Below are 57613 nucleotides of genomic sequence, written 5' to 3'. Positions count from 1 at the left end.
CGTTTCGGTCCCATAGTCGGTCTCCTTTGTTGCAGTAAATGCTATCAAAGGAGCGGCATCAAACCGCGACAGATCCAGTCTTAACCGGTCCTGCAGCTGATTTCAGACGCTCTCGAACGAAGTCAGTGAGTTCTTTGGTGCCGCCCGTTTCGACATAGTGGGCCAGAACCGCTTCGATCTCTTCCACCGGCAGATGAGACGCGGCTGCGCGCATCGCAGCCTCTCCGATCAGGATTTTCCTGCGCGTCTCTTGCTTCCGGTCTGCGTGTTTGGCGCGTTGCATATGTTGGCCTCCCTTGGTGATCTTTGCATCAAGTGTTTGCAGGATTGGACGCAGAGGCCTTGCGGCGAAATCGGTCCGCAATCGCCTGAAACTCCTTCTGCAGTTCCGCGTCGGTGATCTCCAAAGTGGTCAGATCGGCCTTGGCGGCGATCTTTCCGATCTGGTCAGCGCGCGCCTCAAGGGCGGCAACACGTTGCGCCTTGAGGGCTTCGATCTCTTTGTCGATGTCGACAACGGATTTGGGTTTTCTGGCCATGGGTTTTGTCTCCTGTCTATCGGCACTGAGAGTGTTTGAATCAACGCTACATCAATTCAAACAATAACGCTATATATAACGATAGACATAACGGTAAATATGCGGTAGAAAATTGGGAACAACGGCGCACTTATACGTCGCAAGCGACAGGTGCGGCCTCGAAGGGCCGCACGAAGAGACGTGTATCGCCGCGCTTGAGCGACTGAGACGGTCTTGGTCGACGGAAGCGAACTCAAACGAACGCAGGCGGGCCGGAAAGGAGACGGGACTTGGCGATCTACCATCTTTCGGCGCAGATCATCGGCAAGGGAGGCGGACGGTCCGCCGTTGCCGCGGCTGCCTATCGGCATTGCGCCAAGATGGAGCGCGAAGAGACTGCGGAAGAAATCGATTATTCCCGCAAGGGCGGCAATGCGCATTCGGAGTTTGCGCTGCCGAAGGATGCGCCTCAGTGGATTGCTGCGTTCGCGGAGGAGCATTCAGCGCCGGAGACAAGTGCGTTTTTTTGGAACGCGGTTGAAGCCAATGAAGGGCGCAAGGACGCGCAGCTGATGCGCGAGATCGTCCTGGCACTGCCTGTTGAGTTGACCACCGAGCAGAACATTGAGCTGGTCCAAGACTTCGTATCGCGAGAGCTTTCGGCGCACGCTATCGTCGCGGATTGGGCCTATCACGACATGACAGACAACCCGCATGTGCATCTGATGACATCATTGCGGCCGCTCACAGATGCCGGCTTTGGAGCCAAGCGTGTTTCGGTCCTTGGGGATGATGGCGGAGTGTTGCGCGGGTCGGACGGCAAGATCCGCTATGAGCAGTTCGCGGGCGATATGGAGCGCTTGCGCGAGATGCGGGCCGCCTGGGCGGAGACGCAAAACCATCATCTGGCGAAACATGGGTTTGACATCCGGGTCGATCATCGCTCGTTCAAAGAGCTTGGGATTGATGCAGTCCCAAGCAAGCATCGTGGACCGGCTTCTGACAATATGGATGCACGCGGTGAGGTATCCGAACTGGCCGAGAAGGCCAAACTGGCCGCGCGGGAAAACTATCTGCGCTATGCCGACGACCCGGCACTGATCCTGAAAAAGATCACCACACAGAAAGCCGTGTTCACCCGTCATGATATCGCGCGGGAGATTCACAAGACTGAATGTACGCCCGGGGAGTTCCAGGCGCTTTTCTACCATGTGGGGGCGCATGAAGAGCTGGTGCCGGTCGCCGCGCCCGCCTTTGATCCGTTCACCGGGGATGCCACAAGCGAGGCGGTGTTCTCGACTCGCACTATGGTCGAGCTGGAGCATCAAATGCTGCAGAATATCGACGGGTTGGCACGGCGTCAGTCGGTCCCGCTTGCAGATAAGGACCTTGAGAAGGCTTATGCGGCATTTGAGACAAAGCGTGGATTTGACCTCACAGACCAGCAGAAAATGGTTGTCCGGCATCTGACCCGTGAGACTGGCGCAGCGGCTTTGGTGGGATACGCGGGGGCAGGTAAGTCAACTGCGACCGAGGCCACACGGATCGCCTTTGAGCACCAGGGCTACACGGTCGTGGGTGGGGCCTTGGCCGGTATTGCCGCCGATAAACTGCGCTCGGAGGCGGGCATTGAAAGCCGGACCCTGGCTTCCTGGGAGTATCAATGGGCCAAGGGCGACATGCTCCCGAATGCCAAAACCGTCTTTGTGATGGACGAGGCCGGCATGGTCTCCTCACGACAGATGGAGAGCATCACACGCACCCTGAACGAGGCCGGTGCGCGGATGATCGTACTTGGCGATGCGCGGCAGTTGCAGCCCATTCAGGCCGGTGCCGCCTTCCGCGCCTTCGTCGATGTGACAGGCTATAGCGAACTCGATTCTGTCGTCCGCCAGCATGAACCATGGATGCGCAAGGCTGCGATCGCCTTCGGATCGGGCATGGCGGGCGATGGTGTTGCCGCCTATCTGGGTCACGACAAGCTCGGTTGGTCCGAGAGCAATGAGGATGCTAGGGCTGCTTTGATCGCGGACTGGGTGCCCTACCACCAAGCGTCGGCGGATGTCACGATCATGGCACACCGCAATAAGGATGTGATCGCATTAAATGTCGAAGCGCGGGAGATGCTGAAGTCAAAAAAAGCGCTTGGGGACGAGCATGTCTTTGCTTCTGAACGAGGTGAAAAACCCTTCGCAGCGGGTGACCAAATCCTGTTCCTGAAGAACGAACGCAGCCTTGGTGTGTTTAACGGATCGACGGGGCAGGTGGTAGAAGCCGAAAGGAACCGGCTCAAAGTGTTGGTGGAAGGACAAGTCGATCCGATCACCTTGCGGGCCAATGAATACAACCATATCGACTATGGTTATGCCCGCACCATTCACAAGGAACAGGGCAATACGGTCGATCGCGCCTTTGTCTATCTGTCCCCAACAATGGACGCTCAGCTTTCCTACGTGGCGCTGACCCGGCACCGCGATGATGTGTCTTTGTATGCCTCTCGCGAGGACTATCGCAGCAAGGACGAACTGGTCGAATTGATGTGCCATGATCGGTTGCAGGATTCTACCGCGCTCTATCGGGACCGGGTCGATTACAAGGATGTTGTGCGTGGCTTTGCCGAACGGCGCGGCTTCCCGACGACGCGCACCATTACCGACTTCGTCAAAGCCAATGTTCAATATCTGCGTGAACGGTTCGACAGATTGGCAGAACAGTTCGGCCGGTTGCGTTATCCCGCACCGGACCGCGAGAACACACCCGACAAGTCAATCTATGTGCCGGAAAGGGACGCGGGCAAGGAGCCTGCGCGGCGCGCGCCGCCGGCACCGCGGCCGCCTGAGATGTCCGTTCATCTGCAGCAATCGGTCAACCGCCTGTCTCACAACCTCGCATCGGAAACCATTCGCGGTCGCAAGGCGCGCAGGTTTGAACGCTCGGCGCATTATGAGCTGAACCTGGCGCTGTCGGCGGAAGAGCTGCGATCCTTCAACACCGATCTTCGGTCGGTGTTTCGGAAAGACGCGATCCTGACCCATGGGTCTCATCAGCCGAATGAGGATGCACCGGTGCTGGATGGGTTGCCCAACGGTTGGAAGTCCTTCGCCCGTGAAAACTGGGAGCAGGTCTTTGCCGCCCAATGGGCCGAAACCCAGGCGACGCTGCAGCCGCTGACCGAACGGGTGCGGCCATGGGATCTCATGCGGGCTACGGCCTTCACGGAAGGACCGGATCGCACACCGACCCAAACCCCTGACCATTCCACCGACCAAACACCAGACAAAGTGAGGTCCAACATGCCGCCCGAAAAACCACTGATCGATGCCGTGCCCGATTTGCCGCCTTTGGAAGATCGAGACATCCGTACGCGCGCTGCCGCAGATATCGCGGCGCGGCCGAGCCTCGCCCTGGCGCAGGATGCGGCCTTCCGGATTTTCGTTGAACCCGACCAGGCCGTTGATCGGATGGTCGCGCAGTACACCGAGCAGGGGGACCGCAAAGCCTTGGTCTCCGAGATCGAACGGTCTCCGGAAACCTTCGGCGAGGTGCAGGGCAAGACCCGGCTCGGGATCGCCAATGGAGATCGCCGTACGGCCCTGGAGCTGACGCCGACGATGGCCCGCAAAGTGGACGCGCATTTGATTGTGCTCGACGGGATCAGACACGAGATCGTTGACCGGCACGAGGCAAAGGGCGTTGCGATGCGCAAACCGATCCCCGATTTGTCACCGGAAGCAACCGCTTATATGGCGCGGATGGCGGAAGTGCATCAGATGCCGTCAGGACCGGCGAAGGACGATCAGACGCGGCTCTTGATGACGGACAAAGCCTCGGCGCAGGAAGTTGTGCGGTTCCGCCAGGGTCTTGCCGAACGATACGGCAAAGGGGATGAGGCCATCCGGAAAGGGATCGAACAGGACCCGGCTTTGGGATCGCGATCACCGTCGGAGCGCATGCGCATTCAGGAGCGCGCCAATGGGGTTGCTCATGCCATACCCGTGATGAGCCAGATGCGCGAACAGATCCAAAGGCTGGATCGCACACCGGATCGCGGTAAGGACCAGTCGCGCGGGATTGAGCGGTAGCGGTACTGGCGATATGAGTAGCTTGTGCTTTCGCTACACCCAGCTGATGGGTTTGAGCGCGATATCATCGAGCACGCTCTGAAGACTTGCTGCGAGATGCGGGTAGAGTGGGGTGTCCAGACCCCGGGCATCGGGCGAGGCGAGCAGACCGCGTCTATGGGCCGCCTGACGGCAGAGCATCTCGCGCGTATCGACATCATGACCGTTCATGATCGCGATCAGTGGTGCGAGCCGATTATGTATGGCCTGTGCCTCATGGAAACGCCCATCGCGAGATGCGCTATAGAGGGCTGCCACCTCGTGCGGCGCGATATAGGCCAGTGATGACAAGACACCGTCACCACCGGTGTTGAGATTGTGGAAGAGGGCGCCTTCCGAGGAGGGTAGTAAGGCCATTGGCTTGTCGGTTCCCTTGAGCGTGTAGTAGTCCTGATCGTAGCGCAGCACATTGTCGTCATGGCCCATGTCAAAGCCGAGGATCTGACGGCCGGTAGTGGCCACCAGAGCGAGGTCTTCGGGCGCCTCGGCCCATCGGTTCTCGCCATTGCCAAGGGCAAGGATCACGGGCAGAGCAAGACGGTCGGTCAGGGCTGCGAGATGGGTGATCCGCTCCAAGAGAGTCTGACCCTCAAAGCCGGTCTTCCATTTGGCTGGGAAGGTGATGATGGCATCAGCGCCCGCCGCCTTGCAGGTCGCCACATCGTCGAAGACCGCTTCAGACAATTCTCCCACACAAGAGAGCAGGATCTGACCGTTCTCCAATCCGGCACGGGTGCATCGAATAACTTCAAGCCGTTCGTCCGGTGTCATCGTCAAGCGCTCTCGCACAGTCGTATTGACAGCAATGCCGATAACGCCATCGATAAGCGTCAACCTGCGGGCCTGATCGGTGATACCACGGCAAAGGACATCGCCTTCATCATCAAACGGTGTCAGCGTCGATGCGATGATTCCGCCCGCCAGAGCTTCGAATGTTAAGTGATGTTCTTCGGGACGCATCTTATTACTCCTATATGCTTGCCGTGCAAGCGACGTTTCAGATTGCCACACCAAGCAATCCGGACTGGCTTTCAGCTAAGTGATCGTTGCCGCCTAAGTCCGCGATCCGAGACAATACGCCTATGCCGCGCTCCGGTTACTGCAAGGCGAGGTCGAATTGGCGAGGGAGGTGGTATCAATCACGCAAGGCATCCTTCGAAAAGCCATTGGTTTTCCTTAATCGTCACCACTTTTTTGTGGCTGAGCGATGTAAGACTCCCTTTGCCCGAGCTGTTACTACTGCCGCTTGACGATCTTGTTGAACATTTCACTTGAGCCGAGTGTCCGTGGACTAAATCAGATTAATTAAGATAGATCGATCTATCTATTTATACCGATGATCCGCAAGCTTTAATTTTGCTCTGATGCATCACATTGATGTGAATGCCGCAAGCTTGTATGTAGATAGGTCTATCTACACCAATGTATGGAAAGGTAGGCTTGGAGATCAACATGGGACGAATGAGTAAGCGCGAAACGATATTGGACACGGCTGAAGCGCTGTTTTCGACGCAAGGATTTGCCGCTACAGGGATCAACCAGATCACCCGTGACGCAGGTGTCGCATCCATGACACTTTACAACAACTTTGACAGCAAAGACGACTTAATAATAGCAGCACTTATCAGACGCTCAGAGCAGTTGTTGGCTGACATCCAAGCTGCAGCAAATCAGGGTTGTGATGCACACACTTCCATTCTTGCAGTGTTTGACGCAATTGAACATTGGGTGAAGACACAACTGAAAAGTTCTGCGGGATTTACTGGTTGCCTGTTTCTGAAAGCGGCGCATGAACATCCGGACTTGTCGAGCAATGCACGCCGAATCGCTGTTCGGCATAAAGAAGCCATCATATCCATGTTTAGGCGGTATCTTGACGATCTTGGTGCAGACGACTCTTCTGAGATGGCCCTGTCACTTCACTTGTTGATTGATGGAGCAATCAGCCAGGCACAGCTGTTCTCCGATGCGAAAAGTGTGCGACGCGCACGGAATCTAGCAAACATCCTGCTTAACGCTATAGACTAATCAGCTGCCCGGCAAAGCAAACGGATTGGCAACATTGTTTACCATGACAATCTTTGTGGAGTGTGATCGCAAAAAACGAGGGCGGCCATGCGAATACATATCGATGCTCCGGAAGTAATTTGGGATCAAGTGGACCGGAAAGAAGGTCAGCACTGCTGACTTACTTAACATAATAGAGCTTATGCGTCACAGACTGATCGCACCGGTGGATTCACAAACGAAGTGCAAATTCTGTATTAAAACAGAGCTTTGCATGGAGGATGTTGAATGGGAACCCACTACTGTCACCTGAGACTGGAAGAACGCCGCAAGTTGGCCAACTGGCTTGTAGCTAAGATGCCAATTACTGAGATCGCAGATCGCCTTGGTCGTGACCCTTCGACCATCTACCGCGATATCAAACGGAACCGGTACACGGACACCGAATTGCCGGAGCTGAACGGCTATCACGCTGTCGTCGCGCAGGATAAGTACGAACAGCGTCGCGCAATCCACCGTAAGATGATCATGTATCCCGAACTGAAGGAAGCCATCGAAGATCGGCTCAAGGCTGGCTGGTCACCTGAACAGATCGCTGGTCGAATGCGGTTGGAGCGCCATCCGATCAGGGTCAGTCACGAGACGATCTATCGGTTTGCCTACTCAAAGGACGGGCGCGCAGAGCAGTTCTTTCGCCACCTGCCCGAGCATCGCAGACGCCGCAGGCCACGTGGATATCGACGACATCAGCGTGGTCACATCTTCGATGCCCAAAGCCTGTCATACAGACCCGACCGCATCGCTGAGCGGTCAGAGTTTGGCCATTGGGAATGCGATCTGATGATGTTCCGTAGAGAGCATGGAAAGGTGAACGTGACATCCTTGGTCGAGCGTGTCAGCCGCTATGCTGTTGTGATGCGCAATAAGGATCGGACATCCAAACCGATCATGGAATCCCTAATCCAAGGACTCGCTCCCCTGCCCGCGGATGCCCGCCAGTCGATCACCTTCGACCGCGGCACAGAGTTCTCCGCTTGGCGACATCTCAAGAATGGGATCGGCGCAGACGCATGGTTCTGCGATCCGCAAGCGCCCTATCAGAAAGGCACCGTTGAGAATACGAACAACAGACTGCGAAAGTATCTGCCTCGATCTACGGAACCGACGGCGCTGACAAATCGATATCTGAGGTCGATTTGCCACCGCCTCAACGCAACGCCGCGCAAGTGCCTTGGCTACTGCACGCCTGCCGAGGTCTTTGAAACCAAGCTGATGGAGATCCTCAAACGGGTGGAGTAAAACGATATATCAGGAACTGCACTTCAGCATGAGTTCACCACCCCAACGTTGTTAATTGCTCTTAAAATTGAGACTCCTATTTTGAGACTCAAATCTGGGCTACCGGTTGATAGCACACCGCCCACTCAGCGCCAAAGCTGTCATCGGATCTAAAAGATTTGGAGGTCCAACAAGCGGGACAAACCGGTCATCCAATCTCCAACTCTGAAAGACCGCTATGCGACCCAAAATGCCCTTTTACGATGTCAGTTCTTTTATCGCCGTCATCACCGCGCTTGCATTCTCTGAAGCCACTGACGCAAAACTGCCGGAATCATTGTCCCAGTATTTGCCACTTGCATCCACAAATGCGTCGTCCAGCGCGAGGCGGCTGAGAATGTTCGCTCCGATCTGAAGGTCATTGCCCGCCACGCCAAAACCTTCCTTGACCATTTTGGACGCCAGAAGAGAGCCAGGATTGACGGCAAGAAACACTGGCCCGTCAGGGAGGTCCTGCGCCAATTGTTGCGTCCAGATCGCGATAGCGCGTTTGCTTTGCGCGTAGGCTCCCATGTCGTCCAGTTTGATTTCCCCGGTCAAGGCGCGGATGTCGACGGGGGCTTGGGCGGCCGACGATAAGTTGATGATGCGCCCGTCCTTCGGAATGATGGGCAAAAGAGCTTTTGTGAGCGCATAGGGGGCCAGCGTGTTGACAACAAACCGGACATCCTGACCGTTCGGCAGGACAGGGTTTGGAACCTTGTAAACACCTGCGTTATTGATGAGAACATCAATATGATCATGATCTGCTCGGATGGCTGATGCCAAGTCCGCCGTCGCCTCAAGCGAGGACAGATCGGCATTGTAGGTTGCGGCATCTCCGCCGACCTCGGCTGCTGCTGCCGCCAGTTTGGACGCGCTACGCCCGTGAAGGATGATCTGATGCCCTCTGTCTTTCAGCGTTTTTGCAGTCAGAAGGCCGATGCCGTCCGTTGATCCCGTGATGAGAATTGTCTTGATCATTTTAATGGTCCTTGTGTGACAAAGCCCGGCAGCAGGTCGTCAGCCAAGCGCTTCATGGTGTCTTCGATATCGGCTTGGTTAAAGCGGAGGTTCAGGGCGACATGATTGATGCCCTGCGCTTGCAGTTCGGCCAAGTAGGATTTCAGAGACGAAATGCCAGAACGAAACCCGAGGTGTATCGGTTGGGGCTGCATGTCTGCATCCGTAACAAGGTCAACATAGAGCGACTGCATCACTGGTTTTTCCGAAAACCCTGCGGACGTGGATCGCGCCCGATAGTCTGCAACCAGCCGCCCTTGCTCACCTACATCGCGCGGATAGGTCATCCAGCCGTCACCATGGGCCGCAATCCATTCCGGGCTTTGTTGACTGCCGCCCGTGATCAGGATCGGCAGGCGTCCCGCTGTAGGCTTCGGCAGCATATCCATATCGCCATGCATGGACCCGTGATTGCCCGTGTATGTCGGACAGTCAGATGCCATCGCGCGGATATAGGCGAGGCTGTCACGAAAACGCGCACCCCTGTCCGGGAACGTCATATCGAGTGCGGGGTATTCCTCGGGACGGTCGCCTGACGCTACCCCCAGAAGCAATCGTCCGCCTGACAACTGATCCGCAGAAGCTGCGGCCTTGGCGACGTGCGCCGGGTGCCGGAGCGGAAGAATGATACTGGCGACACCAAGAGCGATGTCGCGCGTCACGCCGGAGAGAAGTCCGAGATACACGAAAGGATCAAACATCTGGCCCGCATCACCGAAGGTCGGGACATTAAACGGTACGTCCCGCAGCCAAAGCGCCGCAAAGCCAAGTTCATCCGCCAGTTGGGCCCGCTCAATATGGCGTGTCATGTCGGGCGTAGGACTATTGCTATGGGCATCAAGCGGGACGACCAAGCCGATGCTCAGCGCACCCGGTTGGAACACCGTGTTATAGGCACGGTTCAGCTTGGGAAAACTGTTTGTCGCAGTGCCATCAGGCATATCAGCGTCCTTTCATCGTTGGTGCGGGTCAGTATCGAACCAGTGTCCGGCTCTCGATACTTTTGCGTGGAATGGTCAGCGCTGGGTCTTCGATCAGATCAAGCGCACTATGGGCGACAGAGGGTTTCCCCTGGTTGTCATAGATGTTGAACAGTGCCACTTCGTCCGGGGTCATGCGCGACTGATAAACCCATTCATGATCGGGGTTCGCAGCCAATCCCATGATGTGGCCTTTGCGGTCCGGATAAATCAGGTCGATCAGCATCCAATCATGGTCTGCAACACTGGATGGCCGCACAAAGCCGAGCGGAGCAGAATTGATCGGGTTTTCGATGGGACGCCAAATGTTGATGAAGGCATAGTGACCGTTAGCCCAGGATGCGGCTTTTTCGTCTCCCAGCACAGTAATCAGCCGTTGCTCTGCGCCTTCGCGGCTATAATCGCTGTGAACATTGCGGGCCGGTTTGCGGGTGGAATTTGGATCATCTATTCGCACGGTATGGTCGAACACAACCACCTCTTTTGCGCCAATCTCGCGTTTCAGAAGTGTTGATAATTCCTGATCGTAAGCCCCTTGCCATTTATTGTCTTGTTCGAGCCCTTTGACCTGCGAGGGTGCTTTGAAAAACCCAACACTGTCATTGGAGAAATTCACATCTGTTTCGCTTCGCACGTCAAGGACAGCAATTTCTGTCACTGCATACGGCGGCGAAATAATCTGACCTACTACGCCGCCCGCGTCGATGTGATACGCCTGACGCTGATCTGAGTGAATGTGGTAATTGACGATGGCTGTGCATGGCATGTGTTCACCCCTTAGGAAGACGAGGCCCGACACTATGCGCCGGGCCTCTTGGAAGATCAGGCGAGGTCGTCTTTGCCTTCGATCAGGAAGTGATAGCTCTCGGATCCGGCGTGACGGGCTTCCAGATGTGGCTTATATTCCGGGTCGTTCATAAAGTTCATCGCGGCTTCTTTGGACGGCCATTCCATCACGATGCGCAAGGCGGCGGGACGATCATCGCCTTCCACCTGTTCGTGGCTTGATGTGCGGGCGAGGTATTTACCACCGTGCTTTTCAACCAGCTTGTTGGCCATTGGCAGGTAGTCTGGAATCCAGTCATCGTTGGATGGTGTAACTGCAAGAACGGAATAATAGGTCATAGTGGTCTCTCCTTTGGTTGACGGGTTGTCTTCACACATATGAGGCATTGAAATTCAGAAGAAACAGTTCATTATTGAGTTCAGAATTCTGATTTTGGATATAATATGGATACGGAAACGTTGCGCCTGTTCGTTCTCGCCGCTGACAAGCTGAACATCAGCGCAGCGGGCCGTGAGCTTGGCCTTGCCCCATCGGTTGCGAGCGCATGGATGGCGAAACTGGAGAAGAGCGTCGGAGCTGATCTGTTGCACCGTTCTACACGTCAGGTTTCTCTTTCGATTGAGGGTGCCGACTTCTTGCCCTATGCGCGTGACATCATCGAGCGGGAAGACGCAGCTCGCGCGGCCTTGGGTCAGGGCAAGAAGCACGTTTCAGGCACATTGCGGTTTACGGCTCCCAGTACCTTTGCACAGCTCTATATCGCGCCCATCTTGCCGGACTTCATGGCACAGCACCGCGATCTTACGCTTGATCTCCATCTGTCAGACAAACAGGTTAATCTCATTGAAGGGAGTTTTGATCTGGCACTCCGAAACGCGACCCTTGAGGATTCAAGTCTCCGAGGTCGGAAGCTGGCGGATGACACGCGCATCTTGTGCGCCTCGCCCGACTATCTGAAAAAACATGGCTATCCAGAAACACCGGATGATTTGAACGACCACCAGATTATTGCGTTCGGAAACACAGATGAAAACCAGCTGATCGGTGAAGATGGTACAAAACACCTCTTTGCTCCAAGACAAGCGGATTGCCGTTTGATTATTGACGACGGTCACAGCCACAAGTGTGCGACTTTGGCCGGGGCCGGGATAGCGGCAAATTCGCTTTGGAGCGTACATCAAGAACTGGTATCGGGAACGCTTGTACGGGTCCTACCTGAGTACCGGCTTGCTGAGGAAACGGTCCTCTGGCTGATCTATCCACAGTCAAATGTGTTGTCCGCGAAAGTCAGGGTCTTCATGGATTTCCTGCTAGATCGGATTGGACGACATGCTCCGTGGGCGAGCCAATAAGTCGGTGATGAAGTTAGGAACTAGAGGGGCGAAAAATTGCATCAAGATGTCTGCAAAGGGGTTGCCGCAGTCATTCGTGCAAAGTGCAGCATTTGGTATTTTGGGCTCATTTGAGACTTTCGCTGCCGATGACGGGGAACGACCGGCGCTATCCGTTCCCCTGCCCCAGTCTCATTAATCAAAGAGCAGCCGCCGTTGATTTCTTTCGCTTTCGAGTCTCATCTATTCAGTGAGCTAACAGCACAAATTCAACACCGGCGGCGACGGTGTCTTGTTGTCACTGACAGAACCACGGTGCCTCTGAGTGAACCTCATTTGCAAGTCAGTCGCAGCTGTTGGTGATTTGGATGCGCCTACTCCAATCCTTTTTGTGCCATTGATCAATCTCGTCCTGATCAATCTTAATATCGCAGGAGCCCAAGACATGGGTGCCTTCGAAAAACCCACTGACTCTCGCCTGAAAAGATATGACAGCCAATGCATCGACTATGGCCGGATCCTTTTGATCCAACATCTCTGCCAAATGGACCCAGTGATCTTCGCTTCCTTCGACCGTGGAGCTAAATCCAAGAATCTCGAAAATCACCGAGGACCCGCTTGGTATCGTTTGAACCTGCCAATCGCGCCTCAAATTGGTTTCCACACCATGCTGGATAAGGTGCTCGACCGATTGTATCTCATCGAGTGTCAACTCACCGTAGGGAGGAACAGTCGCGCTCAGGCTCAATTCCCGCAATTCTCGAGCAACAGAGTCGTCGTTTGTCACCCGAACCTCGAACGAGACTGCAATAGGGGAGCGACGACACAGTTCCGTAAGTTCATTTATGTCTCCCCCCTGATACGCGTTGTATGCTTTCGCGTCGCGCCACACATAATTGCATCGAAGTGTGGCCCGTTTGATCTCAGTCCGAAACTCGGGGGTCGATAGGTAGTCGCGTACTTCATCGAAATACACATAGCCTGCGATCAATGTCGCAGGCAGCGTCAAGAACGCGAGTACTTTCCCGATCACATCGCCGCATCGCAAAACCCAACCATATGCTACAGCCAACACGCTGCGATCTACTTCATCGTCAGGAAGCGTTGGCCCGAAAGAGCATCAAACTCTGGGATGCTTCCACCAGACCAAAACTCCGGTGATTGAATTGTCGCGGTATCGGTTCCGAATGACTTTGCCCAGTCTGTCACCGGATCAGCAGACTTGTACCCAGGGTTAACCAGACTCCGATGCGTAGTCATGAGCGCCTCCATGGCACGCCACTCATCATCTGTACAATCACACCAAGGTGCAATTGGCGGTCCCTTAGGAACGATGGGTGCATTGACCACCGGAGTTGGCATCGTATCCGGCGCAGGTTCTGGGCAGGTCCCGGTAATTCGTGGTTTTTTGATCTGCTGAAAGTACCCCGCGGTTATTGCGTGATTTGCGAAATCGCAAGCCACGAAGGTCTGATCCTCCTTGAACGCAATCAGCGGTTCATCGGCAACCGCAACAGATGCGGTGCCAAGATATGCCAAAACCGCGACAAGTCTCGTTCCAAAATTATGCATAGCCCCCCGAGCCTCAGTTAATATTTCTACCAATAACACAACTATAGCTAGTGCAATCTGCCTTGTCTCCAAGCCTATCAATTCAGCGACGTGTGTTCGGTGCGTTTTTCCGCAAAATGAGGCGAATGGGCATTGAGGGTGCGCAGAGAGAAAGAGGAAGGAAAGCCCGGGTTGCCGGGCTTTGAAGGGAGAGAGAGGCTCTCCCGGTCCGGCTCCTAAAGGAGTTTTCCGATGACCAACCCTAAATCCAAATCCGCTGCCAAGACCAAGGCGGCTGGCGCTGCAAGCCTGCCGGGGGCAGAGCTGCAAATGATCCCTCTCAACAAGCTGGTGATCAGCCCCAAAAACGTGCGCAAAACCCCGGCCACTGAAGACCAGGACGCCGAACTCTATGCCAGTATCAAAGAAACTGGCCTCAAGCAGAACCTGCTCGTTCACAAGGTGGGTGCAAAGTATCATGTGCATGCGGGTGGACGACGTCTGGCAGCGCTGAACAAGCTGGCCGATGACAAAGTCATAAAGCCGTCCCATCCGGTCGCATGTTCGGTAGAAGATCCTGATCAGGCCGAAGACACCTCGGCTGCAGAAAACATGATCCGCGCGGCGATGCACGCGGCCGATCAGTTCGAGGCGTTCGCGGCTTTGCGCAAGAAGGGCCGCACGGAAGACCAGATCGCATCCCAGTTCGGTATCACCACCGATCTCGTGCGCCGACGCCTGAAGCTGGCTTCCGTGGCGCCGGAGCTGATGGACATCTTCCGCGCCGGTGAGATGTCGCTCGAATGCGTGATGGCCTTCACCCTGACCGACGATCATGCGCGGCAGATCGAAGCCTGGGAGGCGGTGAAACAGCATTACAGCCCCTCCCCCCATTCGATCCGCAACCACCTCACCGAGAAGTCCTATTCCGGGTCGTCCAAACTCGCGAAGTTCGTCGGGATCGATCCCTACAGGAAGGCGGGTGGCACCGTCATTGAGGATCTCTTCGCCGAGCATGATGCCATGCATCTGGAAGACCCGGATCTGCTCGAAGACTTGGCGATCAAGAAGCTTCAGGGACTCGCGGATGAGACGGCCAAGACCTGGAAATGGGCGGAGGCCTGTCTGGATGTCGACTATGACAGCTTTCGTCCCTTCGGCCGGGTCTATCCCCAACCGCTCGATCCCGATCCAGACCTTGTCTCCGAGAAGACCAAACTGCAAGAACGTCACGCCGTCCTGGAAGCGGATTACGACGAGGCGACGTGGACAGAGGAACTTCAGGAAGAAGAGGACCAGATCTGGAAGCGCCTCCGCGAAATCGAGGCGATCGAGGAAGCCAATGTTGCTTTCACCGATGATGACTACAAAATCGCCGGATGTATCGTAAGCGTCTCCCATAATGGGGAACCGCGTCTGGAAGCCGGTCTGGTGCGTCCCGAAGACCTTCCGGAACCTGAAGCGTCGCCCTGCGACCAGATGGGCGATGAGAGTGACGCTGGCGATACGCCCGCAGCCAGCGGACCCAGCATTGAGCTCCCCGCAACGATGCGCCAACCGGACATCCCGATGAATGCCACGGATGCTGCCCGGAAAGCTCAAGGCATCCCTCGATCTCTGGCCGATGATCTACGGGCGACGCGCCATCAGATCATTCGGGCGCATTTGGCCGCTGACTACGGCACCGCCTATGACGCGATGCTCTATGCCATGGTGATGTCCGTGCTCGGCAATTACCGCAGCCAGTCACCGCTTGATCTGTCACTGCGTCCTGCATCGACAACGGCATCACAGGAGACCCTGAAAGACACTGTCGCCGAACGCATGCTGGAAGCGCTCAAAGATGGTCTCAATCTGGCGTGGATGGAAGCCAAGGCACCGGAGGATTTCCAACAGCTGTCTCAGCTTTATGATGTCGACAAACAGGCGCTCTTTGCCTGGTGTGCGGCCTATGCCCTGAACCAGCAGCTCTCCAATGACAGCGATGCAAATCCTGTCACCGAGGTGATCGGATCACGACTGAGCGTCGATGTGGCCGCCTGCTGGCGTCCCGGTGCGGACAATTACTGGGGTCGGGTCAAGAAAGACCATGCGGTTGAGACGGCAAAAGCGCTGATCGACGACCGCTGGGCCGATGACAAATCGGGTCTGCGCAAAACAGAGATCGCCAAAGCCATGGAGCAAGCCTTCTGCGACACGCCGCAGGAGAGTGCTGGTTTGACCGCTGAGACTGCAGCCACGACATCCCGCTGGCTGCCCGACGGCATGGCAGTGGGGGACACTGAAGAGGCCGCGCTGACACCTGGATCCGATGGGACAGATGCGACATCCGCCTCTGAAAACCCAGAGGCCCTGCCCGCCTTCATGGAAGACGCGGCTTAACCTCTCAACGTCTACAAAAAGCTTTGGATCGCCCCCACCCGACACCGGGATCGGGGGCGGTCCTTTCCGTCTGCCGGGAAGTTCAGCGCCGAATGGATCGGCCGGTCCGGCACGGAGAAAAACCATGACCCAAGCACAACAAGCCATATCCGAAGACATCGCACAGGACGTCACACACCCTCAAACAGCCGCCATCATCGCCAAGCAGAACGATGCCTTCCGCGCATCCATCACCGCCTGTCCCAAGTCGCCGGACATACCCCCCGGCAAACTTGTAATGACCGCAGGTGTCGCGGCACAAAGCGACGCGTTCCGCGCAGCACTCATCGGCGCGTTGATCGCCTTTGATACGTTTGATGGGGACAGCGACCCTTACGGCCTTCACGAGATGGGCGTGCTTGAGATCGAAGGCGAACGCGTTTGGTTCAAGTTTGATCTCTATGACGAGAATTACGAATACGGATCCGAAGCCCCCACCGATACCAAACGGACGCGCCGGGTCCTGACCCTGCTGTTCCCTTCCGAATACTGACTAGCACCAATCTCGCAAACTCTTGTCGACCGTCCTCATGATCGAGGGCGGTCCTTATCTGCTGACGGGTTTTCCATGGGGCCGGATGATCCGGTCCCGCCCGTCACGGAGATCAAGACCCATGGCAAAACCATGCGATTACAAAGTCACGCTTTACCCCGCCCACAAGGATGGCGGCTTCGTCGTCACCAAATACGATATCTTTGGTGGTACCTATCCAAGCAAAGAGTTCACTGCAGCCGGCATGGACGATCTGATCGACCAGGTTACCCATTTCGCGATGGAACATGGGAGGGGCTGCAGCGCGTCCGTCCGCTGCCTTGCACCGCGCAAACCACCCGGTTTCAAAAAGGCGACGGAGAACCTCTATTTCAATCTTCTGAGCAAGGAAGAGTTCGAAGCGCAAGAGGCCAAGAAGGCCGAGAGCGCCGCTGCCTGATCTCGTCTGTCACGCATCCAATCCAAGAAGGCTCGCCCGCCACGGCGGGCCTTTTCGTTCTTACCGGCAAGAGGAGAATATCAATGGAGACCCCTATCCACGAAGAAACCTACCGCGAGCACACCATCAAGATCATCCATGATCCCGACCCCGAAAACCCCCGCGACTATGACAATCTCGGCACGATGGTCTGCTGGCATCATCGCTACAATCTGGGCGACAAACATCATCATGACGATCCGCGCGAACTGCTGACTGAATTGTGTGATCTCGACAGCGACACCGCACTCTCGATGAACGATCTGTTCACGCGGGCGGAAAAACGCGCCGTCATCCTGCCGCTCTACCTCTACGATCATAGCGGCATCACCATGAACACGACCGGGTTTCATTGTCCGTGGGATTCAGGACAGGTTGGCTACATCTATGTGACGCTGGCGGACATCCGCAAAGAGTACAGCGTCACCCGTGTCTCGCAAAAGCTGCGCTGCAAGATTGCGGATCATCTGCGCCAGGAGGTACAAACCTACGATCATTACCTAACGAGAAATTGCTATGGCTTCGTCGTCGAAAAGGATGACGACGAAATCGCATCCTGCTGGGGGTTTCTGGGCGATTATGATGGCTATTGTCTGGCTGAAGCCAAAGCGTCGGTGCATTGACGCCGCCGCGCAGGCTGCTTGGCGTCGTTCCGGCCGCAAAGAGAAAGAGGCGGGTTGGGGAAGGGCAAGCCTTCCCCTGCATGAGAGAGAGTTTCCTGGAGGGCGTAACCCCTTTCAAGGAGCCTTCCCCATGAACATCCCAACAACCTTCCACGCCTGCGTCGCTGATGACGCAATCTCCAAAGTCTCGCGTCTCTTCAACGCGACCCTCAACGATATCTTTGCCGAGCTCTTTCAAAACGCACGCCGCGCCGGAGCGACACAAATCTCCGTCAGTCAGATCGATTATCCAGACCTCGGTCCGGTCATCTGTCTGATCGACAACGGGCCCGGTCTTTATGATCCCAGAGACCTGTTCAGACTGGGGCAAAGCGCATGGGATCGTGACGTCCAATCCGACGAGGAAGCAGCCGGTATGGGCTTCTTCTCGCTGGCTGGTCGCAGGGTTCGCATCATTGCCCAGAAGCAGGACACATCTGAGTCCTGGAGGATCGATGCTGAGCCTGACAGCTTTGGCGGCACGCATCCCATCAGCTGCACCCATGGGCCAGTAAACCATGATGGCACAACGATCCTGATCGCCACCAAACCCAATGAAGACTACATCGCGGCGGCCAACCATGCGGCGCGGTATCTGCCGCTCGACGTCATGGTCGACGGGGTCACCGTCGAGCGCAAAGACTTCCTCGCTGACGCCGAGCATATCGAAGAGTGGAACGGCATCCGCATCGGCATCTATGAGCGCGGCCCGACCGGGTTCCGCAACCATGAGACCGTCAACTTCCACGGCGTGACCCTGCACGGCCGTTTGCCGAGCCTGTCACAGGCGTTCCACCGATCTTACTATGCGCGGCTGGATGTGACGCACTGCGCCGATCTCAAACTGGTTCTGCCCGCTCGTAAAGAAATTGTCGAGAATGACTTCATGGAGGTGTTACGCGCCCATATCACCAGGATCTTCTACCAGCTCATCAAGGCTGCTGGACCGCATTCGCTGTCATTCGCGAACCACAAACGTGCCTCTGAACTGGGCGTCGATCTGCCCCCAGCCGCGATGCGGTTGCGGGTGTTTGAACCGAGCCATGCAGACAGCGACATGAATAGTCATGGAAACGTCGAACCCATCACAGAAGACGATGTGATCTTCGACTCCGACGGTGGCGCAATCGAAGAACAGAACCTCGCCTCGGCACTCTCCAACCAACGTGCCCCGACCAGGCTCTATGATCCCCAATCCGGTTTTGAGGGTTATGATTGGTATGACCAACTGGCACGCGCATCGGTCAAAGGATATCGCGTCATTGGCGATACTGACACGGTCTGTGTTGAGCCGGGCAAGCGCCACGCGCTCACCGAACGTCCGGATCAATTGGAGATCCATTGCAGCGTCACCGATGGAGCCCACACCGAAGACTGGGTCTTGAAAACAAATTGGTTGATCCTCGGCGAGGATGACTGGGGGTTGGATGATGTCGACATCGCAGTGACCAAATCATCGAAAGCGACCATGCCTGATCTTGTCGACTTTCTGGAACGGGCCTTGTTCAGTCCCTCAGACGACAGTGAAGCGGGGTCATATGATCAGCAGCAAAGCTGGTTCAGAGATGATGCGGAGGATCTCGCTATCCGTCTTCTTGAGACTTCTCTTGAGGTTGAGATCAATGCGATCACACGGGTCATCAACCGCGAACTCTATTGGCTGCGCCGCAAGGATCAGGTGACCACGGTCCGGATCGGCAAGGGCCAGATCGAGATCAATGGCCTCGAAGAGAACGACGTGTCCGCAGCCGAATAAGGTCAATCAATATCGAGGTCGACCCAAAGACCGTGGTGATCCGACGCGCCATAAAGCGGCTTGGTCAATTCCGGATACATCTCCCATCGACCGGAGGCAGTCCAAACTCCCTTGCGGAAGATGCCGCCGACCTTCACCTTTTTCCAAAGCGCCGGTGACAGGAGGATATAGTCGATCTTCTTCTTATCGGCGCCGGTCGCAAAGGTCCCGATCCCGCGATCCTTGGTCTTGGCGTTGAATTCGAACTCGGTGAATTTGGGATGATCGGTGATCTCTTTCAGGGAGGTCTTGAGCAGCGGGTTCAGTTCAGCGCTATCGGGCGTGTCATTCAAATCGCCCAGCACGATGATGTTCTCGATGCCCTCTTTCAAGAGACGGCGATAATATTTCGCCACGAAGGTCGCTTGGGCCTCACGCTTGTCGCGCGACGGTTTGTGGTTGCCGCCATACTTGGATTTGAAATGGTTCGGTAGCACCGCGATCTTATTCCCGCCGGGCGTCTCGATGATGTATTCGGGGCAATCGCGCGAAAACACATCCTTTCCCTTGAACGTCTCATCCACATGACTGCGCATAGACGGAATGGAAAACCCCTTGCGCGCCATGATGCCCACATCGATGCCGCGCCGGTCATTGCCATCGATCACCATCAGATGGCGATAGTTATTCCCTGCAAGCGGCTCATAGATATAGTCGTGGAATTCTGTCAGCACCGGACGACTTTCAATCTCGACAAGTGCCATGATGTCGGCGTCCATATCGCGGATCATCCGGGCCGTCATGGTGATGGCCTCTTCCTTGACGCGGGCTGTTTTCAGCTCCACCCAGCCGACCCAGTCGTCTCTTCCATTCGCCTCGATCCGGATCGGCCCGCTTTTTTTGGGGCGCACAATGATCTTGCCTCTGATCTTGCGCAGCCAGACGAACGGGCCTTCGTCGTCCTTTAGAATGCCCAGCTGCTCCATCAGGTCGAGCATCTTTTTTTTGTCGGCGGCAGAATAGACCGGCTTTTCGAACAGTTTGTTCAGTGCCGCATGGGCATCCAATACAAGTTTATGGGTTTCCGGATCTTCGTCATTAAAGGCTTTTATCCGGTCAAACAGGTTTTCAACATTAAAGGCAGCAACGCGCATAAGTAATTCCCCTCTTAAATACGCGCGAGCATGCCCGCTTTTGCTGTCGCGCTCAAGTTGTGGTCCGAGGCTGCCGGAAAGGAAGAGGAGGGTTTTGGGGAAGGGCAAGCCCTCCCCGGTGTCAGAGAGAGTTCTTTCGGGGACGGGTGGCAACCCTTCAACCTCGGAGACCTTCCATGATGCATGTTTCAACTCCCGCGCTGGCTGCGCCGTCACGCGCGGCCGCTTTGCTGGCCGCCGCGACTCAGCTCCTTCCCCATTTTGAACAAGGCAACCCCCTCGACCGGACCATCGTCCGTACCGCTATGGAGACCGCCTTTGGCGGCACTGATGCGTCCGGTGCCTGGGTCTGGAAAGATGCCTATGAGTCGGGCGAATGCGCCCAGATCCTGCTGTTACAAAAGTATGGTTCGCTGATGCGCCGCCAATGCGCAACACCGTCCAAGTTCATTGCCATGGTGGAGAAGGTTGCGGGCTTCGCACTCTCACACACCCGGCGCAGCGAGACGTCCCAAAAGCTGCAGCAATTCTCAACACCCCTGCCCTTGGCCGGGATCGTCGCTGAGGCCGCCCAGCTTCGCGCCGACGATGTCGTGCTGGAACCCTCGGCCGGGATAGGCCTTCTCGCCATCTACGCCAAACTGGCCGGCGCACAGCTGCATCTCAATGAAATCGACGAAACGCGCTCAGAGCTGCTGTCTCTTCTGTTTCCGGAAAGCGCGGTGACACGCCACGATGCCGGATCAATTGATGATCGGTTAGACGCGTCTGTTGCGCCTAGTCTCATCCTCATGAATCCACCCTTCTCCGCCGCACCCGGTGTTGAAGGCCGTTACAAGCCCGCCATGGGCCAACATGTGCTCTCGGCGCTTTATCGACTGCTGCCGGACGGCCGTCTGGTCGTGGTCTCAGGTGCGAATTTCTCAATTTCAAACAATGCATTCCGATCCGCCTTCAAGCGCATGGGCGAGATAGCATCGATCCGGTTCTCCGCACCGATCGCGGGCAAAGTCTATGCCCGCCACGGCACGACCACGGAAACCCGCCTGACAGTCATCGACAAACGTGCTGGCCTTTCGCCCGATCTGGGCGAGGTCTATCACGATCAGGCCGAGAGCTCGCAGGCATTGCTGGAATGCGTAGAGGCCCATTGTCCGCCGCGGCTGGTGACAACGTCACAAGATAGAGCCCCGAACCAGGTGGTGGCCCCTGCCCCATCGATCCAGTCCTTGCGCGAGCAGGCGCGCAGCCAGGTTCGCGCCGTCGCAGCCGAAAAGGCGCGTCATCCCTTCGATCTGATGGAAGCGGGTGAGATCGCCTATCTACCCAAAGCCTGGGCGGAAAAGTCCACGCGGCTGACAGAAGCACTGTACGAGGGCTATGAAGTGCAATCAATTGCCATCGAGGGCGCACATCCACACCCAACCGCGCTCGTGCAATCAGCCGCCATGGCTTCGGTCGCACCGCCTCTTCCTTCTTACCGGCCCAAAATCCATACATCGCTGATCACGGATGGGGCGCTGTCAGACGCCCAGCTCGAAAGCATCATCTATGCGGGTGAAGCTCATGAAAAGCACCTCTCGAGCTGGTTCCGCCATGACGAAGAGGATAAACGGCTTGTCGCCTGCAAAGCCGATGCCGAAGACGGGTTTCAACTGAGGAAGGGCTGGTTTCTCGGTGACGGCACGGGCTGCGGTAAGGGCAGGCAAGTCGCCGGCATCATCCTCGACAATTGGCTGCGGGGTCGCAAACGTGCGGTCTGGGTTTCAAAGTCCGACAAGCTGATCGAAGACGCCATCCGGGACTGGACGGCAATTGGAGGACGCGCCTCCGACATCGTGCCGCTGTCGCGCTTCAAGCAAGGTTCGGACATTCGCCTTGAACAAGGCATCCTCTTCGTCACCTATGCAACGCTGCGTACGGCCGAGCGCCAGCATGGTGATATCCTCAAAGCCTCCCGTCTTGATCAGGTCACGGCATGGCTCGGCAAGGACTATGATGGTGTGATCGCTTTTGATGAGGCGCATGCCATGGCCAATGCGGCCGGAGAGAAGGGCAAGGAAGGCGGCCGGGGTGACAAGCAGGCGTCACAACAAGGTCTGGCCGGTCTGAAACTGCAAAATCGCGTGCCCAATGCGCGCGTGCTCTATGTCTCGGCCACAGGGGCCACCATCGTTGGCAATCTCGCCTATGCCTCTCGCTTGGGTCTCTGGAGCACCGGCGATTCACCCTTTGCAACGCGCGAGCAATTCATCGCCGACATGGAAGCGGGTGGCATTGCGGCAATGGAAATCATCTCGCGTGATCTGAAAGCGCTCGGTCTCTATCTGGCGCGGTCGCTGTCCTATGAGGGCGTCGAATATGAGATGCTGGTCCATGATCTGACATCGGCGCAGCGCGACATCTATGACAGCTACGCCGAAGCGTTCCAGGTCATCCACACGAATCTGGAAGCGGCCCTGGAAGCCTCCGGTATCACGGCGGAAGGTGGGACGTTGAATGTGCAGGCGAAGTCCGCAGCGCGCTCGGCCTTCGAGAGCAACAAGCAGCGCTTCTTTAATCATCTCATAACCGCCATGAAATGCCCCACCGTGATCAAATCCATCGAGCAGGACTTGCAGGCCGGATCATCGGCTGTCGTGCAGATCGTCTCCACGAGCGAGGCCCTGATGGAACGGCGATTGGCGCAGATCCCGGCCTCGGAATGGCATGATCTCCATGTGGACATCACGCCGCGCGAATATGTGCTCGACTATCTGATGCATTCCTTTCCGACACAGCTGTTTGAGCCCTACACCGATGAAGACGGCAATCTTAAATCCCGACCGGCCATGGATGCAGACGGCAACCCGATTGAATGCCGCGAAGCCGCGCGCAAACGCGATGCCATGGTTGAACGGCTTGGCGCACTGGCCCCCGTGCAAGGCGCGCTCGATCAAATCCTGTGGCATTTCGGGAAGGATCAGGTCGCCGAAGTCACGGGACGGTCGCGACGTATTATCCGCACGCGCGATCAGCGCCTGAAAGTTGAGAACCGGCCAGGCTCTTCCAATATTGGGGAGACACAGGCCTTTATGAATGATGACAAGCGCATCCTGATCTTCTCGGACGCGGGTGGCACTGGGCGCTCCTATCACGCCGATCTTGGTGCGAAAAACCAGCGGCTGCGGGTGCATTACCTCCTGGAGCCTGGCTGGCGCGCAGACAATGCCATCCAGGGGCTGGGCCGCACCAACCGCACCAATCAGGCACAACCGCCGCTGTTCCGACCCTGCGCCACGAACGTCAAAGGCGAAAAGCGGTTCCTGTCGACGATCGCGCGGCGGCTCGACACCCTTGGCGCAATCACCAAGGGTCAGCGCGAGACCGGTGGCCAGAACATGTTCCGTGCCGAGGACAATCTGGAGAGCGCCTATGCCCGCAAGGCCCTGCGCAATTTCTTCTGGGATCTGACCAAGGGCCGGATTTCAGCCTGTTCGCAGACACGCTTCGAAGAGATGACGGGTCTGTCGCTCATGGACAGCGACGGCACGCTCAAAGAGCAGCTGCCACCGATCCAGCAATTCCTCAACCGCTGTCTGGCGCTAACCATCGATATGCAGGATGCGATCTTCGAGTGCTTTGGTGGGTTGCTGGAAGCGATCATCGACGATGCGATCGCTGCGGGCACCTATGAGGTCGGATTGGAAACCCTGCGGGCCGAGAAGTTCGAGATCATCGATCGCAAGACGATCTTTGAACATGAGGCGACAGCTGCGAAAGCCAATGCCTTGACGGTGGAACGCACAGATCGCAATCACCCGCTGACACTCCAGAAGGTCAAAGAATTTTGCGCACGTGGCGGCCATGGGCGTCTCATGCTCAACCGCAAATCCGAACGGGCCGCTGTGCTGATCCCGACCTCGAGCCTGATGACCGAGGAAGGCGAACCGATCGCACGGGTCGAACTGCTGCGGCCGATGGCGACGGACCGGATGTTGGAGCTCGAACTGCCTGCGTCCCATTGGGAGGAAGTGACAGATTTTGAGTTCGAGCGGGCCTGGACCAAGGAGGTCGACGCGGTCCCGGAAACATCCGTCTCGAAACTCACATTGATCTCAGGCCTGTTGCTCCCAATCTGGGACCGCCTGCCCACTGACAATATGCGCATCTACCGTCTGCAAACCGAGGACGGAGAACGCGCCATCGGACGGATGGTGACGCAGGATCAATTGGCCAATGTCTATGCCGCACTTGGGCTGGAATGTGCAGTCGAGCTCACCGCCGAGGAGGTCTTTGACGCGGTCCTCAAACGCGGCCAAAGCCTGCCGCTTGCAGGCGGTCTGACCCTGCGCCGGTCACGGGTGATGAGCGAATACCGGCTGGAACTGGTCGGTTACAATGTCGCCGCTTTGGAAATCTACAAAGCGATGGGATGTTTTACCGAGATCATCTCCTGGGCGACGCGGCTGTTCGTGCCGAGCGATGACACCAAAGTCGTCGATCAGCTCATGGCCCGCCACAAAATCACGGCGGCCGGAGACAAGGAAAGGATTGCGGCATGACCCGGACCGCGAAGAAGTTCGAAAAGCTTGATGCGGGCGCGATCTCGAACGGTCTTGCCCGTCATGCAGAAGCCTTTTGCCGGCACTGGTTCCCCGAAGGGCGGCGTGTCGGCAATTACTGGCAGATGGCGGATGTCTCGGGTGCGAAAGGACGCAGTCTGGTTGTCCGCTTGCAATCCCACGGTGGCAGACAGGCCGGTAAGTGGACCGATCACCAAAGCGGAGATCATGGCGACTTGCTCGATCTGCTCAAACATCACCTGGAACCGGTGGCCTATCCCGATCTATTACGGCAGGCCGCTGACTATCTTGGCGACGCGCCCATGATACCAGAGAACGGGCCAAACGCTGACACTCCGGCCGTGGCTTCAAATCGTCAGGCGGCGGCGGGACGCCGACTGTTCTCCTATGGGAAGCCGATCAAAGCGAACTTGGCCGAGGCCTATCTGCGCGGTCGCGGGATCGCCCGGTTCGGACCAGCCCTGGCTTATCATTCATCGGTTTATCTTAGAGCCGAGGATGGCAAACGGCGCGAAATCCCGGCGCTCCTCGCAGCGATCACAGACAATGCGGGCAAGGTCACGGGATGTTCGCGCATCTTTCTTGATGCGAAGACGGGCGGTCTGGCCAATATTGACGCCCCGAAACGTGTGCTGGGGCGCCTGCATGGCAACGCAATTCGGTTCGGGAACTGGAAGGGATGCACCGATCTTCTCGCCGGCGAAGGGCTTGAGAACACCCTGTCCGTCGGCACGGCTCTGCCAAGGGCGGCTTTGGCTTCCTGCCTGACAGCCAACCATCTCGCAGCCTTCATCTATCCATCTTCGATCAAGCGCCTCTGGATCGCGCGCGACAATGACGCCGCCGGTGAGCGCGCCGCATCTCGCCTCGCAGATCGCGCCGATGTGGACGGGATCGAACCGTTCGTCCTGACCCCGGAGCGAGACGACTTCAATCTGGACCTCACGGCAGACGGTGTGACTGCACTGCGTCGACGGCTGGCGCGGCTCATCACGGAACAGGTCACCGAACACGATCTCTGGCCTTCGTAAGGATGTGCCGGAAGAAAGCAGAGATCACGCGCTGGCCTTTTGGCACAGGCGTTGACGCCCTGTTCCGTTTGGATGTCCGGGTCGATGGACCGGCAGGTCGGGCGCAGAGGCGCCCTCATCCCACCCGCAACGGCCAGGTCCCGTAAATTTCCCCTGGGCGCTACGCGCCCATTCCTCGCGAGACAAATTTCCGCGCCCTGCCCATCCTTCGCTGCGCTACGGCCCTCCCGGGTGCGGCCGGGCTGCTGACGGTCCTTTCATCGCCCCATCCAAATCGGATCAGGACGAAACCAAAAGCCTTCAAAAAGGACACGAAGCCCATGACCCTTCAAACTTCCACCTTCACACCCACCTCAAGCCCTACAGAAAATGTTCTCAACGCGCTTTCGCTCTACGGCGCGACACCACCCGACGACGAGATCGATCACCGCCCTCTGCCACAAGAGGACCAGACCGAGACCGCCATCTGCGCCATGGTCGAAGCGAGCCAGATGCTTCTTGCCGACACACAGCTCGAAGAGGACCTGCAAGAGATGCTCTGGTCTCTCACCAACATCTTTCATCGCCGCCTTACCCGACTGGACCGCCAGCTCGACGAGAATGAATGCGAACAACGCGACCTTGTCAAATGTCAGGACGGATCAGAAGTCAAAAGCCTGGAATTGGAGCGCAAGATCGACCGCGGACAAAAACTGGTCGAGCACCGGGACGCCTATGAAGCCATGCGGGACGCGTCAGCCGCCCATTTCCACTCAGAGACCGGATCGATCTGGATGCCAAGGTCAGGATCCCGGGTATCGCACAAGAACCTCACGGCCTCGGTGGTCGACAGCCGCAACTTCCTCTCTGCAGAAAAACGCAAGAAGAACGAAATCCACTGTCCCGAAGGCACCCGCATCGCCTTCACAGGCGGCGACTATCAGGATTACGATGCGATCTGGACCATCCTCGACGGCTCGAGAGAGAAATATCCCGACATGATCCTGCTCCACGGCGGCACACCGAACGGAGCCGAATACATCGCGAGCCTCTGGGCAGAAAACCGAGGCGTCACCCAAGTGGTCTTCCGTCCCGACTGGAAGTCACACAACAAAGCGGCCCCCTTCAAGCGCAACGATCAACTCCTGAAAACCATGCCGAAGGGCATCATCGCCTGCCCCGGCTCCGGGATTCATGAGAACCTCGTCGACAAAGCCCGCAAGCTGGGCATTCCGGTCAAAAGGATTGGGAGCTAGAGCTCCCTTTTCTCTGGCGCGTGTTCAGCCACGATACGCGCCAGAACCTCAATTTCATTTATGACATCAACAATATCCCGATCAGCTACCGCCTTAAGATAGGCACGCAAGACAAAGCTGGTCTCGGGCCGGTCAGCGAGATCGGCCAATTTCTGCGCAATGGCGTCGAACTGTTGTTCTGGCATCACGTTCTCCTGTGAGATCATCATTTTACTTGATGACATATCGTTATATATAACGATATAAAAGCACCAGTGATTTGAAACAACTCACAAAACAGAAGATTGAACGTGGGGACCTGCATGCGATTGGCCCAGACCATATTAGTGACTCTTGGTGTTCTGAGCTGCGCAGCGTGCACGGTCACCAAGCCGCCTGCGATGACAAGCCTGTCAGCACTGATTGATGCCCAAACATCAGTCGTGGACCGCGAAATCGCAGATGCCGGTCTCTATAGTGGCGTTCTGGAACCCTACGCAACCGGCAGCACATCCCTCAAGAACCCAGACTATGTGACAGATGAGCGGCTGATGAATGTTGTGCATTCTCAGTTCACCGGCCCGATTGAAGATATCGTGTCCAAGATGGCTTTGGAAACCGGTTACCGGGTCATCGCCCAAGGCGAGAAACCCGGCGCACCCATCCTGATCACATTGGTTCAGCGCGATCTGCCCGCCATGGGCGCACTGCGCGAGGCATTTTTCCAGGGCAAGGACCGGGCGGCTCTGGTGGTTGATCAGCGTACCAAGACCATGACGATCGTTTACAAGCGGCCCGAGCGCAGCCCCGTGCCCCATATTGAGGATACGGAAGTATGATGCGCGTCTCGGCTAAATCTCTCGTGCCGCTCCTGGCTGTTGTCGTTCTGGCGGGATGCCAAACCCTGAAACCGGAAGAGTCGGAATTTGTTGAACCCGATCCGATCTTTGTGGGCGGGCCTGATCAGTACCGGTCCAACCGTCCACCTGCTGATTTTGCAGAGTTCAGTCGCCGCACGCGGCGCGGCAATTACGAAACGTCTGTTAATGAGGAGCGCTACGATCTCTTACGCGAAGCGGCGGTCTCTTATTCTGCGCAAGCAGGATATCAGCATCGGGTCTGGGAAGTCATGCGGCAACTCGAGCAGGACAGCGGTAAGCTGTCCCGCACTTTCGACTTCAACCGCGTCGCCTACAGCGCGCCACGAGAGACGGGATATATCCTCCCACCCGTTGTGAGCCGCGCCACGGCTGCCATCAATGTGGATGAGAGCGGACAGTCCGCGGTGGCAGCCGATGAATTCTATCGCCTCGAGATACCGGGCCGGATCGTCACGATCGTGCCGACCTGGCGTGACTATCTTGTCATTCCGCTCGAAGAGGCAAGCGAGCCCGATGATGACTTCCTACCGCAAAACAAGGAGGAGAAGCAGGTGTTCAACCGCTTTGCCGCCGAAGGCTGGCAGGCTGGCGTTGAGCAGGCAGACGAGGCGCTTACGCTGAATTTCTCCCGGCTAAAGCGTGATTATCTCGGGATGGTCGAATATCGGCGCATGGTTCAGGCGGGTCTGGTCAGAGAGCTGGTCATCCAGTCGAGTGAACGCCGGTCCGCTGGCGAAGGCGAGGAGCTCTTTATCGGCGAACGTCGTGTCCGGATTGTCAGCTCCGCGCAATTCGTACGTGATCCCAGCCAGTGGAAGCCTTTGCAGAGGCGTTATGCGGTGACCAAATGATCGATCTGGAGCGGATCGATCTCGAACCATCAGACCCGAGCGCGGCAGATGTCACCATCTTGAAGGATGAACCCAACCGCTTCGACAGCGATCTGTCCGCCTTTGATCATTTTCTGGTTGGCGCGGCTATGAAAGGCGCGTCCGATATCAACATCAGTGCCGATCTCAGAATGCGCGTGCAGATGCATGGGGATCAGAAACTCGCTACCAAGCGCCGCCTGCTGATCACAGAGGTCCAGGCGATGCTGGCCCATTTGTGGTCTGCCAATGATGCGATGAGTCTGGTGAGCGCAGGCCGGCCATTGGATTTCTCTTATGAGAAGAAGATCGACCGCAAACGCAGCCAGCGGTTTCGGGTCAACGCTACCGGCGAGCAACGCTTTGGAACCAATGGGGTGCAGATCACATTGCGAGCTCTGCCCGATACGACGCCAACCCTTGATGACGTCGGGCTGGAGGACGCTCTGCGCGACCGGTTGGAGCCTGCAAGCGGCATCATCGTTGTTGCGGGCGCTACCGGGCACGGCAAATCAACCACTATGGCGGCGATGACCAGGTGCCATCTGGAAAACAAATCACGTTCCCGCAAGATCGTCGACCTGCAGGCCCCGATTGAATACACGTTTCGGGACATCAATACGGATGCGGCCAATGTCGCCTCTTTCATCAGCCAGTCGGAAATCGGTGTCGGTCGGAACATACCGACCTTCGCCGAAGGCGTGAGAGCCGCCATGCGCCGGGCCCCCGCCGTAATCAATGTCGGAGAAAGCCGTGACCGAGAAAGTATGGAAGCCTGTATCGAGGCCTGTCTGACCGGCCATTTGGTCAACACCACCACCCACGCGGGATCGATTGCCGAGGCTTTGCGGCGCATGGCGTTCCTTTTTCCACCGGAGGAGCAGGAGGCGCGATCCTTCGATCTGATGACATCGCTCAATCTGATCATCTGGCAGCGCCTCATTAAAACGGCCGACGGTAAAGGCCGTGTCGCCTTGCGAGAATATCTTGTCTTCGATCAGCACGTGCGGGACCGCTTTCTGAGTGTGCCGCCTCTCGATTGGGTCAATGTCGTCAAACAGATATTTTCCGATAGCTGCTCGAACCCGAACCTGATTGCCCGCACGATGACGCAATCAGCCGAAGATCTGGTTCAACGCAAAATTGTGCGGGCTGAAGACCTTTCGGGCATTCTGCAGACCGGGATCGGGTTTTTGGGACAGATCAAATTGTGATCGGCGTTGGTGCCGCAGCCCGGATTGACAGTTTCAGCAATTCGGCGCATTGAGAAATGAATATTCATTTCTGTTTTGAGCCATGCCTAGACCCACGCCCGACCAAACCCTGCAGAAAATCCGCGCCGCTCTCGTAGCGGAAGTGGCCGAAAAGGGTATTGGCGCGACCTCGGTTGGCGCGGTGGCCAAACGCGCCGGTGTAGCAACAGGCACGATCTATCTGCAGTTCGACAGCAAAGAAGACATGCTGCAGAAGATCTACTTGCAGATCAAAACCGAGTTTCACGGACTTATCGTTGCCGCAGCGGACGAGCCATCATCGAAAGAGATGATCCGCAAGATGTGGTTTGAGATGTTTGCCTTTGTCGATGCGCATCCGCTCGACTTCATGTTCATCGAGTATGCCGGGGCCGCCCAGGTGCTAACGGCGAAACAAGCCAAAGATATTGCCTACACCCAGACTGAGATCACCGCGATGATACAGCGTGCCATTGACGACGGCACAGTCGCGGAACTGCCGGTCTCGGTTGTCACCACCTTACTCGTGGCGCCCGCCATGCACTTAGCGCGGACCAAAGCGCTGCGTCTTGAAAAACTCTCAAAAGCCCAAGTTGACATCACCTTCGAGCGCGTTTGGCTCTCCATCGCAGCAGCCGCGCAACCCTCATAGCCCCCGAAAGGACCTCCCCCATGTCTAAAGTCATTCTTATTACCGGTACATCTTCTGGCCTCGGCATCAGCATCGCCATCCAAGCCGCCAAGGCTGGCCACGTTGTGTATGCAACGATGCGCAATCTGAAGAAGCGCGAAACACTGGATGCGGCTGCCAAAGAGGCCGGTGTGTCGCTCAACGTGTTGCAGCTCGATGTGCAGGATATGGGCTCGATCACGGCAGCAGTCGACTACATCATTGATGAGACCGGCCGGATCGACGTCTTGGTGAACAATGCAGGTGCGGGGTTTGTCCGCACCATTGAGCAGGCCTCAGTCGAGGACATGAACTGGGTCATGGATGTCAATTTCATGGGCGTCGTACGCTGCACAAAAGCGGTCATGCCGCATATGCGCAAAGCCCGTTCGGGTCATGTGCTCACCGTATCATCCGTCGGCGGTCTGGTTGGTCAGCCTTTCAATGAAATCTACTGCGGTGCGAAATTCGCCGTGGAAGGCTTTACCGAGTCACTGGCCACCTATGTCACACCGAACTTCGGGATCGATTTTACGGTGGTTGAACCGGGTGGCATTAGCTCCGAATTTGCGGCCAACGTCATGAAGCATGTTGAACAGACAGGTGGCATGCTGGAAGACGAATATCTGCCGATCCTGCAAAAATATGTGGGCGGCTCCACCAATCGCCAGGCAGGCACTGACATCTATCAGACAGCCGATGAAGTCGCTGCCGTAATCATGGACTGCATCAAAGCGGACGACCCGCCAATCCGCAAACGGACGTCTAAGTGGGGTGAGGAGTTCGTAGGCTTAAAAACCGACCTCGACCCGGACGGCAAGAAGCAGCAGGCAAAGGTCATCGAAGAGTTCCTGAGCTAACGGGGCTGGCCCGGAAAGCATGATGATTTGCTTTGTTGAAGATGAGCATGGGTGTGATGATCTACTGGATATCCATGGGACTGGTCACGGCCATGCTTGCTGTGAGCGCATTGGCGTATTTGTTTCACCAAGCGACGATAGACGGTGTACGTGATCTCGGATTCCCGGATCACTTCCGCATTGAGCTGGCTGTTCTGAAACTGATTGCAGTTATCGTATTGCTCGCACCGCAAATCCCCTTTCAAGTGACGGAATGGGCCTATGCCGGTGTAGCATTGTTCTTTGTCACATCGATTGTTGCCCACGCAGCGCACGGCGATCCTTGGGTACTCAATCTGATAAATGTCGTTCTGTTACTGCTGCTCGCAACATCGAGGATCTATCACTCTGGCTTGTAGGGGATGATAGCGCGAACTTCCGCTCTGAGCCCAGAGCGACCGATGCTGCGGCTTGCATGAATGTCCGATCTCGGGGAGCTGACAAGATTTCTCTGAAATTCCAGCCCAAAGCTGCCGTTCGTACGACCCAAAAGTTGCTGCATTGCAGCCCGCCATAGGTGACATTCGCCGCGACCGTACAGTGCGATCGGAGCCAACTCGCCGTACATGGGAAAAGCCCAATCTATTGTAGTACCAGTTGAACAGCTGCTTCAATTGCAAGCTTGTAGTAGGACCAAAGCTTGCGTCGTTTGAGCGTCGGTTCGTTCTTGACTTGGTTGGACGGCTTAGTGGGTTGGTTGGCACAATTGGATAACCGACATTCCTGCGGCCTTGGCGGCTTGAACACCTTGCGGGGAATCTTCAATAACAAGCACCTTGCTGTGTTCCTGCCCGAGCTGATCCGCTGCAAGTTGAAATATTGCGGGAGATGGTTTGGGTGGAACGCCGTCGGAAATACACACGACGGTATCAAACAAGTCCCGAATATTGACTGTCGCCAGCAACAGTTCACAAACAGGGCGTTCACCATTGGTGGCAACAGCCAGCGGCATCGCACCATCCCGCAAGGTCTTTGCCAAAGCGATGGTTTCACGAATAGGCCGCGCGCGGTGCACGGCTTGGTCGTATTGCGCGATGCTTATCTGGCAGGCGCGCTCAACATCAAAAGTGGCGTCAAAAGATTGGCGAAACGCGTCAAACAGGCTGATCCGGTCTAGCCCGTTGCGCGCCGCATACCACTCGGGTGACATCTCGTGCCCTTGATCCTGCGTGCCCGCCATCAAGCACTGAAGGTGGACGTCCGCACTGTCGATCAACGTCCCGTCACAGTCAAAAATCACGGCGTCGAATTTCTCCGCCGTGATGAAGGACTGCCAATGGTCTGACGTTAGGGCATGGGGTTTACCCCGGTGGTGCAATATTGATTGCATGTTTAAGCCGCGACGATCCTTGCGTGATCCTCTACAATGCCGACCGATACGGAGTCGCCCTGTTTGAACGGGTCGGCCTGAACGGGCGCGATGATGAACAGGGAACCGACGTCCGTTTGCACGGTGTATTGGATTTCCTTACCCAGATAGGCGGCATAGGTGACTTCGCCCTTTAGCCCCGGCTGCCCCGGCGCGCCGAGGTTCAGGGCATGGGGGCGCAGCACCATTTGGGCGGCCCCTTTTGCGATACCGGGGCTGGGGACGGTGTAGCGCTGACCGTCCAGAACAGCGGTCGCCACACCCTCAGTCGACTTTTCGACGTCGCAGGCCAAAAGGTTCGCATCGCCGATGAAGTCCGCGATGAAGGCGGAAGAGGGTGCTTCGTACAAATCAGCGGGCGTGCCGATCTGCGCGATTTCGGCGTTGTTCATGACGATGATGTTGTCTGACACCGCCATCGCCTCTTCTTGGTCGTGGGTCACGTAGACCGCCGTGAGGCCAAGACGCTGCTGGATTTGGCGGATTTCTTCGCGCACATGGCGGCGCAGTTTCGCGTCAAGGTTTGACAGCGGTTCGTCGAGCAGAAGAACCTCAGGCTCCAGCACAATGGCGCGGGCTACGGCGACGCGTTGTTGTTGGCCGCCCGACAGCTCACTTGGGAGGCGGTCGCCAAACCCGGCGAGGCCGACAAGCTCCAGCCCTTGTTCGGCCCTTTCGTTGGCTTCTGCCTTGGGTACGGATTTCACCGTCAGCCCGTAAGCCACGTTTTCGCGCACACTCATATGCGGGAAGAGGGCGTAGGATTGAAACACCATCGACACTTTGCGGTAGGTCGCCGTCAGGTGGGTGACGTTTTCACCACCGATGAAAATCTTGCCTTCGGTCGCCATTTCCAGCCCGGCGATCAGACGCAGGGTCGTGGTTTTGCCGCAGCCGCTTGGCCCCAGCAGGGTGACAAGTCTGCCGGGCTCAATGGCAAGGTCCAGTTTCTTGAGCGCAGTGACATCGCCGTATTTCTTAACGACGCCTTCAAATCGCACGGAGCCTGTTTGTGTATCTGTCATGTTCATTACCTCACGCCGGTTTCGCGGCTTGTTGGACACGGTCAGTGCGGCGCAAGCGGCGCGTTCCGACCAGTAGTTGCATAAGAAGGATGGCCGCCAGCATCGTGACAATCAGCACAGCCGAATACGCGATGGCGAGGCCAAATTCACCGTTTTCAACCCGCCCGACGATGAAAGCCGTAGCCATGTTGTGCTTGGCGCTGACAAGGAAGATCACCGCGCTGACGGACGTGATCGCCCGCACAAAGCTGTATGTGAGGGCTGCCAGAATAGCCGGCCCCATCAGCGGCAGGATCACACGGCGCACCGTGGTGAAACTGTTCGCGCCAAGGGTGATGGAGGCTTCATCGAGGCTTTTGTCCAGCTGGCTCATCGCCGCGATGCCACCGCGCACGCCCACGGGCATGTTGCGGAAGACAAAGACGATGATCAGGATGATCGACGTGCCCGTCAGCTCAATCGGGGGGAAGTTGAACGCCATGATGTAGCTGACGCCGATCACTGTGCCCGGAATGGCAAAGCTGAGCATGGTTGAAAACTCAAAGGCATCCTTGCCAACGAATTTCTGACGCACCAGCAGGTATGCCGTGGCCAGACCGACAATGGCTGTCAGCGGGGCGGCGATGGATGAAATCGTCAGGGTGGTGAAATAGCTGTCCCACGCCACGCCCGTCAGCCGCCAATTGGCGAAATCAACGCCAAAAGCACGGATGTAGTGGTCAAACGTGAAGCTGTGGTTGTAGCCCCAGAGTTTCACGAAGCTGCCGAAGATGATCATCGAATAGACAATCAGCGTCAGCGCCGCCCATGGCAATGCGATGGCATAGCAAAACCCCTTTAGCACAGGATTCAGCGCCGCGTTCTGGCCGCTGTCGGCCTTACCCGTAATCGTCGCATAGGACTTTTTGCCAAGCCACAAACGCTGCGCGATGAAGGCGGACATGGTCAGTGACAACAGCGCAATCGCAAGGATCGCAGCCTTGGCCGGATCAGCGACAGAGCCGACAATGGCAAAGAATATCTCGGTCGAGAGGACCTCATACCCGCTGCCCAAGACCAAGGGGTTGCCGAAGTCTGCGATGCTTTCGATGAAGCCAAGTAAGAACGCATTGGCCAGACCGGGGCGCATCAGCGGCAGGGACACAAAGCGGAAGGTCTGCCAACGGTCAGCGTCGAGTGTTTGGGAGGCCTCCTCCATCGACGGGCTAACGCCTTGGACGACGCCAATCAGAACGAGGAACGCGATGGGCGTGAAGGACAGAAGCTGTGCGAAATAGACACCCCAGAAGCCATAGACCCAGCGGGTTTTTTCCCAGCCTAGCATATCGGCGAAAAATTCGGTCACAGTGCCCGCGCGGCCAAACAGCAGGATAAGCGCAAGGCCAATCACGAAAGGCGGTGTGATGATCGGCAACACAGTCAGGATGCGCAGGAATTTTTTAGCGCGAAAATCGGTACGGGTGAAAATCAGTGCAAATGTCAGGCCGAGGATGGTCGTTCCCAGACCCGCCATCACCCCAAGGAACAGCGAGTTGATCGCCACCCCACAAGATCGCGGTCCGATCAGACAGCCAAGGCCCCAGATGTCAGCGCTAAATAAGCGTGGGAAAAACTCGGTCAGGGAATAGCCGCCCTCGACCTCAAACGCGCGCACCAGAATGTGGATCACGGGGAAGAAAACGAAAATGCCCACAAGCGCGATGATCAGACCAATGGTGCTGACAACAAAGGCGTCGCCTTGCCCTTTGCCCGATTGAGACAGCGAAATGGTGGCGGCAAACAGCAACGCGACGGCACAAATCCCCGCGCCCGCGCCCATGCCCGCCTGTCCGGCCATGATCACGTCGCCGGTCAGCAGGCCTTCAAAGAAACGCGGCCCGGCCCGGACAATGATAAGCCCTTGCATGGCCATGAAAAACAGACCCGCAATCGACGCTGAAAGGGTCAATTTCGCCCGTTTGACGGGTTCGGCAACGGTCAGTTGCAGGATCATTGCGATCACCAGCGCCAGCCCGGCAGGGGCCAACCACCATTGCCCGGCCAAGGTGCCAAACAGGCCCGTGGCGGCAACGCCGTCGGTGATCCAGCTTGGGTCCAAAAGACCGTCATCGGTCATGTGCCAGGGCAGCAAAACAAAACCGGCAAGCCCGAGAGCCAGCCAAATGAGGACTGTCTTTTTCATTTTATCTATCCGCTTGAGTAGGGTGATGCCCGCCTAAAGCAAGGCATCAATGTCCCTTGGCCCAACAACATGGCGGGCCAAGAGTTCGGAAGGTTTACTGCTCTGGGTTTGGATCGCCGACTTCTTCGTCCCAGCGGGCCAACAGACGACCACGGGTGTCGCTGGAGCCATATGTGGCGAAGTCGTAGTCAATCAGCTTGATCGAGGCGAGGTCTGGAGACTCAGGCGCAACTTGTGCGTTTGAGTTGGACGGAACCTGGAACGCACCCACTTCTGGCGCACGGGACTGAGTGTCCGCGTTCAGAGCGAATTCAACCCATGCCTGCGCACCTTCAAGGTTGCGTGCACCCTCAATGATGGACACCGCACCCACTTCGTAGCCGGTGCCTTCGCAAGGGGCGACGATCGCCAGCGGGAAGCCTTGGGCGGCCAGTTTCACCATGTCGTGCATGAAGCCGATGGAGACACCGGTTTCACCGCGTGCCGCCGCCTTGGATGGGGCAGAGCCGGACTTGGTATAGGAGTTTACGTTCAGGCCAATCGCCGCCAGTTTCAACATGGCTTCGTCTTCGCCAAAGAGCTGAACGAATGTCGCCAGTTCGGTGTAGGCCGTGCCCGAGCTGTTGGGGTTCGCCACCTGAATTTCACCCATGAAACGCGGGGCTTCCAGATCAGCCCAGCATTCCGGAGCTGCAATGCCTTTTTCGGCCAGAATTTCGGTGTTGTAGGCAATGCCAAGTGCACCCGCATAGATGCCAATCGCACGACCTTCGGAAATTTCGGCCATGTTTTGCGCCCAGCCAAGCAATTCGCTTGTGTCGACGCCAGAGGGTTGTGTCAGGCCTTCTTCGGCCGCGATCAGGTGTGGATCACCGGTTCCGCCCCACCAGACGTCAATCTTTGGGTTACCGGCCTCTGCGCGAATCTGCGCCAGCGTTTCACCGGTTGATTTGCGCACCATCAAAACGTCGATGTCTGGGTTTTCAGCTTCAAACGCTGAGACCATCAGGTCACACCAGTCTTGTTCGGCGCTGCACACAACGCTGAGTTCATCTGCCCAAGCGGCAGCTCCGGATGCCATCAATGCGGCAACTGAAATTAATCCAAGTTTCTTCATGTCTTCCTCCCTTAGAGTTCTTGCACGCCGACGTTCCTCCACGCGGCTATGCCCCGTTACCCCTAAGGACCCGTTCAAATAGGGGACATACAAGGCTTATGAACAAAGCTACAGAGAGCGGGTATCCTCGTTAACAAGGTTACAATCCCCCCGCATGATTGTAACAATCGAAACAATTATGGTTGCGACGGCGCGGCTGACTTGGTGCTAAAACATGCCAATAGGGAGGCCGAGCGTGTCGCGACCAAAGATCGGAATTGTGGATGATGAAGCGTCGATGCGTGATGCATTGGTGGCGCTTTTGGCGGACAATCAGTTTGATCCCCTGCCGCTGGCCAATATCGCAGAATATCACGCCGCAGAGGCCAACACCGCGCTCGACCTTGTGCTGATCGATCTGCAATTGCGCGATGAAAGCGGTCTGACGCTGGCAATGGACATCCGCCGCACGCAGGATTTACCGATTGTCATGCTGACGGGACGCGGCGATGAAACCGATAAGATTGTTGGGCTTGAAATTGGCGCCGATGATTATGTCCTCAAACCGTTCAACCCGCGCGAATTGGTCGCCCGTATCCGCGCTGTCCTACGTCGCTATGGCAAATCCGAAGACCGCCCAAGCGCAGACATTGACCCAAGCCGCGTGTCTTTCGGACGGCTAACGGTGGATCAAAAGCAACGCATCCTATTTGACGAGGCCAACACCGAAATATCGCTCACAAACGCTGAATACCGCCTTTTGGATTATTTCCTGAAACGCCCAAACGAGATCATCCCGCGGGTCGAATTGCTGACCGAACTGGGCAGCGATCTGACCAAATATGTGGACCGCACTGTGGATGTGCTGATCCTGCGGTTGCGCCGCAAAATCGAAGAAAATCCGTCCAAACCCGTGCACCTGCAAACGCGGCGGGGGCAAGGCTATATCTTCGTCACCGACAGTGCGCGCGCGAGCCGATGATGCGGCTGATCCCCCGGTCTGTACGCGGGCGTCTATGGACCGCCCTTGGGCTGTTAGCGCTGGCGATCGTCTGTATCAGCTCGCTGACATGGATTGCCTTGCAGCGAGTCGATGCGCGCCTTCAAGACCTGCATCAACAATCGCTCGGTCAGGTGGCGCAAGCGATTGATCTGTCCAAACGCTCGTCCGACCTTGCGACCTCGGCCCCTTACTTGTTGAACCAACGATCCAATTTTCTGATCCAGCAGGAGGGTGAAAAGCTGTTGGACGTATTGGCGCAGGTACGGGACGAATGGCCGACGTCGAGCACGACGGAAACCGACCGCGAAGCGCTAAGCGCGCTTACGCTTGAGATGGAAAACGGCATCCGTGATCTGGTCAAAGCGTCCCAATCACTGGACCAAGTGCAGGCTGTGGTGCGTGCCCGTGTCGCTGAACTGAGCACCTTGCGCGAAGACGTGACTTTGCGCGTCGAAGATCAGGCCTCAGAAACGCAAGAACGGCTCACATGGTGGACGCTGCACAGCATGAATGCGGATGCGTTGAATGCGGCTTATGCGGATAATCTCATCGGCGTCGGTGAAGAACAGCGCCACTTCCGACGCAAAGCTCAACTTGCATCAGATGGACCAATGACCTTTGCGCAAACCTTATATCTGAACCGTCTGAACACACTGGTTCGAGGCGATGTCGGCATCTTTGAGCTGCGACGCCAAGAACTGGACCTAACCCTTGATGCGCAGAACGCACTTTTCCGCATCCGGCGTGACGCCAACCACATCAATGAACTGGCAACTGACTTTGCCAAACGAGCCGAAGCCGTCTTGACGCAAGAACGCAGCTCGTCTTCCAGCACGATCCAATTCACGCGGGTATCTGTGGCCGCCATCAGCCTCGCCGCCCTTGGTCTTGCCTTGGTCGCCGCCCTTTATGTGTCGCGCTACGTGGCCTTCAACGTGGGCCGCGTCTCTGAAGCTATGGTGCGCCTTGCCAACGGAGACCGCAGCAGCGTTCTGCCGCGCCGTTTGGGTGGTGATGACGAGATTGGCGATTTGTTCCGCTCCTTTCGCAGCTTTCGCGCGAACGCTTTGCGATTGGACCGCTCAAATCGCCAGCTCGATCAACGCAACGCACTGTTCGAAAAGGTCTTTGCCAACATCACCGACGGCATCGCGATTACCGACAGTACGGGCAAACTGACCGCCTCCAACCCTGCATTCGAACGCATCTTGGATATCGGCAACCTGAGAGAGTCCTTCGTCGACTGGCTCTATCGATCTGCCTTTGGGCGCAGCGCCAAAGACGCCGGTCTTAGCGTGCAACATCGGGGCCATCTGGTTCTGGACTCCGCGAAAGGTGATGTGCTGGAAATCCGCGCCAGTCGTTTGCCGGATGAAGGCCGCGTGTGGCTGATCTCGGATGTGACCGAACAGCATCGCGTTGCGGAACGGGTTGCGCAGATTGATCGGATCGAATTACTTGGCAAACTGGCTGGCGACACGGCGCACGACTTCGCCAATATCCTGTCGACCATCCGCACCCACGCGCACCTACTGGATGACACCAGGTCGGAAACGGCCAATGTGTCTGCCATCGAAAACGCCGTAGACTACGGCGCGGCGCTCACCGACCGTCTGTTGGCTTTTGCGCGCAAACAGCCTCTCTCACCAGAGGTCTTTGATCTGAACGCACTGGTCGAGGGCATGGTCGAACTTATTGAGATCGGGCTCAAACCCAATGTCACGCTTGAGGTCGTTCCCGCCGCCGAACCACTAAATGTCCTTGCGGACCCCGGCCAGCTTGAGTCGGCGATCGTGAACTTAGTCTTGAACAGCAACAATGCCATCGAAAACGCAGGAACCATCCGCGTCACCTTAACCAAGACCAAGGGCGGCGGGACGCAAATTATCGTGTCCGACACAGGATCGGGAATGTCGAAAAGCACCCAAGAAAAGGCCATTCAGCCGTTCTTTACGACCCGGGCGAGGGACGGCGGAACCGGCCTTGGCCTGTCGATTGTCTATGGCTTTATCAATCAAAGCGGCGGCAAGCTGGACATCGATAGCCAGAAGGGCAAGGGCACGCGCGTGACGGTTCGTTTGCCATGTGTTGATACCCACGGCAGCGCCACTCAGGTGCGCGGTGCAGGACGTGCCTTGTTATTGGACGACAATGAAACCGACTTGAAAACAACAGCCAAAGCGTTGAAATTTCTTGGTTATGCGGTGACGTCCTGCTCAACCGCACAAGAGGCGCTGCGGTTAGCAAAACAAGGAGAATTCGACCTTCTTGTCAGCGACTTTGAACTTGGAGGCGCCAAAGACGGTCTGGATGTTTTGACCTCACTAGAAAAACACGACCCAGACACGCAGCGCATCTTGATCAGTGGGAAATCATCGCTGCGCGCTGTTCAGTCGGACAGTGTTCTATTCATAGAAAAACCAGTGTGTTCGGAAAGCCTTTCGAAGATCCTAAAGTGAAATTGCACAAAGGAATTTGGTGCAAAAAACAGCGTTCCAGATTGCGGTGGATTTAGCAATAGAACCGATTTTTCGAACTTGAGCGTCAAACACACTTAGGTGGAGTGCTAGATGCAAACCGTTGCATCGCAGAAATCGAACCAAGAGTTCAACGCAAGCTCCAGCTGACCAATGCCATGTTCAGACGCCTCACGGCTCTGTAGAGTGGAAGCGCCCGTGGCGCGAGTCACGGAACGGATCGGAACTAACATGGGCTTGATGGTAACCCACTTTTCCAGAATGGCAGCTTTGGTAGAAAGGTCGGGAAGTTCTCGCATTTGCAGCGAAGGTCCGCTTACGCCCAGCTGCGTTTCGCGGGATCGGTAATCTGAAAAAGCGGCCATTAGTTGGGCAAGCGGCAAGGTTGGATTTGTCCCGCACTTCAGTCATGGGGCAGTTGTCAAGCCAAGGTCGACTTTACGGTAAACTCAGCACCTTGAGCAACACAATCCTCCCTTCTCACAATTTGGTCGTTGGAACTAAGCTAGCCGTAAGTTCAAAGATCGCAAAGATCATTCCGGCCAGAAATGGCGCAATGTGAAACTCGGAGAGTAAGCCGCATGTATCGTTATGTGTCTCGATACATATGAACCCATCCTCTGGCCAAAATCCGCGCTTCATGCCATAATGCGATATGTTCAAATGGTTCAAAAAGACTCGGCAGACGCATAGCAAGACCGGCTACTGGGTGCATCTTGGTGGCCAATGGTTGGCTGTTGGTCTGATGATCTATTTCTGGCGCGCGATGATCCATTTGCTTGGGTACTTGGAAGCATTTGCCGGCGGTTGGCAGCACAGCCACTCGGAGTACTTTGGTTTCCTTGATGGTATTGTTGCGATGGGCGCCCATCTGGTCTCGGAGCCGATCTATTGCCTTCAGCTGCTCTGCGTATATGCGGTTCTACACCTCACCGTGAACCGCGAAGGTTATGGGGATCCGGTGTACGTGCCTTACAAGCCTAATCACGGCGGCATCGCGATTTTCGCTGCGATGACCCTCTTCCGGCGATAGCTATTTGTCTTTCGACGCCTTGTTGCCAATCTGACGTTGTTGACGGCTTCTGTGATTGGCCAATCCGACATTCCCCGCAGACCCCAGCAGTCCGCCCGTCGCAGCACCACCCTGATATGATCCCGCGACCCCGGCTGCCTTTGCGGTCATCGCTGTCCCTGCCCCCAAATCGTCGCCAATCCCATCGATCCATTTGAATACGCGGGCGGGGAATACGTTGATCAGGCTGAAGGACCAATCGATGATCACCACATAAAGGATACCAACAAAGACAGTCAGTACGGCCATAGTCAGGAAGCTCGACAGCGCACCGAATGCACCTGGATCTGCGGCCATCTGCGAACTGAGTGCGGCGAACAGCATCCCGTTCAGCGAGAAGGCTGCGATGCGGAACAGGACCATGCCCAGCAAGAAGCCAAAGATCATGAGCAGCGGTGTTAAAAACAGCATCAACAGAAGAGACCAACCCTTTCGGGAGATGTTAGAGGAAATGCCGTGTCCGTCCATTGAGAGCATCGCGACGGCCCAAAGAGGTGCGGCGAACACGGCCTCGATCACCAGAAGCATAAAGGCCAGAATCGCGATCAACCAGATGACGGCTGGAAGGTAGGGCAGGATAAAGCCGACGAAGATGGCTGCAAAAATTCCAATCTGAAAAAGACCACTTGTCAGTGAGGCGAGCGTCGCAGGAATCGACCCCACGACCGGAACAGCCGATGCGGTCGCCAAGATACCGATGACGGCTATGGCAAATGTCAAAAACGTTGATGCGTAGGCCATCAATCCGATCATGGGATCGACAGTTATGGTTTCCGGAGAAAGCAGGCGAATACCTGCTAGCAAATTGGTCGGTGGTGGCAGGAAGTTTTCCGGGGATGACGCATCGTCCCCGGCATAGGCGCGCTCTGTGATGAACTCACGAAGACCCGCAATCGCCGCCGCCTCGTTCCAAGCCGACACACTTGCATTGTAACTCGCACCGATGCTGGCCAATATCTTTTGTGCATCCCGATCCGCATTACTCTGAAACCAATATTGCTGGCCAAGTTCTGATGCGATCGTGTTCTGAACACCGCCGCTCAGTGTGGTTGAGATCAACGTGCCGGGTGTTGCCGTCGGGAACATACTCGCGACGGCATTGGCATCGCCGGATATCTTGCTGATGAGCATGTAGTAGGAGCCGGCCATCATCCAGCCGCCAGTTCTGAGATCACCCGAAATGGCTGTTGGTGCGGATAAAGCACCGGACCCGTCACTACCAATGGATTGGATTTGCTGGCTGATCGGCGTCCCACTCTCGCTCTGAACCAATGTCGAAAGGGCGTTTGGGTTCACGATGGGATTAACGATCGCGGAGTGCTGTTGGCGCAGAACACGCATCATGGTGCCAAGGTCTGGAATATCACCGGCTTGAACCGGTTCACGCGCTGATATCTTTGCCACGACCGTTTCAGCTGACCCACGCATTTCGGTGCGCAGGATGTCGATCAGGTTCCGCATGCTGGTGTTGATCGTATCCATGTTCGTTGATGGGCTGATGCGCTTCAACGCGGCCGTGGCCGCTGGCAATGTCACGGAGCCACAGGCGCTCGTGATGGTCGGTGTCGAATAGGTCAGGATTTGTGGCGTATAGCCGTCGATCAGACCTGTGCCGGGTGCCGGTTGCAAGTTTGACCAAATACCGCCGCTGACGAGCTGCAGATCGCCACCTTTGGAGACCTCAAAATTGTAGGCGGCACGGCAGAATTCCATGCGCCAGAGCTGTTGCAGGAACCGCGCATCAGACCCCACGTAGTCCGTGCCCACGATCGGCACTTCGTCCGAGACGATCAGGTCCGCTGTCTGGTTCCAGAAGAACGACCCTGCGGCCGTGCCCGCGCGGACCACATAAGAGACGCCGTGCTGGATGCCGTTATAGCCATTATCGAGCGGGATCAGCAGGGCGAAGGCCGTGAGGATCCTGATCGGCACCCAGATCGTTGACTTCTGGCCGAGCACGACCCCCTCATGGGCGGAATCCAACGTACCCTGAAAGATGTTGTAGAGCAGAAAGAGCGCGCCGACCGCCAGGAACAGGATGTTGAAGGACAGCATCAGCAGCGAGATCACGGTGCGGTTGTTTGCGGCGGGTCCCGGAAACAGATCACCGAAGATCAGATTGAAGAAGGTGTTGGACCGATCATCGCCCGTGCCGTTGAAAATATCCGGGATGTTGATCTCTTGCGCGAGACTGGCGTCAGTTGATGCCAGAAGGAGAGTGGCCGCGATCGCAAGGCTGGTCCCCGCCCTCATCGGTTGAGCTCGCGCTTCTGCACCTGATCGCGATTCCGGCTCGGCACGATGATCTGCATGTTCCGCGGCAGGCGCGTGGTCATGTAATCATAAAACCCGCCAAACCGGCCCTGTTCGATGATCCAGGCGAAGAAGTCAGCACGCACTGCGCGGAACATCGAGAACAGGAACAGCGCGATCAGACTGATCACAAAAACCCGGCTTATGTCGAAGAAGAGAAGGCCCAAGGGGATCGCCAGAGCGGCGATGAGACCGGCATATTGAAAACAGGCGCGCTGTGTTCGCCAGCCTTGATATTGACGATCCAACTCGGTTTCACTCATGGACCCTGCCATCTCCTGGAACCGCTGGATGCCACCATCCTCATAGCGCCCGGTCAGGCCCCTCGGGTCGAGCGGTTTGGGCCTGACCCGGTCGGCAAGATCGCCGATGAAGTCCGCGCCCAGCTTGCTCGCCTCAAAGGCCTTGTCGACGCGGCCACGGCGCGCGAAGAACCCGGCCGCGCGGCGTGTGCGGCTCTTCTTGGGTTCATCGTTATTGTCACGCGCCATTTCCAAGCCTCTAACCGCTAGTTGCCGAGCGGCGCACCGCCGCCCGCACCCTCGGTTCCGTCAATGGTCGACGCCAGGCTTGCAGCCTCCACGACCGCCACACGTCGCTCGAGACCAAAGCGCATCCAATTGACGTGCAGATCGAGGGCCTGTGTCAGGAGAAGCTCGCGCATCACCGCATCGGGTGACATCTTTGCGATGGATTGGTGCCAGTCGGGATTGGCAAATCGGGAATGCACAAAGATGTCGACCGCCTGAAGAGACGAGACCTTGTCACCAACAGCATTGGGATAGGCCGGTCCGGCCGCGTTGCGCGCCCAGTCTGCCAGTTCCGTTCCGCCGGTGGGCGTCGCAATGTCGCCGAGATAGGTGAAGACCGCATGAGACGCAGACCGGCGCGTTGCATCGACTTGCCGTGAGGCGATCCGGGCCAGGCCTGTCGGTGTTTGCGCCTCTTCCGTCGTGACTGGTTTCGGCGGCAGAGGATCAACCATGTTGTTGATCATCCGCGCATAGGCCTGTGCCACCTGTTGGTCGGACGTGTCGAGGGTGATCGCCTCGGTCAAAAGTCGCACATCGGATGTGGGATCGGCGAAGCCTCCGACGTTTCGGAGGTTATCGCGATCCACCATGATTTCCTGTGCAAGCGCCAGACCGCCGGAGCGGACCGGCGCGCCTGCTGTTCCGTTCCCGTAGGACCGGTTGCGGGACAGGTTCGCAATATCGATGCCGCCAACGCCCTGGCTGGTCTGTCCTCCCCCGAAGTTGAGAACACCCGACAGATCGATACAGGCGGACGTGGCCGGATCGTAACGTCCGCCTTCGGCGGCGGCCCTGATCTTTTGCCGCTCAAGCAAAACGGCGTTCTGGTCCCTCCCTTCGGCGATGCGTTTTGCCGCCTCGGTCTCGCGCTTGGAATAGGCGGAAAGCTGGGCGACGCCGCGCAGGATGTTGTCGACGATATAGTTACCGACCTCTGTGGTGTGGTTGTTCACATTGATCCGGGCTGTCCGGACGATGTTCTGCACGCCGCCGCAGGAACAGCCGCCGAACGCATAGCTGGGGGTTGCGAGCGTGATGAGCCAGGCGGTCGCGCAGACGGACAGAGCCTCGCTCAGACCCGTGGTCTTGAGGGCCGCGCTGCGAAGCGGTGATGTCGGTTTACTCATTCTCATTTGCGGTGCCCTCGCTCTGATCATTGCTGTTCTTGCCCCGGATGATGTCATTGACCTCGTCGAGGTTGGTTCTGGTCGTTGTCGGACCCTGCGGCTGGATGCCTTGATGGACCGCAGGCTCTTGCTTGCCCCCGGTCAGTGATTTGGGCACCTGAAATGACGTGAACTGCGTCAGCAGAACGAATGCGACGACGGCGAGCACGACGGCCAAGGCGATCCACTTGCCCAAGGTCATTTTTGATATGAGATCACCCACCGCTGCCGCCTCCGTAAATCAGCTCATAGACCGCATCGAGATTGTTGGGACTGACCGTCGTCCCGTTGACCGTGACCCCCTGCCCCGTCTGGCCGCCACCGGTGTTCAAATCCACCCCACCAATCGATGTCGTTGCATTGCCCGTCAGACCGCCAATGGGCAGAAAGTTGAAGCTTGGGAGTTGCAACAGGTTGGTGATCTGCGCGGTCAGCTCGTTCATCCTGTCCTGCGCGAAGGAGCAGATTTGTCCCTGTGCCTGACTGACCGCGGCCTGGAAGATGCCCTGAAGGTTCGGCACCTGGATCGCGATGTCGAGATTGACGTCGAACAGATTGTCGAGACATCCCAAGGCTGCAATGGAGTGTGGTCTCTTGAGCGCCTCTTCGCCGCGCAGAACCTCGGCCTCGATGCCCGATCGGATCGCGTTGGTGAGGTTTAGCTTCACGGTATCGGTGCAGCCCTGTCCGCCAGAGGGAAACAGCTGCAGGATCTGATCATTGGCCTGCGCGTGGGCTCTGGGCGCGCCAGATAAGATCAACCCTGCGAGCAGAGCAGCGATCATCCAAGGTTGGGTCCGGTCTTTGCGTGGTCTGGTCATTGGGTCCCTCCAAGGGTTGTCCGTTCCCCCTGGAACGGGGGTGTTTCACGAATAAGGATGGGTCGTTTGGCACCAAGGCCTGGAAAACCTTCGGTCTGTTCAAACGTGCCGCCCGTGCCAGCACCGCCCGCATAGGTCGTCCCGGACGCGCCACCGATCCGGTTCATCAGGTGAGACTGCAGCTCATCGTAAGAGCTGAACCCGTTGGCGGTCAGATATTCCGGCGGGAAGACCGTTGGATCGAAGCCGCTTTCGACCCAGTCATTGAGCGCGCCCGCCCCCAGAAAGTGGGCCGCTGTCAGCAGTCCGCTTTCGGTGAAGGTCACACCATTGATGGTTTGGCCGGCCAAACCGCGTGTTTGCGATGAGAGGGCGGAGAGATTGCGGGTGGTCAGCGTGTTGAAGGCCTGGTCCTGCAAGGCGTGTCCTGACGGCGAGTTCAAGAACCCGCTCAGCGACGACACGCCTTGGCTGGTGGCCTGCGATGTCCACTCATAGTTGCTCCAACTGCCGCGCGAGCCGCCCGTGTGGCGGACATAGCCGAGGCTGGCCAAGGTTCCGGCCGTGATCTGGTAAGCGCCAGCGGCCGTCCCGCCTTGCGAATTGAGCGCGCCGTAATTGCCGCCGGATTCCTGCGTCCGGATCAGGTCGGCGTATTCGTTGGCAAGTGCTGCCGTGGCCCATAAGGCGAGCGCGAGCGCCAGAGTATGCAGGGTTCGGCGAGGGATCATTTCACCGTCCCCGCCACGGCGACCTGTTGGATCGGGATCGTTTCCATCGGCTTGCCCGTCGAGGGCGAGATCACAGTTACCCCGTTGCGGGAGAGTGTCTCAATCCCGCGAAATCCGTTCTCGTCCCGCAGGGTCCGCGAGAGACCGACCACGCCTTCAAGCGCCCGGATCATCCGGTAGGACTGACCGATATTGTTAATCAGGAAGACCGGACAGGTGGATTGCCCACAAAAATAAGGCGAGCGGACGACGATGATCTTCTCGCCGCCTTCGAGGATGTCGACGTCATAGACGCTGACCTCCGGTGGGCCGAAGGAGGTCGCGGTGGTCTGATCGATGTTCGCGCCAAGCTCCTTGCTGACGAGTGCCAGTTCGTCTTCAGTGGCCGCGCGTTCCACAAGGTCCTTTTGATCGGGCTGCGGGGTGTAGCTTTGCGTGTTCCAGGTCCAGACACGGCCATCTTCGATGATCGAGCGCATGCCCGTTGGCGTGACGGCGGATAGCCCAAGTGCGTCGGTGGCTGGCCTGCGATAAATCTCCAGCCATTTCTCGTTGTGGAACAGCGCGACGTTGAAACATTCGGTGTCGCAATTGCGGCTTTTGCCAATTTTAAGGAACAGCTGCTCGGGATCATCGTTGGGGGCTTCGAGCCAGACCCGCACCGCTTTTACGTAAGCGAAGTCACGGCCATACATCCGCCGCGCGATGCTGAGCGCTTGCTGATCATTGCGTGCGAAGGAGAGTTGCTGAACCGGGATGTCGCCGCCGGGATTGTTGTTCTTTTCGGTATCCTGCGCCAAGGCGGCGAAGGCCCACATGATGACAAGCAGTGCGCCCGTGTAGATCGGCAATGGCGACCGGCTTCGCTTATGCGGCGGTTGCAGCAGAAAAATCATTGAAAAGCCCCTTTCACAAGATCATCGGCCATGCGGGCGATGACGTTTGAGCGCACGGAGTCGTCGATCATCTGGCCCGATGACATCAGGCCTTCGAGTTCCGCTTCGATTTCTGATTTGGCTGATCCCGCCGGAAAGCGCCGCGCCAGGATGCGCCGCGCTTCGGGACTGCCGAGCCGCTCATAAAGGATCGCGCGCAGAGCCGTGTCTTCTGCTGTTGTCGACAGTGCCCAAAGCTCAATCGGTCCGAGCTGGTTATAGAAATGCTGCACATAGGTCTGGGACTTGAGTTTAAAGATCGCGACGATCGGTGCGCCCTCGCCCGGTTCGGGTCCCGTCAAACGGCTGATCACCGGTTTCAGGCTGGCGGGCAGGTCGTAGGTGTCCATGACGGTGCGCACGCTTTCGGCGGTCGGCACGTTGCAGAGGAAAATGTTGGTTGCAAGTTCGCGGATCGAATGATCAAAATCGCCGATCAGCTGACTCGCGAGTGAGATCTGGACCCCCGCCTTCCGGCCCACGCGGACATCGGCGACCACCTGGTCGCGAATGCCGAGGCCCCCGGTCAGATGGTATTCGTCGATACAGATACGCTTGGGCATCTGACGGTTGTTCTGGAAGCGCAGCAGATGGTGCGAACGGACCTCTTCGGGCAGGTCAGAGGCTTTAATCTCATCCTCATCGAGCCAGAAGTCCGAGGTGAGTGTCTGACGCGCCATCATATACATGACGGCGGTTTGCTTGCGGCCGCGTTTGCCGGTGGCTTCGGTCACGCCGGCCAGATCGAAGGCGACGACGCGGGCGTTGGAGACATCAAACCGGGTTGGATTGGACAGGATCACATATTGCTTGATCGCCGCCGTGATCTGGCGCTGGAATGCGCCGACCATCGGTTCCTGGGTCGATTGCACCCGCATTTCGATGAAGGGCTCACGCACGGTCTCGGCGTTCGAGATCGGAATGAGATCGCCGAGGATCGGCACGGCCAATCTCTGTGCGAGTGCCGCCGCATGATGCTCGCCCTTTGCAAACAGAAAATCGACGATCTCCCACCAGCTGGTTTCCTCATCGACCTCGAAGTGATGTTTCTTGAGCGCGTCATCGACCTTCAAATCCATCGTTGGCGAATAGCGCTTCGGGCTGACCTCGTCTGAATAGTAGCGATAGGCTTCATCGACACAGGCTTCGGCGAGTTGTGAGATGCCATCATAAGGCGCATCGGCATCTTCCGGCGTACAGATGAGCGCGATCAGGTTCACCAGAAACGAGCGTTCATGGGCAAAGGGCCTGCGGCAGCAAAGTTGAGTATCAAATGGGTTGACCGCATCACGCTCAACCATCTTGAGCCGATGGAACATCGCCTCATGGCGTCTGTTGGGTGGCAAGGCATCGCGGATCAGGCTGATCAATCCGGACGATGACGGTCCGATATCGATGATGGCGATGCGCGGCAGGATGGCTTGGTTGTCCCCGCCCCTGCCCGATTGCGGCGAGAGTGCTACGCCGAGATTGATCGCGTTCATCAGCACCGATTTGCCGGAGCCCGGTGTGCCGACCATGATATCGACGCTGGCATTCTGTTTTGACGACCCCGGTTGGTACGGAAACGGCTTGCCATCGGCGGTCCGAAAAATGATCGACCCGCGTTCCCATGGGCAAGCAGGGCGCACGATGGGGGCCATGGCGAGCACGTCCAATAGATCAGCCGCACAGCTTTCAGCAGTGGAGGATGTGGAGAGGCCGAGCGCGGAGGACATCACACAGTCGAGTGGATCGCCGACAACCGCGTTGGTGTGACAATTGCCCCAGGACTTGACCATCTCTTGCAGCGAGGAGACATGGGCGCGCAGTTGCCCGACTTCGTCCGCGGGCGCCCAGGCGGCGAAGGAAGCACGCCAGCGGATGACTGTGTTTCCGTCGCCATCCGTCTGCCGCAGCCGCTCGAAACTCTCCTTGATACGTCCATTGTGCGTGGGGGCGGTCCAGGCCAGCAATCTCGCGAGCTGCTCGCGAAACACTTGGCCCGCAAAGCCGCCGCTTTCCATCAGGATCGAACAGCGCCATGAGATCTTGGTGCCGTTCGCGATGACGCGGCGGATCAACTCGTTGAACTGCACGACGATCTCAGGCGGCAGCACGATGTCAAACCCTGAAAACACACTGTTGCCGATGCGAACGATCTTGCCGTCGATCACATCCGCATGGTCGGTGAAGATTTGCTCGGAGAGTTTGGGCCAAACGAGATTGGAGATATCCTTACGCTTGAGGCTGCGCCCAAGGCTCGGCAGTCGCGCTTTGAGATAATCGCCGGGCAGCGTTGCTCGCCAAGGATGGTTCAGTCCTAAGGTGTCGGGCGCGACGATCTTGCGGATCGCGTTCAGCGCCTCGTAGTTGTCCAGCAAATCAAGCGCGATGCCGGCCGCACCGAACTCGCGTCCCAGGGCCGTGACAAAACTGTCGTGGCGGATGGCAAGACCTTCAAGGGCAGTATCGGGGATCTGACCGAGCGAGATCGGCGGCGCGGCGTTCAAGACCTTAGTACGTTGCTTCTGACTGGCGCTGCGATCTTCAGCGGTCAGCAGAGACGGACGCGACCACAGCGCGAGATAGCACCGTTCGCCATAGAGCTTGGAGGGCAAGAGCTTGCGCCGTTCATCCAGCAAATCATGCAGGTCGAGCGCATTATCGCGCGCAACACGCGCACTGTCATCGATAATGGTCTCGACCTCGCGGGTGCCAAGTTCCGGCGAGTGCCCAAACCAGAACTGCAACGCCAGTCCCGGTTTGGAGAAGAAGGGCGAGAGACCGACCCGCAGCCGGTCGCAGGCCTCGGTCACGTCTTCTTCTCCCGGCAGCGAGCGGAACCCGTCGAGCCGGAAGAGTGACACCATCGAGCCGTCATCGGCGACAAGCGCGGTGTCGCCATGGGCGGTCTCCAGACGGCAATAGCCGTCCAGAGACGCTTTCAGCGATCCTCGGCCCAGATGGGCAGCGGCCTGGTGCCAGAATGCGACCATCGATCCATACGCCCCCTTCTAGTTCAGCGAGCGGAGCTGGCCGTCCACGGAGGATTGGTTGGCACCGGTGCCGAAGATCGACGCGACGCCGACATTCAGGAAGGTCGGGATGGCGACCATGCAGGCCGCGGCAATCGAGAGCATCAGGATGCGACCTGACTCGACCGAATTGTCATTGGTGTTGCGCGAGCGTTTGATCATCGCCATCACGGCCATGATCGCGAAGACGACGCCGAGCACGAAAGAGATCGTGCCGAGAATGTCAGCCGCGGGTCCAAGCTGGCTTGAGCGCATCTCGGTGAAGATGTCGCCAAAGGTCTGCGCAAAGGCCTGGGTAGCCCAAAGCGTTCCAAAACCGAGCGAGAGCGCAGAGCGGACGATGACAGGTCGCCACGAACGGCGGGTCTGGGTGGGGGGCTTTCTTCTGATCATAATGGGGTTCCTTATTTTAGCCAAAGAAGAGATTTTCGAAGAGACCGACGGTGCGGGGCAGATCGACGGCCATGATCCCAGCGATCATGTGGATGAAGCCTTTGCCCATCAGCCCCTGAGCGGGCATGTCCGCTGATTTGACGCAGAGAAAGAGACCGCGCACGACGGCCAGCAGTCCGATGAATTGCGCCATGCGCACAAGGGCGATCAAAATGGCTTCGCCGGGCGCACCCGCCACGGGCGACAGCATTTCCGGGGCATAGGCCATGATCTCGCTGGCGGCGCTGGCGGTCGTGTTGTCCGCACCATAGAGGGATGCGATCCAGGCGGAGAGCGTCAGATCCAGCGAGATGATCAGCAGGCCGAAGACAATATAGGTCATGCCTTGCCAGTAGCCGTGCCGACGATGATGGGCGTGCGCCCGTTCTTCGGCGGTGATCAACATCAAGCGGCTGCCGATTACGACAAGGATGATGCCCAGTACAAAACAGAGCGCTGCTATGAAGGCTTGCGCCGGAGGCAAGATGTTCGTCACCCGTGCGAAGAAGGCGGTCAGCTCGTCCATCAGATAGCGTCTCCATCATTCACCATCCTTGTCGGCCTCGGCATCGCCTTCTGGGATGAGCACCACACGCTTGGGCGTGTCCTCTTCTTGGGATGCGGCGACAGGCGTGACTTGAACGGGACGGGAGCCAACACTTTCGGAAGCAGTGCCTTCATCTGCCAATGGCAGCGATGCGCCAATCAGCCCTGTGGTCGAATAGAGTTGCCGGATCGCGTTTGAATGTGCGCCATTCACCTTGCGCTGTTCCTGCAGGCGAGAGACCAGCTTAGGCAGAACACCATCACGTCCCGTCAGAAGCACAAGCTCGGCGCGCATCGCCATGCTTTGTTCTGTCAGCAACGCGACTTCGGATCGCAGTTCGTCCAATTCACGCGCCTGCCGATCTTCGACGGCTGACCCCGAGACCACGGGACCAGCTTCAGCCTTAAGATCGAGGGCGTTGAAGGTGATCACCCCGCCGATGGCGACAAGGCCGAGGACGGCGACAGCAAACAGGATTTTGCACAGACCATTGATGAAGTCCGCAACCGGACGACGGGTTTCCAGAAAAATCGTGCTGCCGTCCTGTGTTCTGCGGGCCGACTGGAAGCGGTCGGCAAAAGCGTCCGCGTGGGACATCGGTGTCACATCTCGTGCGCTCTCCGACCCAAACATGGCACTCCCTCCTGCTGTGTGTGGCCTCACATGGTTTCCGGAAGAACGGTTGGTCTGACGGTATCTCGCAGATGGGTTGTGGGTTCTCGGAACTAGGCTATGGCTATCAAAAACATATCGTTATATATAACGATATAAACCACCTAGTAAAGACCTTTGAGAAACACACCCCGAGCAAAAGGATTTCCCCCATGCCCCATGTAGAAGAGAGAACAAATCATACGTTCAGCTGCTTGCAGCTAGCAGCGAGGACCAAGGTGGGAAGCCAAACGCGGACCGCTCTGGCGCTAATCTTACTGATGGGCTCTGCCTCGGTCGGCAACGCGCAGGAGTATAGTTGGAAGGAAGGATTTGCCGGTTGCACGGGCACATCTCCCTTTATCGAGACTTTGATCTCCAAGACAGATCCCGACGTGCGCCCGCTGATGAAGATCGGCGAGATGCAAGCCTGGGCGATTAAGGATCAAGAGGGCAATCCGGCAACGGCGCTTACAACACAGGATGGGCTGACCATTGTCGGTCGCATCATCGGGCCACAAGGCGAGGACATCACCGCTGCCTTGCTTGCAACGGTCCCCGATCCGAATGCCAAACCGATTGCAGGACCCTCTCAACGATTGATCCCATCATCGCCGCAGGCGGTGACAAACCAACCCTCCGCGCGCATCGCACCTGTGCAGAACGAACCAAATTCTTCACCGCGTATGACGCTGATACCCGAGGCCGCGCAAAGCGCGTCGCGTGTTTCAAGCGCCCAGTCGCCTGCGCTCAGCCAGCTCCGCACTATTTTGCAGCCACAAGCCAGCACCCCCGCAGCGATACCTGCAGCCCCTGCCGCGCAGTCGACAACCACCGGAACTGTTGCCAGCGCGCCGATCACCGCTGTCGAACAGCCTTCGGCCGACGTCCAGGCTGGGATGGATACGATCTTCAAACAGGCCGGCGAGGAACGCATCTGGTTCTCCGCTGCCACACCGAAGCCCGGCGCGCCTGTCGTCTACATGCTGGCCGATCCGGAATGCCCCCATTGCCAATGGACCATCGATTCGATGCACAATGAGATTGCGAGCGGCGCAATCGATCTTCGGATTATCCCTGCCCCCATCACCGGCGTGCAAGGCTTCAACACATCCCTGTCGATCCTGCATTCCGAGAACATCCCGCAAACCTTCATGGCCCATATGACGTCTAAAACACGCGGGACAGTGGCAGTAACCCAGATGGATACCAATCAGGCCGACAAGGCCGTCATCCAGGGCATCGTCGATAACATCAACTGGATGCGGGCCAACAAGATGCCGGGCGTGCCGTTCTTTCTCTATCAGACAGACCAGGGCGCAAAGTTCGCTTTCTCCGAATTGCCCTCCGACATCCTGACCGTCGCCAAGGCAGATGCTTCTGCCACTGCCAGCAATCAGTGACGAGATGCGCCGATGCTGCCTGACAATGAGAACCTGAGCGCAGCCGAATCCATTCTGCGCTCGGCGCGCACATTCGAGATATCCTACAAGGTCATGGCCAAGATCGCGCTCGGTCTTGGCCTGTCAACAACTGTGCTGGCAGCTTCGACCGCTTATCTGGCCGTGAACCGTCCTGAACCGCGCTACTTTGCGACCACGACGGACGGTCAGCTCCTGCCGCTCGTCCCGCTTGATAAGCCGCATCAGTCTGCCGCCGAGGTCAGCAATTTCGCGGTCAAGGCGGTGACGTCGTCCCTCACCTACGATTTTGCCAATTACCGCGCCGATTTTAACAACGCCCTGCAGTATTTTACCAAGCCCACGGGCTGGAATCAGTTTGTAGAAGCCGTCCAGAAGAGCCAGATGCTCGATCTCGTGCAAAGCCGTCGCCTGAACACGACGGCTGTCGCCAACAATGCGGTCATTGTCCGCGAGGGCATCAATGATCGCGGCGTCTATGAGTGGATCGTGCAGATCCCGTTGCGCGTCACCTATCAATCAGCCTCCGAGGTGACAGGTCAGAACTTCATGATCACCGTCAATATTGAGCGGCTGCAAACCTATGAATCCCCCTATGCGATGGCCATCTCCCGCTTCATCGCGGCTCCCGGAGGTGCCTGATGCAAACCACATATCAATCCTCAAAACGGCTTCGCCTATCGCGTAGTTTGAGCGCTCTCTTACTTGGCGTGGTTCTCGCGCCGAACCTGACCCACCAAGCTCAGGCGCAACAAGTTCAGCTTGATGCCAGCGGCGACGAGACTGTCCCGCCCGGCAACGAGGTTCAGACCCCCCTGCCCCAACCTACGACCAGGCCAGCTGCGACCTTGCCCGGTCAAGGCGACGGCACAACCGTTGTCACTATTGAGAACGGTGGGAACCAAGCATCTGCGCAGCAGAACCTGCCGACAGGAACCGAACCGCTCACACAAAACGAGATCAATCAGCGCCTGCAGCCGGACCAGCCCCAGCAGCCGCAGACGCCAACCGGAGACTTCCCGATTGTCGGCGCGCAAGAGCTGCTTCAAAGCCTTGATGATCTCGACCGTCCACTGACGCCCGAAGAGATCACAGCCTATGGCGCAGCGATCCAAAGCCAGTTCCCGATGACACCTGAAATGATCCGGGACTACCGCCGCCGCGTCGATGAAAGTCAGAAAGCCGCCGCGACGCCGCCCTCGGGCCAGTTTCCGAACGCGATCACAGATGCCAAGCGCCTGACACTGGAATCGGCGCAGGAGCCCGAGGTTCTGCTGACCGGACCGGATACCGTTAGTGTCATGGCCTTCTATGATCGTACCGGGGCGGCCTGGCCTGTGGCGTCCTACGTGATTGGCAAGCCCAAAAGCTTCCAGGTCTATGCGATGCAGGAAGGCTCGAACCAACTTGCGGTCACGCCGCTTGTGCCCCACGGGTTCTCCAACATCGTTGTGTCTCTCGTGGGTGAAAGCCGGCCCTTGGTGTTCGAGGTTCGGACAAATTCCCTCAACACGCATTACCGCCGTGACTTTACGGTCCACGGGCTCGGGCCCAACGCGGCCACAAAGCCGTTGCAAACCCGGCAGAGCGAACCTGTCACGCGCGCCTCGAACGATGTGATGATGGCCTTTGCCACAGGGGCCGACATTCCTGGCAACGCTGTGCGCTTATCGACTGATAATCCGGCTGTCAGGGCCTGGAGCTATGACGGCGCGATCTATCTGCAATCGTCTGATGCAATCATCTCGCCGCCCGCCTCACGGATCCTGACCGGTCCTGGACAGGTCAAAGCCTATCGGATCAGACCGACCTCGGTTGCTCTCATCTCATCGAACGGCCGTGTCTCTAAAGTGAGGATTTCTCAATGAGTGAGTCAAAAGAACCAAACAAGAACAGTGATGCCGCCGATGTCGGCCCAGCGGTCGATCCGACGGACTCCGCAAATCGAGAACGCACCAGTCATATCAACCGCGAGCGTAAAGGTGGATTCCTCTCCTTCAGGAACATCGCCGTCCTCACCGTTCTCGTTGTTGGGGGTGCGGTTGGATATGAGGTTTGGAAAAACCCCGAGCTGATTGGTCCGAGCAGGGTCGCGGGCACGCCAAACGTCGATGATACGCCTGCGGGCGATCAGTTGCGCACGTCAGAGCGCTATCAGGACAACCTGCGGCAGCAGAACCAGGATGGTGCGCGTGAGGCGCAAGACAATGACACATCCTTCATCGCGACACCGGATGAACCGCTGCGCCAGATCGATGAGAAACCACCGGCCATCGCGCCCAATCCCAATAGGCCACTCCCTCCGGCCAATGTGCCCGTCGAAACGCAGCAACCGCGGACCGTCGTGATCGATCGCCAGCAGCCTGTGAGGCAGCAGGCCCAGCCGACCCCGAACCAGCCCGCACCACCTGACTATGCACGGATCAATCAACTTGCGCAGCTGATGGCCACGCAGCAGCAAGGATTGCTGAGTTCCTGGCAGGTCCAACCCTCGGCAGGCACAGTTGTTGTCGAAGAAGATCTGTTGCCCAAGGACGAGCCCACCATTGAAGGCACAGCAGCCAATGGCAATGCAGCCCAACGCAGCTCCCCTGCCCTCTCTCAGCCGCTCATACGCGCCGGTGATGTCGTTCTGGCCTCAACCATCATCACCAATGACAGCGACACCCCCGGCCCTGTCGTCGCGGAAATCCGCAGGGGTCCTCTCAAGGGTGCCCGCTTACTGGGTGGCTTTGAAGCAAACCAGAACAACACCCATCTGGTCGTGCAGTTCAACTCGGCCGTTTTGCCCGATGGAACACAGGTGCCGGTATCGGCCTACGCAGTGGATGCACGGCAAAAGTCGCTTGCAGTACGGACGGATTTGGATCGACGACTCTTTGC

The 57613-nt window shown here is 57.4% G+C and carries 51 protein-coding genes (1 of these 51 running past the window's edge); 25 read left to right on the top strand and 26 right to left on the bottom strand.

Annotation, left to right across the window (positions count from 1 at the left end; all coding sequences use genetic code 11):
* Positions 1 to 58: 58 nt before the first annotated feature.
* The gene (locus Q1A89_RS21480; RefSeq protein ID WP_299733439.1) at positions 59 to 283 is read right to left on the bottom strand and encodes a hypothetical protein; all 225 of its coding nucleotides are present in this window, start codon (positions 281 to 283) and stop codon (positions 59 to 61) included.
* A 28-nt stretch (positions 284 to 311) separates the two neighbouring features.
* Positions 312 to 539: a TraC family protein gene (locus Q1A89_RS21475; RefSeq protein ID WP_299733437.1), complete on the bottom strand. Its 228-nt coding sequence runs from the start codon at positions 537 to 539 to the stop codon at positions 312 to 314.
* A 269-nt stretch (positions 540 to 808) separates the two neighbouring features.
* Between Q1A89_RS21475 and traA the strand changes: the two genes are divergently transcribed.
* Complete coding sequence (gene traA / locus Q1A89_RS21470) at positions 809 to 4600, top strand: Ti-type conjugative transfer relaxase TraA (protein ID WP_299733435.1); 3792 nt, start codon at positions 809 to 811, stop codon at positions 4598 to 4600.
* A 33-nt stretch (positions 4601 to 4633) separates the two neighbouring features.
* Here the strand turns inward: traA and Q1A89_RS21465 are convergent, their stop codons facing one another.
* Positions 4634 to 5599: a dihydrodipicolinate synthase family protein gene (locus Q1A89_RS21465; RefSeq protein ID WP_299506136.1), complete on the bottom strand. Its 966-nt coding sequence runs from the start codon at positions 5597 to 5599 to the stop codon at positions 4634 to 4636.
* A 480-nt stretch (positions 5600 to 6079) separates the two neighbouring features.
* Here Q1A89_RS21465 and Q1A89_RS21460 point away from each other — a divergent pair, with 480 nt between their 5' ends.
* Positions 6080 to 6667, top strand: a complete 588-nt coding sequence (locus Q1A89_RS21460) for a TetR/AcrR family transcriptional regulator (protein ID WP_299506138.1) — start codon at positions 6080 to 6082, stop codon at positions 6665 to 6667.
* 267 nt (positions 6668 to 6934) lie between these two features.
* Positions 6935 to 7945, top strand: coding sequence for an IS30 family transposase (locus Q1A89_RS21455; RefSeq protein ID WP_299733434.1), 1011 nt, complete (start codon positions 6935 to 6937; stop codon positions 7943 to 7945).
* Positions 7946 to 8182: 237 nt separating this feature from the next.
* Here Q1A89_RS21455 and Q1A89_RS21450 read toward each other — a convergent pair whose 3' ends face one another.
* The 4 genes from Q1A89_RS21450 to Q1A89_RS21435 are packed head-to-tail and all read right to left on the bottom strand — an operon-like array spanning position 8183 to position 11091.
* On the bottom strand, positions 8183 to 8947 hold the full coding sequence (locus Q1A89_RS21450; protein WP_299733433.1) for an SDR family NAD(P)-dependent oxidoreductase: 765 nt from the start codon (positions 8945 to 8947) through the stop codon (positions 8183 to 8185).
* Complete coding sequence (locus Q1A89_RS21445) at positions 8944 to 9927, bottom strand: LLM class oxidoreductase (RefSeq protein WP_299733432.1); 984 nt, start codon at positions 9925 to 9927, stop codon at positions 8944 to 8946. Before Q1A89_RS21445 ends, Q1A89_RS21450 begins: the two co-directional genes overlap by 4 nt.
* Before the next feature lie 28 nt (positions 9928 to 9955).
* Complete coding sequence (locus tag Q1A89_RS21440; RefSeq protein ID WP_299733431.1) at positions 9956 to 10732, bottom strand: CmcJ/NvfI family oxidoreductase; 777 nt, start codon at positions 10730 to 10732, stop codon at positions 9956 to 9958.
* A gap of 56 nt (positions 10733 to 10788) precedes the next feature.
* Positions 10789 to 11091, bottom strand: a complete 303-nt coding sequence (locus Q1A89_RS21435; RefSeq protein WP_299733429.1) for a DUF1330 domain-containing protein — start codon at positions 11089 to 11091, stop codon at positions 10789 to 10791.
* A gap of 105 nt (positions 11092 to 11196) precedes the next feature.
* Here Q1A89_RS21435 and Q1A89_RS21430 point away from each other — a divergent pair, with 105 nt between their 5' ends.
* Entirely contained in the window at positions 11197 to 12105 is a 909-nt protein-coding gene (locus tag Q1A89_RS21430; protein WP_299733426.1) for a LysR family transcriptional regulator, read from the top strand.
* Positions 12106 to 12427: 322 nt separating this feature from the next.
* On the opposite strand, the gene Q1A89_RS21425 is transcribed toward Q1A89_RS21430, so the two are convergent.
* Positions 12428 to 13093, bottom strand: coding sequence for a hypothetical protein (locus Q1A89_RS21425; protein WP_299733424.1), 666 nt, complete (start codon positions 13091 to 13093; stop codon positions 12428 to 12430).
* A gap of 74 nt (positions 13094 to 13167) precedes the next feature.
* Entirely contained in the window at positions 13168 to 13695 is a 528-nt protein-coding gene (locus tag Q1A89_RS21420) for a hypothetical protein (protein WP_299211902.1), read from the bottom strand.
* Positions 13696 to 13887: 192 nt separating this feature from the next.
* On the opposite strand from Q1A89_RS21420, the gene Q1A89_RS21415 reads away from it, so the two are divergent.
* The 5 genes from Q1A89_RS21415 (at position 13888) to Q1A89_RS21395 (ending at position 19445) form a co-directional block, all read left to right on the top strand.
* Positions 13888 to 16017, top strand: coding sequence for a ParB/RepB/Spo0J family partition protein (locus Q1A89_RS21415; RefSeq protein ID WP_299733422.1), 2130 nt, complete (start codon positions 13888 to 13890; stop codon positions 16015 to 16017).
* Between the two features lie 124 nt (positions 16018 to 16141).
* The gene (locus tag Q1A89_RS21410) at positions 16142 to 16549 is read left to right on the top strand and encodes a DUF3768 domain-containing protein (protein WP_299506151.1); all 408 of its coding nucleotides are present in this window, start codon (positions 16142 to 16144) and stop codon (positions 16547 to 16549) included.
* A gap of 121 nt (positions 16550 to 16670) precedes the next feature.
* Entirely contained in the window at positions 16671 to 16988 is a 318-nt protein-coding gene (locus tag Q1A89_RS21405) for a hypothetical protein (protein WP_299733420.1), read from the top strand.
* An 83-nt stretch (positions 16989 to 17071) separates the two neighbouring features.
* A complete protein-coding gene (locus Q1A89_RS21400; RefSeq protein ID WP_299733418.1) occupies positions 17072 to 17650 on the top strand; it encodes a hypothetical protein in 579 nt (192 codons plus the stop codon).
* Positions 17565 to 19445 (top strand): hypothetical protein, encoded by a 1881-nt coding sequence (locus Q1A89_RS21395; RefSeq protein ID WP_299733416.1) that lies wholly within the window; start codon positions 17565 to 17567, stop codon positions 19443 to 19445. Before Q1A89_RS21400 ends, Q1A89_RS21395 begins: the two co-directional genes overlap by 86 nt.
* A 2-nt stretch (positions 19446 to 19447) precedes the next feature.
* Here the strand turns inward: Q1A89_RS21395 and Q1A89_RS21390 are convergent, their stop codons facing one another.
* Complete coding sequence (locus Q1A89_RS21390) at positions 19448 to 20794, bottom strand: endonuclease/exonuclease/phosphatase family protein (RefSeq protein ID WP_299733414.1); 1347 nt, start codon at positions 20792 to 20794, stop codon at positions 19448 to 19450.
* Between Q1A89_RS21390 and Q1A89_RS21385 the strand changes: the two genes are divergently transcribed.
* From Q1A89_RS21385 to Q1A89_RS21375, 3 genes are all read left to right on the top strand, one after another.
* Complete coding sequence (locus tag Q1A89_RS21385) at positions 20758 to 25122, top strand: strawberry notch-like NTP hydrolase domain-containing protein (RefSeq protein WP_299733441.1); 4365 nt, start codon at positions 20758 to 20760, stop codon at positions 25120 to 25122. The genes Q1A89_RS21390 and Q1A89_RS21385 overlap by 37 nt on opposite strands.
* Entirely contained in the window at positions 25119 to 26174 is a 1056-nt protein-coding gene (locus Q1A89_RS21380) for a toprim domain-containing protein (protein WP_299733413.1), read from the top strand. Before Q1A89_RS21385 ends, Q1A89_RS21380 begins: the two co-directional genes overlap by 4 nt.
* Before the next feature lie 320 nt (positions 26175 to 26494).
* Positions 26495 to 27409 (top strand): DUF2493 domain-containing protein, encoded by a 915-nt coding sequence (locus Q1A89_RS21375; RefSeq protein ID WP_299211926.1) that lies wholly within the window; start codon positions 26495 to 26497, stop codon positions 27407 to 27409.
* Here the strand turns inward: Q1A89_RS21375 and Q1A89_RS21370 are convergent.
* Complete coding sequence (locus Q1A89_RS21370; RefSeq protein ID WP_299733411.1) at positions 27406 to 27594, bottom strand: hypothetical protein; 189 nt, start codon at positions 27592 to 27594, stop codon at positions 27406 to 27408. The genes Q1A89_RS21375 and Q1A89_RS21370 overlap by 4 nt on opposite strands.
* Before the next feature lie 195 nt (positions 27595 to 27789).
* On the opposite strand from Q1A89_RS21370, the gene Q1A89_RS21365 reads away from it, so the two are divergent.
* The 6 genes from Q1A89_RS21365 to Q1A89_RS21340 all read left to right on the top strand — a co-directional run bounded on the left by Q1A89_RS21365 (position 27790) and on the right by Q1A89_RS21340 (position 32298).
* Positions 27790 to 28227: a DotD/TraH family lipoprotein gene (locus Q1A89_RS21365; protein ID WP_299733409.1), complete on the top strand. Its 438-nt coding sequence runs from the start codon at positions 27790 to 27792 to the stop codon at positions 28225 to 28227.
* The gene (locus Q1A89_RS21360) at positions 28224 to 29120 is read left to right on the top strand and encodes a type IV secretory system conjugative DNA transfer family protein (protein WP_299733407.1); all 897 of its coding nucleotides are present in this window, start codon (positions 28224 to 28226) and stop codon (positions 29118 to 29120) included. The genes Q1A89_RS21365 and Q1A89_RS21360 overlap by 4 nt, the downstream gene beginning before the upstream one ends.
* On the top strand, positions 29117 to 30352 hold the full coding sequence (locus tag Q1A89_RS21355) for an ATPase, T2SS/T4P/T4SS family (RefSeq protein WP_299733406.1): 1236 nt from the start codon (positions 29117 to 29119) through the stop codon (positions 30350 to 30352). The genes Q1A89_RS21360 and Q1A89_RS21355 overlap by 4 nt, the downstream gene beginning before the upstream one ends.
* A gap of 82 nt (positions 30353 to 30434) precedes the next feature.
* Positions 30435 to 31022: a TetR/AcrR family transcriptional regulator gene (locus Q1A89_RS21350; RefSeq protein ID WP_299733404.1), complete on the top strand. Its 588-nt coding sequence runs from the start codon at positions 30435 to 30437 to the stop codon at positions 31020 to 31022.
* A gap of 20 nt (positions 31023 to 31042) precedes the next feature.
* The gene (locus tag Q1A89_RS21345; protein ID WP_299733402.1) at positions 31043 to 31900 is read left to right on the top strand and encodes an SDR family oxidoreductase; all 858 of its coding nucleotides are present in this window, start codon (positions 31043 to 31045) and stop codon (positions 31898 to 31900) included.
* 41 nt (positions 31901 to 31941) lie between these two features.
* The gene (locus Q1A89_RS21340) at positions 31942 to 32298 is read left to right on the top strand and encodes a DoxX family protein (protein WP_299733400.1); all 357 of its coding nucleotides are present in this window, start codon (positions 31942 to 31944) and stop codon (positions 32296 to 32298) included.
* A 326-nt stretch (positions 32299 to 32624) separates the two neighbouring features.
* Here the strand turns inward: Q1A89_RS21340 and Q1A89_RS21335 are convergent, their stop codons facing one another.
* The 4 genes from Q1A89_RS21335 to Q1A89_RS21320 all read right to left on the bottom strand — a co-directional run bounded on the left by Q1A89_RS21335 (position 32625) and on the right by Q1A89_RS21320 (position 37632).
* Positions 32625 to 33269: an HAD family phosphatase gene (locus tag Q1A89_RS21335; RefSeq protein ID WP_299733398.1), complete on the bottom strand. Its 645-nt coding sequence runs from the start codon at positions 33267 to 33269 to the stop codon at positions 32625 to 32627.
* A gap of 2 nt (positions 33270 to 33271) precedes the next feature.
* The gene (locus Q1A89_RS21330; protein ID WP_299733397.1) at positions 33272 to 34333 is read right to left on the bottom strand and encodes an ABC transporter ATP-binding protein; all 1062 of its coding nucleotides are present in this window, start codon (positions 34331 to 34333) and stop codon (positions 33272 to 33274) included.
* 10 nt (positions 34334 to 34343) lie between these two features.
* Positions 34344 to 36515 carry an iron ABC transporter permease gene (locus tag Q1A89_RS21325; RefSeq protein WP_299733396.1) on the bottom strand — a complete coding sequence of 724 codons (2172 nt, stop codon included), beginning with the start codon at positions 36513 to 36515 and terminating at the stop codon, positions 34344 to 34346.
* A gap of 94 nt (positions 36516 to 36609) precedes the next feature.
* A complete protein-coding gene (locus tag Q1A89_RS21320; RefSeq protein ID WP_299733395.1) occupies positions 36610 to 37632 on the bottom strand; it encodes an ABC transporter substrate-binding protein in 1023 nt (340 codons plus the stop codon).
* A gap of 235 nt (positions 37633 to 37867) precedes the next feature.
* Between Q1A89_RS21320 and Q1A89_RS21315 the strand changes: the two genes are divergently transcribed.
* From Q1A89_RS21315 to Q1A89_RS21305, 3 genes are all read left to right on the top strand, one after another.
* Complete coding sequence (locus tag Q1A89_RS21315; RefSeq protein WP_366524521.1) at positions 37868 to 38593, top strand: response regulator transcription factor; 726 nt, start codon at positions 37868 to 37870, stop codon at positions 38591 to 38593.
* Entirely contained in the window at positions 38590 to 41073 is a 2484-nt protein-coding gene (locus Q1A89_RS21310) for an ATP-binding protein (protein WP_299733393.1), read from the top strand. The genes Q1A89_RS21315 and Q1A89_RS21310 overlap by 4 nt, the downstream gene beginning before the upstream one ends.
* A 673-nt stretch (positions 41074 to 41746) precedes the next feature.
* The gene (locus Q1A89_RS21305) at positions 41747 to 42124 is read left to right on the top strand and encodes a hypothetical protein (protein WP_299733392.1); all 378 of its coding nucleotides are present in this window, start codon (positions 41747 to 41749) and stop codon (positions 42122 to 42124) included.
* Here the strand turns inward: Q1A89_RS21305 and Q1A89_RS21300 are convergent, their stop codons facing one another.
* From Q1A89_RS21300 to Q1A89_RS21250, 11 genes are read right to left on the bottom strand one after another with little or no spacing between them, the layout of a single operon-like run.
* Positions 42125 to 44416 (bottom strand): DotA/TraY family protein, encoded by a 2292-nt coding sequence (locus tag Q1A89_RS21300; protein ID WP_299733391.1) that lies wholly within the window; start codon positions 44414 to 44416, stop codon positions 42125 to 42127. It lies immediately after the preceding gene.
* Positions 44413 to 44967, bottom strand: coding sequence for a hypothetical protein (locus Q1A89_RS21295; protein WP_299733390.1), 555 nt, complete (start codon positions 44965 to 44967; stop codon positions 44413 to 44415). The genes Q1A89_RS21300 and Q1A89_RS21295 overlap by 4 nt, the downstream gene beginning before the upstream one ends.
* A 17-nt stretch (positions 44968 to 44984) precedes the next feature.
* The gene (locus Q1A89_RS21290; RefSeq protein ID WP_299733389.1) at positions 44985 to 46136 is read right to left on the bottom strand and encodes a hypothetical protein; all 1152 of its coding nucleotides are present in this window, start codon (positions 46134 to 46136) and stop codon (positions 44985 to 44987) included.
* On the bottom strand, positions 46129 to 46377 hold the full coding sequence (locus tag Q1A89_RS21285) for a hypothetical protein (RefSeq protein WP_299733388.1): 249 nt from the start codon (positions 46375 to 46377) through the stop codon (positions 46129 to 46131). The genes Q1A89_RS21290 and Q1A89_RS21285 overlap by 8 nt, the downstream gene beginning before the upstream one ends.
* A 13-nt stretch (positions 46378 to 46390) precedes the next feature.
* A complete protein-coding gene (locus Q1A89_RS21280; RefSeq protein ID WP_299733387.1) occupies positions 46391 to 46996 on the bottom strand; it encodes a hypothetical protein in 606 nt (201 codons plus the stop codon).
* A complete protein-coding gene (locus tag Q1A89_RS21275) occupies positions 46993 to 47727 on the bottom strand; it encodes a hypothetical protein (protein ID WP_299733386.1) in 735 nt (244 codons plus the stop codon). The genes Q1A89_RS21280 and Q1A89_RS21275 overlap by 4 nt, the downstream gene beginning before the upstream one ends.
* Positions 47724 to 48623, bottom strand: a complete 900-nt coding sequence (locus tag Q1A89_RS21270; RefSeq protein ID WP_299733385.1) for a hypothetical protein — start codon at positions 48621 to 48623, stop codon at positions 47724 to 47726. Before Q1A89_RS21270 ends, Q1A89_RS21275 begins: the two co-directional genes overlap by 4 nt.
* On the bottom strand, positions 48620 to 51640 hold the full coding sequence (locus tag Q1A89_RS21265) for an ATP-binding protein (RefSeq protein WP_299733384.1): 3021 nt from the start codon (positions 51638 to 51640) through the stop codon (positions 48620 to 48622). The genes Q1A89_RS21270 and Q1A89_RS21265 overlap by 4 nt, the downstream gene beginning before the upstream one ends.
* 18 nt (positions 51641 to 51658) lie before the next feature.
* Entirely contained in the window at positions 51659 to 52072 is a 414-nt protein-coding gene (locus Q1A89_RS21260; RefSeq protein ID WP_299211155.1) for a hypothetical protein, read from the bottom strand.
* 16 nt (positions 52073 to 52088) lie between these two features.
* A complete protein-coding gene (locus Q1A89_RS21255) occupies positions 52089 to 52637 on the bottom strand; it encodes a hypothetical protein (protein ID WP_299211158.1) in 549 nt (182 codons plus the stop codon).
* Positions 52638 to 52652: 15 nt separating this feature from the next.
* Positions 52653 to 53291: a hypothetical protein gene (locus Q1A89_RS21250; protein WP_299211161.1), complete on the bottom strand. Its 639-nt coding sequence runs from the start codon at positions 53289 to 53291 to the stop codon at positions 52653 to 52655.
* Between the two features lie 191 nt (positions 53292 to 53482).
* Here Q1A89_RS21250 and Q1A89_RS21245 point away from each other — a divergent pair, with 191 nt between their 5' ends.
* The 4 genes in view from Q1A89_RS21245 to Q1A89_RS21230 are tightly spaced (at most 47 nt apart) and all read left to right on the top strand, a layout consistent with a single transcriptional unit that may run on beyond the window.
* Positions 53483 to 54712, top strand: coding sequence for a hypothetical protein (locus tag Q1A89_RS21245; RefSeq protein WP_299733383.1), 1230 nt, complete (start codon positions 53483 to 53485; stop codon positions 54710 to 54712).
* Positions 54713 to 54724: 12 nt separating this feature from the next.
* Positions 54725 to 55372, top strand: coding sequence for a type IVB secretion system apparatus protein IcmL/DotI (locus Q1A89_RS21240; RefSeq protein ID WP_299211167.1), 648 nt, complete (start codon positions 54725 to 54727; stop codon positions 55370 to 55372).
* Between the two features lie 47 nt (positions 55373 to 55419).
* Positions 55420 to 56598, top strand: coding sequence for a DotH/IcmK family type IV secretion protein (locus tag Q1A89_RS21235; protein WP_299733382.1), 1179 nt, complete (start codon positions 55420 to 55422; stop codon positions 56596 to 56598).
* Positions 56595 to 57613 carry the 5' portion of a hypothetical protein gene (locus Q1A89_RS21230; RefSeq protein ID WP_299733381.1) on the top strand. It continues 277 nt past the right edge of the window, so only the first 1019 of its 1296 coding nucleotides appear in the window; the start codon lies at positions 56595 to 56597; the stop codon falls past the right edge of the window. Before Q1A89_RS21235 ends, Q1A89_RS21230 begins: the two co-directional genes overlap by 4 nt.

The organism is uncultured Tateyamaria sp. (assembly GCF_947503045.1).
GTDB lineage: Bacteria > Pseudomonadota > Alphaproteobacteria > Rhodobacterales > Rhodobacteraceae > Tateyamaria.
The sequence above is the reverse complement of the archived record's forward strand: the minus strand, read 5'-3'. Positions and strand labels throughout refer to the sequence as shown.

Bases quoted from the DNA above. Each gene is read 5' to 3' on its own strand.
- Q1A89_RS21480 (WP_299733439.1), bottom strand. From the start codon at position 283: ATGCAACGCGCCAAACACGCAGACCGGAAGCAAGAGACGCGCAGGAAA.
- Q1A89_RS21475 (WP_299733437.1), bottom strand. From the start codon at position 539: ATGGCCAGAAAACCCAAATCCGTTGTCGACATCGACAAAGAGATCGAA.
- Q1A89_RS21465 (WP_299506136.1), bottom strand. From the start codon at position 5,599: ATGCGTCCCGAAGAACATCACTTAACATTCGAAGCTCTGGCGGGCGGA.
- Q1A89_RS21455 (WP_299733434.1), top strand. From the start codon at position 6,935: ATGGGAACCCACTACTGTCACCTGAGACTGGAAGAACGCCGCAAGTTG.
- Q1A89_RS21450 (WP_299733433.1), bottom strand. From the start codon at position 8,947: ATGATCAAGACAATTCTCATCACGGGATCAACGGACGGCATCGGCCTT.
- Q1A89_RS21445 (WP_299733432.1), bottom strand. From the start codon at position 9,927: ATGCCTGATGGCACTGCGACAAACAGTTTTCCCAAGCTGAACCGTGCC.
- Q1A89_RS21440 (WP_299733431.1), bottom strand. From the start codon at position 10,732: ATGCCATGCACAGCCATCGTCAATTACCACATTCACTCAGATCAGCGT.
- Q1A89_RS21435 (WP_299733429.1), bottom strand. From the start codon at position 11,091: ATGACCTATTATTCCGTTCTTGCAGTTACACCATCCAACGATGACTGG.
- Q1A89_RS21430 (WP_299733426.1), top strand. From the start codon at position 11,197: ATGGATACGGAAACGTTGCGCCTGTTCGTTCTCGCCGCTGACAAGCTG.
- Q1A89_RS21415 (WP_299733422.1), top strand. From the start codon at position 13,888: ATGACCAACCCTAAATCCAAATCCGCTGCCAAGACCAAGGCGGCTGGC.
- Q1A89_RS21410 (WP_299506151.1), top strand. From the start codon at position 16,142: ATGACCCAAGCACAACAAGCCATATCCGAAGACATCGCACAGGACGTC.
- Q1A89_RS21405 (WP_299733420.1), top strand. From the start codon at position 16,671: ATGGCAAAACCATGCGATTACAAAGTCACGCTTTACCCCGCCCACAAG.
- Q1A89_RS21400 (WP_299733418.1), top strand. From the start codon at position 17,072: ATGGAGACCCCTATCCACGAAGAAACCTACCGCGAGCACACCATCAAG.
- Q1A89_RS21395 (WP_299733416.1), top strand. From the start codon at position 17,565: ATGACGACGAAATCGCATCCTGCTGGGGGTTTCTGGGCGATTATGATG.
- Q1A89_RS21385 (WP_299733441.1), top strand. From the start codon at position 20,758: ATGCATGTTTCAACTCCCGCGCTGGCTGCGCCGTCACGCGCGGCCGCT.
- Q1A89_RS21380 (WP_299733413.1), top strand. From the start codon at position 25,119: ATGACCCGGACCGCGAAGAAGTTCGAAAAGCTTGATGCGGGCGCGATC.
- Q1A89_RS21375 (WP_299211926.1), top strand. From the start codon at position 26,495: ATGACCCTTCAAACTTCCACCTTCACACCCACCTCAAGCCCTACAGAA.
- Q1A89_RS21370 (WP_299733411.1), bottom strand. From the start codon at position 27,594: ATGCCAGAACAACAGTTCGACGCCATTGCGCAGAAATTGGCCGATCTC.
- Q1A89_RS21365 (WP_299733409.1), top strand. From the start codon at position 27,790: ATGACAAGCCTGTCAGCACTGATTGATGCCCAAACATCAGTCGTGGAC.
- Q1A89_RS21360 (WP_299733407.1), top strand. From the start codon at position 28,224: ATGATGCGCGTCTCGGCTAAATCTCTCGTGCCGCTCCTGGCTGTTGTC.
- Q1A89_RS21355 (WP_299733406.1), top strand. From the start codon at position 29,117: ATGATCGATCTGGAGCGGATCGATCTCGAACCATCAGACCCGAGCGCG.
- Q1A89_RS21350 (WP_299733404.1), top strand. From the start codon at position 30,435: ATGCCTAGACCCACGCCCGACCAAACCCTGCAGAAAATCCGCGCCGCT.
- Q1A89_RS21345 (WP_299733402.1), top strand. From the start codon at position 31,043: ATGTCTAAAGTCATTCTTATTACCGGTACATCTTCTGGCCTCGGCATC.
- Q1A89_RS21340 (WP_299733400.1), top strand. From the start codon at position 31,942: ATGAGCATGGGTGTGATGATCTACTGGATATCCATGGGACTGGTCACG.
- Q1A89_RS21335 (WP_299733398.1), bottom strand. From the start codon at position 33,269: ATGCAATCAATATTGCACCACCGGGGTAAACCCCATGCCCTAACGTCA.
- Q1A89_RS21330 (WP_299733397.1), bottom strand. From the start codon at position 34,333: ATGACAGATACACAAACAGGCTCCGTGCGATTTGAAGGCGTCGTTAAG.
- Q1A89_RS21325 (WP_299733396.1), bottom strand. From the start codon at position 36,515: ATGAAAAAGACAGTCCTCATTTGGCTGGCTCTCGGGCTTGCCGGTTTT.
- Q1A89_RS21320 (WP_299733395.1), bottom strand. From the start codon at position 37,632: ATGAAGAAACTTGGATTAATTTCAGTTGCCGCATTGATGGCATCCGGA.
- Q1A89_RS21310 (WP_299733393.1), top strand. From the start codon at position 38,590: ATGATGCGGCTGATCCCCCGGTCTGTACGCGGGCGTCTATGGACCGCC.
- Q1A89_RS21305 (WP_299733392.1), top strand. From the start codon at position 41,747: ATGTTCAAATGGTTCAAAAAGACTCGGCAGACGCATAGCAAGACCGGC.
- Q1A89_RS21300 (WP_299733391.1), bottom strand. From the start codon at position 44,416: ATGAGGGCGGGGACCAGCCTTGCGATCGCGGCCACTCTCCTTCTGGCA.
- Q1A89_RS21295 (WP_299733390.1), bottom strand. From the start codon at position 44,967: ATGGCGCGTGACAATAACGATGAACCCAAGAAGAGCCGCACACGCCGC.
- Q1A89_RS21290 (WP_299733389.1), bottom strand. From the start codon at position 46,136: ATGAGTAAACCGACATCACCGCTTCGCAGCGCGGCCCTCAAGACCACG.
- Q1A89_RS21285 (WP_299733388.1), bottom strand. From the start codon at position 46,377: ATGACCTTGGGCAAGTGGATCGCCTTGGCCGTCGTGCTCGCCGTCGTC.
- Q1A89_RS21280 (WP_299733387.1), bottom strand. From the start codon at position 46,996: ATGACCAGACCACGCAAAGACCGGACCCAACCTTGGATGATCGCTGCT.
- Q1A89_RS21275 (WP_299733386.1), bottom strand. From the start codon at position 47,727: ATGATCCCTCGCCGAACCCTGCATACTCTGGCGCTCGCGCTCGCCTTA.
- Q1A89_RS21270 (WP_299733385.1), bottom strand. From the start codon at position 48,623: ATGATTTTTCTGCTGCAACCGCCGCATAAGCGAAGCCGGTCGCCATTG.
- Q1A89_RS21265 (WP_299733384.1), bottom strand. From the start codon at position 51,640: ATGGTCGCATTCTGGCACCAGGCCGCTGCCCATCTGGGCCGAGGATCG.
- Q1A89_RS21260 (WP_299211155.1), bottom strand. From the start codon at position 52,072: ATGATCAGAAGAAAGCCCCCCACCCAGACCCGCCGTTCGTGGCGACCT.
- Q1A89_RS21255 (WP_299211158.1), bottom strand. From the start codon at position 52,637: ATGGACGAGCTGACCGCCTTCTTCGCACGGGTGACGAACATCTTGCCT.
- Q1A89_RS21250 (WP_299211161.1), bottom strand. From the start codon at position 53,291: ATGTTTGGGTCGGAGAGCGCACGAGATGTGACACCGATGTCCCACGCG.
- Q1A89_RS21245 (WP_299733383.1), top strand. From the start codon at position 53,483: ATGCCCCATGTAGAAGAGAGAACAAATCATACGTTCAGCTGCTTGCAG.
- Q1A89_RS21240 (WP_299211167.1), top strand. From the start codon at position 54,725: ATGCTGCCTGACAATGAGAACCTGAGCGCAGCCGAATCCATTCTGCGC.